At 39.3% G+C, this 57,671-nt stretch carries 38 protein-coding genes (1 of these 38 running past the window's edge); 9 read left to right on the forward strand and 29 right to left on the reverse strand.

From position 1 onward, the window contains the following. Nucleotides 1-284: 284 nt before the first annotated feature. Together DET49_RS04520 and DET49_RS04525 are read right to left on the reverse strand one after the other, a co-directional pair. Complete coding sequence (locus tag DET49_RS04520; protein ID WP_133546911.1) at nt 285-2,228, reverse strand: RagB/SusD family nutrient uptake outer membrane protein; 1,944 nt, start codon at nt 2,226-2,228, stop codon at nt 285-287. 12 nt (nt 2,229-2,240) lie between these two features. Further along, complete coding sequence (locus tag DET49_RS04525) at nt 2,241-5,312, reverse strand: SusC/RagA family TonB-linked outer membrane protein (RefSeq protein WP_133546912.1); 3,072 nt, start codon at nt 5,310-5,312, stop codon at nt 2,241-2,243. A gap of 1,069 nt (nt 5,313-6,381) precedes the next feature. Here DET49_RS04525 and DET49_RS04530 point away from each other — a divergent pair. Next, nucleotides 6,382-7,482: a glycoside hydrolase family 43 protein gene (locus DET49_RS04530; RefSeq protein ID WP_133546913.1), complete on the forward strand. Its 1,101-nt coding sequence runs from the start codon at nt 6,382-6,384 to the stop codon at nt 7,480-7,482. A gap of 76 nt (nt 7,483-7,558) precedes the next feature. Here DET49_RS04530 and DET49_RS04535 read toward each other — a convergent pair whose 3' ends face one another. After that, a complete protein-coding gene (locus tag DET49_RS04535; protein ID WP_133546914.1) occupies nt 7,559-9,220 on the reverse strand; it encodes a glycoside hydrolase family 43 protein in 1,662 nt (553 codons plus the stop codon). 157 nt (nt 9,221-9,377) lie between these two features. Between DET49_RS04535 and DET49_RS04540 the strand changes: the two genes are divergently transcribed. Beyond that, nucleotides 9,378-10,412, forward strand: coding sequence for a LacI family DNA-binding transcriptional regulator (locus DET49_RS04540; protein ID WP_133546915.1), 1,035 nt, complete (start codon nt 9,378-9,380; stop codon nt 10,410-10,412). 7 nt (nt 10,413-10,419) lie between these two features. Here the strand turns inward: DET49_RS04540 and DET49_RS04545 are convergent, their stop codons facing one another. Genes DET49_RS04545 through DET49_RS04575 form a run of 7 tightly spaced genes read right to left on the reverse strand, consistent with a single transcriptional unit; the run spans nt 10,420 to nt 18,470 of the window. Beyond that, a complete protein-coding gene (locus DET49_RS04545; protein ID WP_133546916.1) occupies nt 10,420-11,706 on the reverse strand; it encodes a TRAP transporter large permease in 1,287 nt (428 codons plus the stop codon). 1 nt (nt 11,707) lies between these two features. Beyond that, a complete protein-coding gene (locus tag DET49_RS04550) occupies nt 11,708-12,184 on the reverse strand; it encodes a TRAP transporter small permease (RefSeq protein ID WP_133546917.1) in 477 nt (158 codons plus the stop codon). Next, entirely contained in the window at nt 12,177-13,157 is a 981-nt protein-coding gene (locus DET49_RS04555) for a TRAP transporter substrate-binding protein (RefSeq protein ID WP_133546918.1), read from the reverse strand. Before DET49_RS04555 ends, DET49_RS04550 begins: the two co-directional genes overlap by 8 nt. Continuing rightward, complete coding sequence (locus DET49_RS04560; protein ID WP_133546919.1) at nt 13,154-13,825, reverse strand: bifunctional 4-hydroxy-2-oxoglutarate aldolase/2-dehydro-3-deoxy-phosphogluconate aldolase; 672 nt, start codon at nt 13,823-13,825, stop codon at nt 13,154-13,156. Before DET49_RS04560 ends, DET49_RS04555 begins: the two co-directional genes overlap by 4 nt. A gap of 4 nt (nt 13,826-13,829) precedes the next feature. Further along, complete coding sequence (locus DET49_RS04565) at nt 13,830-14,828, reverse strand: sugar kinase (protein ID WP_208109620.1); 999 nt, start codon at nt 14,826-14,828, stop codon at nt 13,830-13,832. A 2-nt stretch (nt 14,829-14,830) separates the two neighbouring features. Then, nucleotides 14,831-16,246 carry a glucuronate isomerase gene (gene uxaC, locus DET49_RS04570; protein ID WP_133546921.1) on the reverse strand — a complete coding sequence of 472 codons (1,416 nt, stop codon included), beginning with the start codon at nt 16,244-16,246 and terminating at the stop codon, nt 14,831-14,833. A 22-nt stretch (nt 16,247-16,268) separates the two neighbouring features. Further along, nucleotides 16,269-18,470 (reverse strand): glycoside hydrolase family 3 C-terminal domain-containing protein, encoded by a 2,202-nt coding sequence (locus DET49_RS04575; RefSeq protein WP_243729518.1) that lies wholly within the window; start codon nt 18,468-18,470, stop codon nt 16,269-16,271. Between the two features lie 169 nt (nt 18,471-18,639). Here DET49_RS04575 and DET49_RS04580 point away from each other — a divergent pair, with 169 nt between their 5' ends. The 5 genes from DET49_RS04580 to DET49_RS04600 are packed head-to-tail and all read left to right on the forward strand — an operon-like array spanning nt 18,640 to nt 26,728. After that, on the forward strand, nt 18,640-20,787 hold the full coding sequence (locus DET49_RS04580; protein WP_133546922.1) for an alpha-glucuronidase family glycosyl hydrolase: 2,148 nt from the start codon (nt 18,640-18,642) through the stop codon (nt 20,785-20,787). Between the two features lie 11 nt (nt 20,788-20,798). Next, nucleotides 20,799-21,542, forward strand: coding sequence for an SDR family NAD(P)-dependent oxidoreductase (locus DET49_RS04585; RefSeq protein ID WP_133546923.1), 744 nt, complete (start codon nt 20,799-20,801; stop codon nt 21,540-21,542). A 1-nt stretch (nt 21,543) separates the two neighbouring features. Next, nucleotides 21,544-22,722 (forward strand): mannonate dehydratase, encoded by a 1,179-nt coding sequence (gene uxuA / locus DET49_RS04590; protein WP_317130299.1) that lies wholly within the window; start codon nt 21,544-21,546, stop codon nt 22,720-22,722. Then, entirely contained in the window at nt 22,719-23,873 is a 1,155-nt protein-coding gene (locus tag DET49_RS04595; RefSeq protein ID WP_133546925.1) for an endo-1,4-beta-xylanase, read from the forward strand. The genes uxuA and DET49_RS04595 overlap by 4 nt, the downstream gene beginning before the upstream one ends. Nucleotides 23,874-23,875: 2 nt before the next feature. Next, entirely contained in the window at nt 23,876-26,728 is a 2,853-nt protein-coding gene (locus tag DET49_RS04600; protein ID WP_133546926.1) for a glycosyl hydrolase 115 family protein, read from the forward strand. Between the two features lie 188 nt (nt 26,729-26,916). Here the strand turns inward: DET49_RS04600 and DET49_RS18395 are convergent, their stop codons facing one another. From DET49_RS18395 to DET49_RS04655, 12 genes are all read right to left on the reverse strand, one after another. Then, a complete protein-coding gene (locus tag DET49_RS18395) occupies nt 26,917-27,102 on the reverse strand; it encodes a hypothetical protein (protein WP_166636540.1) in 186 nt (61 codons plus the stop codon). A 158-nt stretch (nt 27,103-27,260) separates the two neighbouring features. Beyond that, nucleotides 27,261-28,160 carry an SMP-30/gluconolactonase/LRE family protein gene (locus DET49_RS04605; RefSeq protein ID WP_133546927.1) on the reverse strand — a complete coding sequence of 300 codons (900 nt, stop codon included), beginning with the start codon at nt 28,158-28,160 and terminating at the stop codon, nt 27,261-27,263. Between the two features lie 55 nt (nt 28,161-28,215). Next, on the reverse strand, nt 28,216-29,202 hold the full coding sequence (locus DET49_RS04610) for an aldo/keto reductase (RefSeq protein WP_133546928.1): 987 nt from the start codon (nt 29,200-29,202) through the stop codon (nt 28,216-28,218). A 31-nt stretch (nt 29,203-29,233) separates the two neighbouring features. Then, nucleotides 29,234-30,811: an NADP-dependent glyceraldehyde-3-phosphate dehydrogenase gene (locus tag DET49_RS04615; RefSeq protein ID WP_133546929.1), complete on the reverse strand. Its 1,578-nt coding sequence runs from the start codon at nt 30,809-30,811 to the stop codon at nt 29,234-29,236. A gap of 343 nt (nt 30,812-31,154) precedes the next feature. Next, on the reverse strand, nt 31,155-32,102 hold the full coding sequence (locus DET49_RS04620; protein ID WP_243729519.1) for an alpha/beta hydrolase: 948 nt from the start codon (nt 32,100-32,102) through the stop codon (nt 31,155-31,157). Between the two features lie 67 nt (nt 32,103-32,169). After that, nucleotides 32,170-33,789, reverse strand: coding sequence for a sodium:solute symporter (locus DET49_RS04625; RefSeq protein ID WP_133546930.1), 1,620 nt, complete (start codon nt 33,787-33,789; stop codon nt 32,170-32,172). Between the two features lie 3 nt (nt 33,790-33,792). Continuing rightward, nucleotides 33,793-34,974, reverse strand: coding sequence for an aldose epimerase family protein (locus DET49_RS04630; RefSeq protein ID WP_133546931.1), 1,182 nt, complete (start codon nt 34,972-34,974; stop codon nt 33,793-33,795). Nucleotides 34,975-34,997: 23 nt separating this feature from the next. After that, on the reverse strand, nt 34,998-36,506 hold the full coding sequence (gene araA, locus DET49_RS04635; protein ID WP_133546932.1) for an L-arabinose isomerase: 1,509 nt from the start codon (nt 36,504-36,506) through the stop codon (nt 34,998-35,000). A gap of 77 nt (nt 36,507-36,583) precedes the next feature. Further along, complete coding sequence (locus DET49_RS04640; protein WP_133546933.1) at nt 36,584-37,288, reverse strand: L-ribulose-5-phosphate 4-epimerase; 705 nt, start codon at nt 37,286-37,288, stop codon at nt 36,584-36,586. After that, nucleotides 37,278-38,969, reverse strand: coding sequence for a ribulokinase (locus DET49_RS04645; RefSeq protein ID WP_133546934.1), 1,692 nt, complete (start codon nt 38,967-38,969; stop codon nt 37,278-37,280). The genes DET49_RS04640 and DET49_RS04645 overlap by 11 nt, the downstream gene beginning before the upstream one ends. A gap of 29 nt (nt 38,970-38,998) precedes the next feature. Next, nucleotides 38,999-41,386 carry a glycoside hydrolase family 127 protein gene (locus DET49_RS04650; protein WP_133546935.1) on the reverse strand — a complete coding sequence of 796 codons (2,388 nt, stop codon included), beginning with the start codon at nt 41,384-41,386 and terminating at the stop codon, nt 38,999-39,001. A gap of 6 nt (nt 41,387-41,392) precedes the next feature. Next, nucleotides 41,393-42,931 carry an alpha-N-arabinofuranosidase gene (locus DET49_RS04655; RefSeq protein ID WP_133546936.1) on the reverse strand — a complete coding sequence of 513 codons (1,539 nt, stop codon included), beginning with the start codon at nt 42,929-42,931 and terminating at the stop codon, nt 41,393-41,395. A 185-nt stretch (nt 42,932-43,116) separates the two neighbouring features. Between DET49_RS04655 and DET49_RS04660 the strand changes: the two genes are divergently transcribed. Next, entirely contained in the window at nt 43,117-43,806 is a 690-nt protein-coding gene (locus tag DET49_RS04660; protein WP_133546937.1) for an NUDIX hydrolase, read from the forward strand. Between the two features lie 302 nt (nt 43,807-44,108). Continuing rightward, nucleotides 44,109-48,173: a two-component regulator propeller domain-containing protein gene (locus DET49_RS04665; RefSeq protein ID WP_133546938.1), complete on the forward strand. Its 4,065-nt coding sequence runs from the start codon at nt 44,109-44,111 to the stop codon at nt 48,171-48,173. 145 nt (nt 48,174-48,318) lie between these two features. Here the strand turns inward: DET49_RS04665 and DET49_RS04670 are convergent, their stop codons facing one another. The 7 genes from DET49_RS04670 to DET49_RS04700 all read right to left on the reverse strand — a co-directional run. Next, a complete protein-coding gene (locus tag DET49_RS04670) occupies nt 48,319-49,158 on the reverse strand; it encodes a sialate O-acetylesterase (protein ID WP_243729520.1) in 840 nt (279 codons plus the stop codon). Between the two features lie 32 nt (nt 49,159-49,190). Next, complete coding sequence (locus DET49_RS04675) at nt 49,191-50,498, reverse strand: glycosyl hydrolase family 8 (protein ID WP_243729522.1); 1,308 nt, start codon at nt 50,496-50,498, stop codon at nt 49,191-49,193. A gap of 43 nt (nt 50,499-50,541) precedes the next feature. Further along, a complete protein-coding gene (locus DET49_RS04680; protein WP_133546939.1) occupies nt 50,542-52,251 on the reverse strand; it encodes a glycoside hydrolase family 43 protein in 1,710 nt (569 codons plus the stop codon). 42 nt (nt 52,252-52,293) lie between these two features. Continuing rightward, complete coding sequence (locus DET49_RS04685) at nt 52,294-53,655, reverse strand: glycoside hydrolase family 43 protein (protein WP_133546940.1); 1,362 nt, start codon at nt 53,653-53,655, stop codon at nt 52,294-52,296. Nucleotides 53,656-53,813: 158 nt separating this feature from the next. Further along, complete coding sequence (locus DET49_RS04690) at nt 53,814-54,782, reverse strand: glycoside hydrolase family 43 protein (RefSeq protein ID WP_208109621.1); 969 nt, start codon at nt 54,780-54,782, stop codon at nt 53,814-53,816. Then, on the reverse strand, nt 54,779-57,277 hold the full coding sequence (locus DET49_RS04695) for a glycosyl hydrolase family 95 catalytic domain-containing protein (protein ID WP_133546941.1): 2,499 nt from the start codon (nt 57,275-57,277) through the stop codon (nt 54,779-54,781). The genes DET49_RS04690 and DET49_RS04695 overlap by 4 nt, the downstream gene beginning before the upstream one ends. Before the next feature lie 6 nt (nt 57,278-57,283). Next, nucleotides 57,284-57,671 carry the 3' portion of a family 43 glycosylhydrolase gene (locus tag DET49_RS04700; RefSeq protein ID WP_243729523.1) on the reverse strand. It continues 881 nt past the right edge of the window, so only the last 388 of its 1,269 coding nucleotides appear in the window; its start codon lies beyond the right edge, outside the window — the gene reads right to left on this strand; the stop codon is at nt 57,284-57,286.

Raw genomic sequence — 57,671 nt, forward strand, 5'->3', positions numbered from 1 at the left:
AGAAAAACAAACCAAAAAATTTCCTGATTCAACAAAAACTATAATTCAATCTGAAAAAATTCTTTGGCTAAACTACTCATGAATAAAGCGGGTTAAGCATGGCTAAAAAAAGAAGAAAATGAGCAAATCCAGAAAAGTAGCCAAAAAAAAACCATCTGGCGCCCAAAGCTACCAGATGGTCAATCACACACTTACTAAACTTATCAACTGCTGGCTAATTCATATAAATTTATTGCAGTGTTAATAAATATTTCTTTCACAAGTTCATTATCATACTAAGAGGCTTAATAACCAGGATTCTGATAACTTTCTGTTTCTCCTTCCATCGCATCAATCTGGCCTTGGGGAATAGGGCGCAGGTATAGGTAAGGCTCAATATTCCGAGTAATTGTTTGAGGGGTATGATCTCCATACTCACTTCCAGCAATTCTATAAGTAGAAGCCAATTCTTCCCATTTTTGAGTTCGAATTAAATCATACCACCTTTTTCCTTCGGCATAGTATTCACGAGACCTTTCCATCAGGATATAATTTATATCAATTTCCGCCGGGGTCTGAGCTACAAGTTCTTCACTAAAATCCGCTATTCTTTCTTCATTAGCACTGTTATCCCAAATCCAATTCCCTGCTCTAGCACGGATAACATTTATAAGGTCCTTAGCTGTCATGCCTCCTTGGGTTACCGCACCTTTTACAGCAGCTTCAGCAGCGACAAAATATAGTTCAGAGAATTTAGCAATATTAAAGGGTCTGGTGCTGGCAGCATTTGGCTGTCCAAGCCCATCGCCAGTATTTGTACGGTATGGTCCTAATTTCCATAATCCAGGATAAACCACCCTACTAATATCTTGTGGTCCTATCACAAAATCAGATCGTCCAGGAAGTACTCCAGCTCCAACATTACTTCTACCTGCGCCATCTGGGTAATCTATGGTCATTTCAGGCTGTTCGTCCAGGAAGGTCAGTATTGCATCACCTGGAGAAACAGGTAATCCGTTGGCATTATATAATACGTTTTGTTCTACACCGGCCTTTGGCCAGTTCCCTCTATAAACACTGGTAAAAGTACCATCATATCGGGAATCCGTATCCTTATTCACAAAAGTTTCGGTAAGCACTCCTATTGTTGGTGCCATCCTTGTCCAGGGACGGCCTAAGAACTGATCATCCTCACGTTGAACCGAGCTAACCGTATTTTCCCAATTAGGATCCGTAGCACTTCTAAGAACAGTATAATTCCAGGTCATCATCCAACCTGCAAAGTTTTCCGGAGCTCCTCCTCCACTGTAAGTTAAGCTCGCAGCATTGTAAAATTCACTGGTCTCGGTATGATCTGCATATAAAAGAATTTCACTATTACGATCATTTTCTGCATTATTAACCGCATAAAATGTTTCCTGTAAGCTAAAAGGCCCAGGATTATTAATTCCTTCAACGGCAATATCGTAAGCTTTTTGAAAATACCACTGAGCATCATGACCATCCGGATCGGTTCGACTTGTTTCCGGGTAAGTGGGTATATTATTGGGATTCTGAAGCCACCATGCATAGGTTAAATAAGCCTTTGCTAAATAAAGTCTTGCCAGAGTTTTAGTAGCACCTCCTGTGACCCTTGGGGTTACAGGTAAATTTTCTACAGCTGTTACTAAATCAGGAAAAATAGCCTTAGTGTAAACTTCAGGTACCGTATTTCTAGTAGAGGTCCGACTGGGGTTTGTATTGAACATCAATTCCCCTGCTCCAAGATCCAGGGGTACACCTCCAAAAGTTTGAACCAAAAGGAAATAATCAAAAGCCCGGAAAAAACGTGCCTCGGCGGTTAGAGCATCAGAAATTCCAACCTCACCAGCATTCTCAATAATTCCGCTGGCCGTGTTAATATTGGAAAATGCGGCACCCCATAACACATCCGCCCTACTGTCCTGCGGAGTTATATTTCCCTGACCAGACAAGTCCATAACCAGAAAGTTCTGATCGGCACTTTGGGCATAAGTAACTTCATCTGTACCCGTTAAAGTGGTGTTATAAAAATAAGCTTGTCCATAAATATATCGCAGGTGTGCATACATGGAGGTTAATCCGCCTAATACACCCGCTTCAGTTTGAAAAAAACTGGGTTCATACGTACTTCTTGGAGTCTCTTCCAGGATTTCATCTGAACAGGACACCATTAGTAAAGCTAATATCAATACTGATATAATAGAAGCTTTAAAATTTATATATTTCATAGTTTAATATTTTTAAAATGTTAGATTCACCCCTAACAAGAAATTTCTTGTAGAAGGAGTGTTTGTACCAATGGTCAACAACCTTCTTTGATATGATGCAACTGCTGAATTTTCATCGCCATAAGAGTTGGTAACGGGATCCATTCCGGATTCATCATGATAAGGTGAAAATAAAACAAAAGCATTCTGTATGGTTCCATAGAGCCTTAGGTTTTTAAAACCGAAGTTTTCAATCCAATCCTGGTCAAAATTGTAACCAAGTGATATTGCACGCACTTTTAAATAAGAAGCGTCAAAATACCCTAATGTAGAACCGTATTTCGGGTTATCTCCACTGGTGATACCACCAGGAAGCGGGTATCGGGCATCGGTATTTTCAGGAGTCCAATAATCTACATCAATATTACCTCGTCTACCATTAAGCATATTTAGATAACCGGACGAACCGTACAATGTACTGATAAGGGTTCCTCCTTTTTGAAAAGTTCCGACAACATTCAGGTCAAAATTATTGTATGAAAGCCTTGTATTGAACCCTCCCTGAAAATCAGGCATCGTATTAATTACCTGGCGATCCTCTGGTCCAATTTGTCTTACCGGGGTTCCATCTTCATTATATTCTCCTGTATATTTTACTTTAATCATTCCCACATTTCCACCTGGTTCAAGGATATCTAAATAGGGATCACCTTCTTGCCATATCCCTATTCTTTCATAGTCGTAAATCACATTAATAGGACTACCAACAAACCAGTTATTTGCTTCATCTCTTTGCTGACCAGAAGCCAAAGCTACCAGTTCATTCTGATTCGCGTAGAAGTTAAAGCCAGCCTCCCAATGAAATCCATCAGGATTATCTATAATCACCCCATTTAAAGCAAGTTCGAAACCTTTATTTTGAGTTTCTCCAATGTTAGCAGTATAGCTCCCAACTCCAGATGTTGCCGGCAAACCTACCCCTAGTAGAATATCGTTAGTATTGGTTATGTAATATTCAGCAGTACCGGTTAAACGATAATTGAACAAGGTGAAATCCACCCCAAAGTTATAGGTAGTGGAATATTCCCAACCTAATTCAGAGTTTGGTAGTTCACTAACATAGTAACCTACAGCATAATTATCAGGTCCGAAATTATAAGGCCTTGTGCTAAGTTGTCCTAGGGTCGAATAAGGATCGATCGACTGATTTGAAGTTTCACCATATCCTACTCTTAATTTTAAGGAATTCATCCAGGATACATCATCCATAAAATTTTCGTTTGCTAAATTCCATCCCGCTGAAACCGCTGGGTAAGAATTCCATTTATAACCTTCAGCCAATCGGGAAGAGGCGTCGGAGCGAAAGGTAGCTGTCAGCATGTAACGATCATCATATTCATACATGGCACGTCCCATATAAGACATTAGCCCGCTTTTATAATACCCCTGATTAGCCGGATCAACAATGATTTCTCCAGTTGCCTGACCTAAATTATAGAACTGAAACTTATCAGAAGGGATTCCCCTTGCCGCAACACTAGAGCTATTAAAGGAAGTTTCTTCTATAGAGTATAACCCTACAACATTGAGCTTATGAACATCATTAAAAGTTTTGTCGTAAGTAATGAGGTTCTCCACCAAATACCTGGTTGTGGTCGAGTTATTAATGGAAGCTTGAGAAGGATTATCTGGGGTAGGGCTAAAAACGCCTTGCCCGGTGTAACTTCCGCCATTTGTATTTCTATAATTTAAACCAAGGTTAATCCTGTAACTCAAACCTTCAACCCAGGGCATTTTCACTTCCCCAAAAAAGTTGTTATAAGAACCAAATTCCCTACTCTTATCTATCCAGGCATCACCTAAGGCTTCAATACTTTCACGGGTATAAACCCATTGATCATCCAATGGCATGCTGATTATTCTTTTTAACGAACCATCTTCATTATATGGATTCGCAATTGGCGAACTACTTAAAACACCATACATTCCCAGGTTCATTCCGTTTCTTACTGAATAATTATTATTACTGGATAATCCTACACGTACATAGTCACCAATTTTCTGATCCAGCGTTGCATTCAAAGAAATACGTTCGAAATTTTGTGCCGGAATAATAGCCTCATCTTTCGTATATCCAAGACTGGCATTATAGCTACCTGTTTCGGATCCGCCAGAAACCCCTAAATTATGATTAACAATCATACTGTTTTCGTAATACAGGTCTTGCCAATCAGTATTCACATCGTTTGATTCATCTGGACCATTACTATAGAGACCTGCTTCCTCACGAAGAGCTATAAAATCTGGGCCATTCATCATAGGATATTCTCCGAAGACTGTTTTCACTCCGTAAAAAGCATCGTAACTAAACCGAGCTTCCTGGCCTATTTGTCCTCCATTGGTGGTGATTAACACAACCCCATTAGCTCCCCTGGATCCGTAAATAGCGGTGGCCGAGGCATCCTTTAAAATATCCAAGCTTTTAATGTCATTTGGATTAATATCATTTAATGTTCCAGCAAACGGAACACCATTTAATACAATAAGCGGATCATTGCTTGCATTCAATGATCGTACACCACGAATACGAATTTGTTGTGTAGATCCTGGCTGAGAAGAAGTTTGAGAAAGCTGAACCCCAGGAAGTCGTCCAGATAAAGATTCAGAGATGGTTGCCGATGGGACTTCCCTTAGCTCTTCTCCGCCAATGGAAGATACAGATCCGGTAACAGCTTCTTTTCTTTGGGTACCGTATCCAACTACCACAACTTCGCTGAGAGCTTCAGCATCATCTTGCATAGTTACATCAATTTCTGTCCTTCCATTTACTGGCACCTCCTGTGTAACATACCCCATAAAACTAAATCGCAGGGTAGCATCAGATGGCACATCAGAAAGGCTGTAGTTTCCATCAAAATCTGTAGCAGTACCGATGTCGGTACCACTTACAAAAATATTTACACCGGGCAATGGCATCGTCCCGTCGGTAACAGTTCCTGAAACCGTAATTTCCTGAGCGTAAATCGAACCCGTTAATACCAAAAAAACTGGCAATAACAAGACATGCTTCATACTTAAACAATAACTTAATAGTTTTTCTTTCATTTTCTCGAATATTTAATCATTTGTGTGTTAGTTTACTGAGTTCACAAAAAACTGGTTTAAAATTTTCTACAATGATAAATATACAAGAAATCATGTTTTGCGCAATCGTTTGCGTTAAAAAATGTATAAATTTCTTTAAAAAACTATAATATACAAGTTTAATATATTGGTTTTTAATGTTTTAAAAATATACATTTTAGCGAATACGATTGAGTTTAAATTAAAAAAAACAAATTTGAAGTGAAATTATATGAACCCATCTAAATTTCATCGTCATAAAAAATGCTAGGAAGTTAAAAATATGCGCTATGGAGCTCATTGTTTAGCAAGACCATAATCTAATTAATAATTGAGGATCTCTTATCTTCTTATGATGGATTCCAGCAAAAGAAACCGGGAAGTCTATCTATCCAACGGGTGCTAACATTCAAAGGACCTACTTCTAACTAATTTTCCCTTTATCCATTTAATAACATAAGAAATAACTCCATCTAATTCCAAGAAATTTTCTTGTGCAGCATCGACTCCCAATAACCGATAAATTATAAGTACAAATTGCGAGCTTTCAAACCGGGCTGCATAGATAGAAAATCAGGATAAGTCTTAAAGTTCAGTCTGCTATATTCTGCATTTTATCTCTCAGAAACCTATTTCCCTTTTTCATCTTCTATATCTGCAAATCACGAAACACTTCATAACTTAAATTATTGGTTTCAGTGTTAGAATAATATTTAAGGAACTACAAATTTCCATTAAAGAAATTCTGGTTTCACTTTACGAGCTGTTTTCCTCGCTCATTACCTTCATATTACCAACGCATTTAGATAGGACCGAAAGAGAGCGTTTTAAACCCAGCATACCCTGTTAGAGAAGTTCATTTTTAAATGGCTAAGTAGAAATAAATTTAAAGTCCTTGTAAGGATGCGCAATCGTTTGTTTAATTATTTGGATTATTTTAGAACCAATTTCAAACAAATACCATTAAACAGGGGTATATTAAATGAAGTAACTTACGAATACGATTGATTTTTTTATATTTTTACCTGAAACACTAAAAACAATTTTTAAAATGAAATTAAAACGATGCCTTTCAATCTTATTACCAGCCTTAATTGCTGTTGGTTGTAAGGAAAACAAAGAACAGAATAAAGAAAATGGAACTGTTGAAGATTCCATAGCGCAACAAGACACCATAAGATATACCTCAGAACCTCTAATTACTGATCATTATACTGCAGATCCTTCGGCACATGTATTTGAGAATAAGATTTATATTTATCCCTCTCACGACTTTGATTCCGGAATACCTGAGGATGACTCAGGAAGCCATTTTAATATGAAAGACTACCATGTTTACTCCATGGAAACACCAAATGGTGAGGTTACCGACCATGGAAAAGTGTTAGATGTGAAAGATGTAGCCTGGGCAGAAAGACAAATGTGGGCGCCTGATGCTGCTGAAAAAAATGGTACATACTACCTGTTCTTCCCTGCAAAGGATAAAAATGATATTTTTAAAATAGGAGTAGCCACAGCTGATAATCCTGCTGGTCCTTTTACTCCTAAAGAAAACCCAATAGAAGGTAGTTTTAGTATTGACCCGGCTGTATTTAAGGATTCTGATAATGAATATTACATGTACTTTGGAGGTATTTGGGGAGGCCAGTTACAAAGATGGCAAACCGGAGAATATGTAAATGAAGACTCCTATCCTGAAGATGATCAGCCTGCGGTTGCTCCTAAAGTTGCTAAGTTGAGTGATGACCTGCTAAGCTTTGCTGAGGAACCAAAAGATATTCAGATACTTGATAAAAACGGAGAGCCGATCACAACCGGTGATAACGATCGACGATTCTTTGAAGCCGCATGGGTTCATAAATACAAGGATAAGTACTATTTTTCTTATTCTACCGGAGACACGCATAAAATTGCCTATGCCACGGGCGATAGTCCTTATGGACCTTTCACTTACCAAGGGGTAATTTTAGAACCAGTTGTGGGCTGGACGAATCACCACTCTATCGTGGAATATGAAGGCAAATGGTACTTATTCTATCACGACAGCTCACTCTCTGAGGGTAAAACATACCTAAGAAGTATGAAAATGGCCGAACTTGAATATGATGAAGAAGGTAAAATTAAAACCTTAAAAAGTTACGAGGAAATTTAATAAAACTGTTTTAAAAAAAAGGCGGAACCAATAATTCCGCCTTTTTTAATTCTATCAAATACAGTTCAAGTTTGCACTAAGGAATTTCTTCATAAACATCATCATCACCACTATACTCAAACCAGTTAAATAGCGCATGATTTTCACTCTCCAGTCCATTAGAAGTTGTATAAAGACCTAATGTAACCCCAACAAAACCACCTGCAACCTTAGTACTAAGAAATTCACCGTCTTGTGTCTTACCCAACTGTTTCCAGTCGTTTTTAATTTTGTAATAAAATGTGTAATCATCCTCTTCAAACTCCAGTTTAAAATCAACCTTGTTAACTTTTTTATCTAAAACTATCGATTCCATTAATTTATCAGCTTTATATAACTCTACCACTGGCTTTTTATTTTTTACCGATAAAGCTGCATAATAATAATGATTTTCATTTTGGAAAGCGAGCAGACCAGCTTTCTCATTTTCAGCTTTGGCTTCAAAAGCAACGGAAAGTGAAGCCGTTCCCTCCAAATGCTGTTGACGGTGGCCAAGAAAACTAGGATTTGCTTTCCCTTCTACAGTTTCAGGTCGGGTTTTAAGGCTAATACCATCTGCTGCGCTCTTAAGATCGTACCACACAGTTTTAGGATCTCTTAACATTATCCAGTTTAAAGGTAGTTTCTCTTTATCAAAGCTCTCTTTAAATGTGAAATTTCCGTTTAAAGGAAATAAGTCCTCTTCTATTTTCACTCCATCCGGTAAAGGATAAGAATATTGAATTTCCTCCCCGCCCAAATCAAAAACGGGCCAGTTATTTACCCACTTTACAGGAGTTAAAAAAGTTTCTCTCCCAGTATTGTAAAGATCCCCTTCGTAAGGTCTTACAGCAAGAAAAATACCATACCAGTCGCCATTAGGATGCTGCACAATATCGGCGTGTCCCGCGGAAGTAATAGGATTATCACGGTCAGGATCGAGATGACGTTGGGTTAAAATTGGATTTTCCTTATAGGGTACAAATTGATCATTGATATCTTTAGTCCTGTAAATCATTTCTGAATGATTCACTGCAGTACCTCCTTCGGCGGTCATTAAATAATAATAACCATTAAGTTTATAAATTCTGGGACCTTCAGCCCAAACTGGCTTGGTAGAAATATCTACCCCTCCGTTGACCAAAATACGATTCTCACCTATTGTCTTTAGTTTTTTTTCATCGAATTCAATCATTCGAATAGTTCGGTGTCCAGAATACAATGGATCATTATTGGGTGCCTCACTGTTATACACCAAATAAGATTTTCCGTTGTCATCAAAAAACAAACCGGGATCTATCCCGCTAACCTCTGGGAGCCAAACCGGATCTGACCAGGGACCTGCCGGATCCTTCGCGGTCATTACAAAATTACCTTTTCCATCTACTATAGTAGAAGTTAAATAATAGGTACCCTTATTATAACTAATATCTGGAGCAAATACTGCACGGGAAGTCCCGAAACCATGCAAGTCTACCTGACCTGGTCTGTGAATCACATTCCCAACTTGATTCCAGTTTACCAAATCGGTGCTATGGAAAACCGGTATTCCGGGATAAAAAGCAAAGGTAGAATGAACCATATAATAATTTCCCTCTCCATCACTGGTGATGGCCGGGTCAGGATACCATCCCGCTAAAATGGGATTTAAATAGTTTTCCTGAGCTAAGGAAGTATTGAAACATAATAAAACTAGGATGCTAAAAAGTATTTTTCTCATAATATACGCAATCGATTGTTGTTTCAAATATACATTAATTATCATAAATATATAGTCCCAGAAAATAAGGTCAATAATTATTTATCAAAAACGAATCTTTTCACGCAACATTAATGAAATGTTTCGTAATTTTGTTGCATGAAATTAGCCTAAATTGATGAAAAAGAAAAAAGAAGTTACCATTTACGATTTAGCCAAAGAGCTAAATTTTTCTCCCTCCACGATTTCCAGAGCTTTAAACAATCATAAAAGCATTGGAAAAAAAACCACTAAAAAGGTTCAAAAAACGGCAGAAGAGTTTGGTTACCGACCCAATGCTCTGGCAGCAAGTTTGAGAAATAACACTACTAAGACCATCGGAATCATGATGTCGCGAATTAATCGCCCATTCCAGGCTTCTTTAATTACAGGGATAGAAAAAACAGCCCGGAAGTCTAATTTCAATGTAATTATCACACAATCCGATGATAAGTATGAGAACGAGGTCAAAAATGCTAAAGCATTGTATGACGCACGCATTGGAGGTCTAATTGTTTCTTTAGGAATGGAGACCCAGGACACTAGTCATTTCGATCAATACGTAAAACAGAATATTCCTATAGTTTTTGTAGACAGGGTGCCCGAGAGCTTTAATTCGTACCGAGTTATCATAGATAATTATGCAGCAGGTTACCGTGCCACAAAACATTTAATAGAACAGGGATGTAAAAGGATCGCCCATTTCGCAGGAGCCCAACATGTCAACGTATACCATCTCAGGAAAAAAGGCTATCTGGATGCGATTAATGAACACGGACTTCAGGTTGATGAAGAATTAATTTTAGATCTAAAAACCCTAAGTTTTGAAGAAGGTAAAAAAGCAACCAAAAAATTATTAAAGCTTGAAAATCCTCCTGATGGAATATTCTCGGCCAATGATACGGCTGCAGTAAGTGCTATTTTGTACGCCAAGGAAAAAGGAATTAAAATTCCACAGGAACTCGCAATTATTGGATTCAATGATGACCCTATCTCTCGAATTGTTGAGCCAACGCTCTCTACTGTCTCTCATCCGGCTATAAAAATGGGTGAAATATCCACCAAAAAAATTTTAGAACACGCAACTCGTAAGTTAGATACCGCGGTATCTGAAATCACCATGTTGGATACCGAGGTTATTGTAAGAAACTCCAGTAACAGAAATTTAAAGTAGCCAACAATTAAAACCCAAATAATTCAGGAAGCCATAGACTAAGAAAAGGGAATATGATAACCAGTACTAAAGCGATCAGCATTCCCACGAATAACGGTAATAATGGCTTAACTACCTTTTGAATGGTAGTATTGGCAACTCCTACCCCAATAAATAATACGGAACCTACTGGTGGTGTACATAGACCGATACATAAGTTAAGAATCATTATCACTCCAAAATGTACCGGGTCTATACCCATAGCTGTAACAACAGGTAGAAATATGGGAGTAAAAATTAAAACGGCAGGAGTCATATCCATAAATGCTCCTACGAACAATAGTATTAAGTTTATTAAAATCATAACCACTATTGGATTATCACTGAAACTCAATAAACTTGCTGTTACTTCCTGGGGAATATTTTCATAGGACATCACCCAGGACATAGCAATAGACATAGCGATAAGAAGCATCACTAAGGAAATTGTCCCTACAGATTCTACCAGTACCCTCTTAAGTTTAGGCAGGTTTAGTTCTTTATAAATAAAGGCCAGAATAAGACAGTACACTACCGCCACCGAAGAAGCTTCTGTAGCAGTAAAAATACCACCAACTATACCTCCTATAATTATAATTAATAAGAGTAAACTGGGTAGGGCATCAAAAAAAGATCGAACGATATGTCCGATAGAGCTTCTTTCTCCCTTTGGAAAGCCCTTTCTCTTAGCCCAAATTAAAGCAATGATCATCAAAATTAAACCCGTGAGAATTCCTGGTAGATAACCTGCTAAAAATAATGCCCCTATACTTACTCCCCCACTGGCAAGGGAATAAATAATAAATATATTACTGGGGGGGATTAAAAGACCAGTTGTGGCAGAAGTCACATTTACAGCTACCCCGTATTCCTTAGTATATCCTTCTTTCTCCATTCTCTCAGACATAAAACTCCCAATGGCAGCCGCAGCGGCACCAGCAGAGCCAGCGATAGCCCCAAACATCATGGCTGCAACAATATTCACGTGAGCCAATCCTCCTGGCAGGGCCCCTACGAGAGATTTGGCAAATTCTATCAATCTTTTTGCAATCCCGCCACTATTCATTAAATGCCCGGCGAGTATAAAGAATGGAATAGCCAACAAAGAAAAACTATCTAAGCCAGTAGCCACCCTTTGTGCAATGGTTGTAAAGGCTGCAATAGTATCTATACTAAACAACAAGGTCAAAACTGAAGCTATACCAATACTCCAGGCAATAGGAACCCTGATTGCTACCAGTACAATGAAACTAAAAATAAGGATAAAAATTTCCATGCTATTTTTGCTCTTTTAATTTTTTAAAGGTTTGACGCATCTGCACGGTCTTAAAATAAATGATCATTAATCCTGAAATAGGCAGGACCAGGTAAACAAAACCAATTGGTAAACCTAATGCCGCAGAAGTCTGTTCAAGCTTGAAGGATACATATACATACCGCCCACCACCTATTATAAAAATAGCCGTTGTAAAGAGAATAATGATTAACTGTACTATTAAATCCAGATTTAATTTCGTCTTTATGCTTAGAAATTTCGGAAGCAAGTCTATGGTAATATGTGCGTTTTTACCAGAAATATAAACTGCTCCAAAAATACTTACCCAAATCAGCATATAACGCGCCAACTCATCTGTCCAGGAACTCTGATCTGCCAATAGATAACGACTGCATACCCCCCAAAGAACACTTAATAACATAATAGCTATCAGAAAAACCACCAACCATTCCAAAAACCAATTCAGCTTTTTACTCATCCTCTAAATTTTTAATTTGCTGAATAATATTATATAAAGCAGGTTCTTCCTTTTTTAGGTCTTTAATAATTTGATCGCTTTCCTCCTTAAATAATTCCTTATTTGGATAGGTAATCTCAACTCCTTCCTCCTTAATAGCTTCTAAAGCTTTAACTTCGGCCAGTTCCCATAATTCTCTTTGCTTTACTGCAGCTTCATCTGCTGCCTCCTGAATCCATTCTTTTTCCTTTGCCGAAAGCTTATTGTATATCTGCGTACTCATCACCAGGATATCAGGCACTGCGGAGTGTTCATCCAATGAAAAATTTTTACAGATCTCATAGTGGCGTGAACTGTAAAAACTTGGCAGATTATTTTCAGCACCCTCTACAACACCTTGTTGCAAAGCGGTATAAAGTTCTCCCCAGGAGACCGGGGTAGGCGAACCTCCCAGGCTTTTAACCAAACTAATTGCGGTGGGACTTTGCATTACCCTTATTTTAAGACCATTTAAATCACTGGGGGTTTGGATAGGGGTGTCCTTGGTGTAAAAAGACCGACTACCTGCGTCAAAATAAGTAAGTCCTCTTAACCAGTATTGCTCCCCTTCTAAAAGTAATTCCTTACCAAGATCGCTATCATAAAATTTATAGCGATGCTCTTTGTCTTCAAATATATAGGGATACCCGAACACACGAAGTTTTGGAGAAAAATTTTCCATAACTGCCGAAGAGACCTTGGTCATAGCCAAGCCTCCAAGTTGTAGCAATTCGAGACTTTCTCTTTCAGAACCTAATTGTCCGCCGGGATAAACCTCTACTTTTAATTTTCCGTTAGATTTTTCTGCTACGCGCTTGGCAAAAAACATCAAAGCCTGGTGTACAGGGTGATCCTGACTTAAGCTATGAGCAAGTTTTAAAGATTTTACATTTTCTTTCTGCTCACAGGAAGCAAAAAGAACTAGGATCATTAATATTTTTAATAAAAACTTCATACGGACCTTATTTCAGAAATTATCTGCAAAACCCGGAACACATTACTCTCAATGGTTTTAAAATCGGAATTTTTAACTGCATCCATCGGAATTAGTGCTGACCCCATTCCAACACAAGTCACCCCTGCCTCAAACCAGGCTCTTAAATTTTCCGTATCAAGACTTACACCACCACTTGGCATGACTGAGGTCCAGGGTTGTGGCGCTGTTATAGCCTTCACGAAATCGGGTCCTAAAACGGCAGCTGGAAACAATTTTACTATTTCACATCCTAATTCTTCGGCAAGACTTATTTCTGTTAAAGTACTACAACCCGGAAGGTAAAGCACTTTTCGTCTGTTGCATACTTTTGCCACATCTTTCCTTATCACCGGACTAACCACGAATTCTGCGCCCAGGTTTATATAAAGACCTGCGGATCCGGCATCGGTCACTGAGCCAACACCAAGTATCATTTCGGGACAATGTTCCCTGCAATACTTGACCAGGCTTGTAAAAACCTCGTGGGCTAACTCCCCGCGATGGGTAAATTCGAAAAACCTTGCGCCTCCTTTATACGCTGCATAAACCACTTCTTTAACGAGTTCCTCGTTCTGGTTATAGAACAACGGTACAAGCCCCGAATTCTTCATTTCTAGGGCAATTTCTGGCCTGGATAGTCTTTTCATAATGTTATCTTTTAATTCGTCCCGAACCATCCCCCTCAATCAATTCTAATACTTCCTCCTTACTTACCTGATTGAAGTCACCGACAATAGCGTGTTTTAGACAGGAAGCTGCAGTAGCAAAATCGAGGGCCTTTTGATCACTAAACTGCTGGAGTCCGTAAATAAGCCCTCCCATAAAACTATCTCCCGTACCCACGCGGTCTACTATAGGGTATATATCATATTCCTTGGATGATAATAATGTAGTACCAGTAAAAAGGTCTGCTGACCATTTGTGATGGGAAGCATTCAATTCCTTTCGATTCGTGATAGCAATCTGTTTTAACAATGGAAATCTCTCTTTTAAATTTGCAGAAAGTTCTGAATTACTTTTAACATTTTTTATATCAAAAAATTGCTCGCATGCATAGGATCCTGCCAATAATACATCGGTTTCCGCTACAAGCTCACTCATGGTTTCTTTGGGATTTGCATTTTCGTACTGCCAGAGATTACCCCGGTAATTAAGGTCACCAGAAATTTTAATTCCTTTGCTTTTAGCCAGCTTAAGCGCATGTAAAATAACCTTCGCAGCATTTGCTGAGATCGCCGGTGTAATCCCGGACCAGTGAAACCAATGACAATCTTTAAAAATTTCCCGCCAGTTGAACCATTCAGGGTCTATAGCTGAAAATGCTGAATTTTCGCGATCATAGATAACTTTCCCTGGTCGATTAATTGCTCCGGCTTCTAGAAAGTAAAGACCTAACCGATTTCCTTGAAATTTAATATGCTTTATGGAAACTTTGTTATTTCGTAGATCGCTTAAGGCTGCTTTACCTAGATCATTATCAGGCAGAACACTCAGAAATTCAGTGTTCAATCCAAAGTTTGATGCGGTAATTAGCACATTGGCTTCACTGCCGCCATAATCAATGTTAAAATTACCAACCTGTGAAAACCTAAGTGCATTTTCACAAGAAAGACGCATTAATAATTCACCCAGGCTTACCAGCTTATTCATAATTATTTTTTGTTTAAATCTGAAAATTGAAAATAAGCTTCAGCATTGTAATAACAGATATCCTGAATTATTTTTCCAATCCATTCTATATCTTCGGGCAGCTCTTTGGCTTCAATATCTTTTCCGAATAAATTACACAGTACCCGTCTAAAATACTCGTGCCTTGGTACCGAAAGAAAGCTTCGACTATCGGTTAACATTCCAACAAAACAACTGATCAATCCCATATTAGATAATGAATTCAGTTGTTTTTCCATTCCTTCTTTCTGATCTAAAAACCACCAGGCAGAGCCGTGCTGGATTTTTCCCTTCGTAGTATTCCCCATAAAGTTCCCAGCCATAGTAGCCATTACTTCATTATCTGAAGGATTCACATTGTAAAGAATGGTCTTAGGAAGCGCATCTTTTTTATTTAAGGTATCCAGAAACTTCGCAAGGGGTTTAGCCTGGTTTAAATCACCAATACTGTCAACTCCTGCATCCTTGCCGATCTGCTGAAGTAATTTCGAGTTGGTATCTCGCACAGGTCCCAGATGTAACTGCATGGTCCAGTTTCTTTTGGCATAAAACGCTCCCAGTTTAAGCAGTAATGCCGACTGATATTTTTCTGCGTCTTCAGTATTAATCTCCTCCCCTGCCAATTTCCTTTTAACCAGGTCATTCATTTCCTTTTCTGAAAAATCATCCGAATACATTCTTTCCAGTCCATGATCTGAAAGTCTGCAACGGTGTTGATGAAAATAATCCACCCTTTTTTCAACTGCCCTAGCAAGAGAATTAAAATCTTTAATATTTATTTCGGTTTGTTTACCAATTTTATTCAAATAAGATGAATAGGCATCACTTTTAATATCCAGGAAGGCATCAGGCCTAAATGTAGGAAGCACTTGCACCTCAAAACCATCTTCAGCAATTTTTTTATGATATTTTAAATCATCGGCAGGGTCATCTGTGGTGCATACCACTTTCACATTCATTTTCTTTAGCAAATTTCTTGTGGAATAGGCCTGAGTGGCCAGCAATGAATTACATTGAGTGTAAATCTTTTTTGCATTTTTTTCACTTAACAAATCAGTTATACCAAAATAACGCTGTAATTCCAAATGCGTCCAGTGATAAAGTGGGTTCCTCAGTGTATAAGGAATGGTTGCTGCCCATTTTTCAAACTTCTCTTCATCGGTGCCATCTCCTGTAATATATTTCTCATCAACACCCAGAGTCCGCATTGCGCGCCATTTATAATGATCCCCCGCAATCCAGATTTCGGTTAAGTTTTTAAACTGCCTGTCTTCTGCGATATCCTTTACAGGTAAATGACAATGGTAATCTATGATAGGCATATTTTCAGCGTAGCGCTCATACAGCTCTTTGGCATACCTATTTTCAAGAAGAAAATCATCTTCAATAAAATTCATCATCTTAAGTCCGTCTTTTCGGTTATTATCTTAATGTAAATACTGCTTCCTTAAATTGGGCGGCCCCTAATTCCAGGCTCCTATCAGAAGGGCTGGAACCTCCTATATAAACATTAAAATCTCCTTTTTCTAATACGCTTTCCCCCTTGTTATTCACAAGTTCCATCATTTCAGGAGTAATTTCAAAAGTGATTTTTTCGGAAGCACCAGGTTTTAAATTTAGCCTTTTAATACCGTAGAGTTGATATTTTGGCGCTTCTACAGAAGCCTCCACATCGGAAACATACAACTGTACGACCTCATCGGCCTGACGATCTCCAACATTGGAAACCACGATACTAGCCTCTAAATTTTCACCTTTGCTGATTTTCTCCTTTGAGAGTTCTATATCTGAAAACTGAAATTTTGAATAACTTAAGCCGTATCCAAAAGGATACATTGGTTCTTCCTCCATATACTTATAAGTTCTTCCTTTCATCGAGTAATCTTTATAAGGAGGCAAATCATCTAAAGACATGGGAAAGGTAATTGGTAATCTTCCAGATGGGGAAACTTCACCAAAAAGAATATCGGCTACCGCATTCCCACCTTCTTCACCAGGATACCAAACCATTAAAACCGCATCTGCCAGTTTGTGAACTTCTTGAAGGTTAATAGGACTTCCCCCGGTAATCACTGCAATTACAGGATTATCCCCGGCAGCTTCATTTAATTTTCGCAAATAATTCAACTGGTTTTCAGGTAGATTATAATCCAGCCTATCCCCAAAGGTTTCAGAAGCAATAGATTCTCCTTCTTCCCCTTCCAGAACCCCTGAAATTCCAAGCACAGCGATAGTAGCATCGCTGTTGCCAGCGTTAGGCGAAGCCCAGTCCTGTGGATTTGCGTTAGGACGATCTAATAGAGTTCCCTGGCGGTATTGCAACTGACTTTGAGGCTCAATGGCGCTGGCCACCCCTTCTAAAATGGTCACTAGATTTGGGTTTACACCATGGTAATTTCCCAATAAAATTTCAATACTGGTAGCATTGGGGCCTGTAATAAAGTATTTTGCAAGATCATTTTTTAAAGGTAGTGCTCCGTTATTTTTAAGCATAACAATAGACTTCTGAGCCGTTTCTCTTGCCAGGGCCCTGTGCTCCTCAGTATTAATATCCTTCGCTGAGAGTTTGGAATACGGGTTATTGGATGGGGAATCAAAGAGACCAAGTTTAAATTTTGTTTTTAAAAGGACCGCAAGACGTTCGTCTATCTCAGCTTCAGTCACCAATCCCTGATTAACTGCTTCCACTAATGATGGGTACACACTACCACAATTTAAATTAACCCCGCTCTTTATAGCTAAGGCTGCGGCCTGCACAGGAGTTTCCACTACATTATGCCCCCCATAAAAATCCTCTAATGCCCAACAATCACTAACTACATGACCTTTAAACCCCCATTTTTCCCGAAGTACATCATTGAGCAGGTATTTATTAGCGCAACAAGGCTCTCCATTGGTGGCATTATAAGCACACATTATAGTTTCTACATCCGCATCTACAAGAGCTTCAAAAGCCGGCAAATAAGTTTCCCAAAGATCTTTTTGAGAAGCTACGGCATTAAACTGATGCCTCAATTTTTCCGGTCCACTATGAACTGCATAATGTTTTGCAGCTGCAGCGGTTTTGAGATACTTATCATCATCACCCTGTAAACCCTTAACAAAAGCAACCCCCAACCTGGAAGTTAAAAAAGGATCCTCCCCGTAGGTTTCCTGCCCTCTACCCCAACGCGGATCTCGGAAAATATTGATATTCGGGGTCCAAAAAGTAAGTCCGCTATACTGTCTTCTATATCCATTTTCTACAGCAGTATTGTGGTTTCCACGTGCTTCATCAGAAATTGCCGATGCCACTTCAAAAATTAAATTCTCGTCAAAAGTTGCTCCCATACCTATAGCCTGAGGAAATACCGTAGCGACACCTGAGCGTCCTATCCCATGTAATGCTTCGTTCCACCAGTTGTATTCAGGTATACCTAATCGTTCAATCGCTGGACTATCATGCATCATTTGCAGCGATTTCTCCTGCAAAGTCAATCGATTGATTAAATCACTTACTCTTTCATCTATTGGAAGTGATTCATCATTGAATTTATAATTCTCAACTTCTTCCTGTGCGGTTAGATCACTCCAGGTCAGCAAGAAAAAAATTGCAACTACAGCTGCCAAAACGTTATATTTCATAATTTTAGGGGATTAAAGTTGTCATGTACTCAAAAAAGATCTCTTTTCTTAAAAAAGTCTTAACAAATAAAGGATATTTTTATTATAAACACAACCGATTGCATAAAAAATTTTGTTAGCAAGCTTTTTTTGTCTAATTTTCGACTCGCAATCGTTTGATATAATCCTGATGAATTTTAAGAAAACTATAGTCTTCGCACTTTTCATACTTCTCACCTTCAATAGTTCCGCCCAGGAAGGATACGACCTCTGGCTGGATTACAAGAAAATTAATGAGCTAGAATATAAAGAAAAAGTAAGCTCCTATTTCAGTAATATAGAACTAATTGGCAACTCTTCCACAATAGCGGCTATTAGAGAAGAGCTCCAAATTGCCAAAGCAGGGTTTGAATTTAAAAACCACAAATCTGGAACCTCTAACAAATTAATAATAGGAACTCATAATAATTTGCCGGTCTCAGTTAAAGGCGAAATTAAAACCGATTCCCTAGGGGATGAAGGCTACTCCATAATCGCACTGGAAAAGGGCGAAACACTTGTAATTACCGGAAACTCCGATATTGCTCTTTTATACGGAACTTTTGGATTATTACGTGAAATCCAACAAAGGAATAATATTTCTAATTTAGAAATTGAAGAAGAACCTAAAATCCAAAAAAGAGTATTAAATCATTGGGATAATTTAGATCGCACAGTAGAACGTGGTTACGCTGGTTTTTCCATTTGGGACTGGCATCATTTACCCGGCCTTATAAAACCTGAATATAAAGATTATGCCAGGGCCAATGCCTCTATTGGCATTAACGGAACCGTTCTTACCAACGTAAATGCTAATTCCCTGGTATTGACTCCTCAATACATTGATAAAGTCAAAGCCCTGGCCAAGGTGTTTCGTCCTTACGGCATACAGGTTTATCTTACTGCAAGATTCTCAGCCCCTATGGAAACAGGAGATTTGGAAACAGCAGATCCTTTAAATAAAGAAGTAAGAGAGTGGTGGAAAAATAAGGCGGATGAAATTTATGCGGAAATCCCGGATTTTGGTGGTTTCCTGGTAAAAGCAAACTCTGAAGGCCAGCCTGGTCCCAATAACTACGGTCGCTCACACGTGGATGGGGCCAATATGCTGGCAGAGGCCGTAGCACCGCATGATGGAATTATTATGTGGCGAGCCTTTGTTTATTCTGAGGATGATCCAGATGATCGGGCTAAACAGGCTTTTTCAGAATTTGTCCCTTTCGACGGTAAGTTTGCTGATAACGTACTTATTCAGGTGAAAAACGGTCCGATAGATTTTCAACCCCGGGAACCATTTCACCCTATGTTCGGTGCGATGCCGAATACTCCCCTTATGATGGAGTTTCAAATAACCCAGGAATATCTGGGTTTCAGTTCACACCTTGTTTTTCTTCCCCAACTTTTTGAAGAAACACTTAAAGAAGATACTTATGCAAACGGTGAAAATTCTACTGTGGCTAAAATTATAGATGGCACACTTCCCAATAGAGAATTAACCGGAATGGCCGGGGTTGCAAATATTGGAACTGCAAAAAACTGGACGGGGCATCCTTTTGGCCAGGCCAATTGGTACGGCTTTGGACGACTTGCCTGGGACCCCTATATGAAAGCCAGAGAAATTGCCCGTGAATGGTTGAGACTTACTTTTTCCAATGACGAAGATTTTGTGCAACCAATGACTGATCTTTTAATTGACTCACGTGAGGCCGTGGTGAATTATATGACCCCTTTAGGATTACATCACATTATGGCTACTGGACATCACTATGGACCCGGTCCATGGGTTGACAATCTTAGCCGGCCTGAATGGAACCCGGTTTATTATCATAATGCTGATAAGAAAGGAATTGGTTTTGATAGAACAACTTCCGGAAGTGATGCCTTATCACAATATGCTAAACCTATAGAGGAAAAATATGATTCTCCAGAAACTACGCCTGAAAAATACTTGTTATGGTTTCACCACCTTCCTTGGGATTATGAAATGAAAAACGGAAAGACCCTTTGGACAAATTTAGCTTTGCATTACCAAATGGGCGTGGATCAGGTAAAAGAAATGTTATCTACTTGGAAAAAGATGGAGCAATATGTAAATGAACAAGAATTCGAAAAAGTCAGGATGTTACTGGAAATTCAATTAAAAGAAGCCAAATGGTGGAGAAATGCATGCTTGAGTTATTTTCAGAAATTTTCCGATATGGAATTACCTGCCGGGGTACCAGAGCCCGAACATAGCCTTGAATACTACAAATCACTGGAGTTTCCTTATGCCCCGGGCATAAGCCCCTCCTGGAACTAAAACCTATATAAATGAGTAAAAGATTAACAGCGATAGTAACCGGTGCTAACGCCGGACTTGGTTTTGCAACTGCTAAAAAATTCTGTGACAATGGCATAAAAACATATGTTAACGGAAGAAATAAAGAAAAAACCGAAAAAGCCTGTGAGGAATTAGGTGAAAATGCGATTCCGTTTATATTGGATCTCAATGACCTGGATCAAATTCCCCAGGCCATAGAAAAGATAGGAAAGCAAGCCGGACAAATAGATATCCTGGTGAACAATGCCGGAATCAATATGAAAAAAGAATTTCTTGAGGTAACCAACAATGAATTCCAGAATATTCTGCACACCAATGTACTGGCATTGTTCGCAATTAGTCGAGAAGTAGCTAAAATTATGAAAAAGCAAAATTCAGGAAGCATTATTAATATAAGCTCAATGGCCGCGCAATATGGTATCCCTAAAGTTATCGCCTATTCAGCCAGCAAAACTGCGGTTGACGGGATGACCAGAGCAATGGCGGTAGATCTGGCTCAATTTGGGATTCGGGTAAACGCTGTGGCCCCTGGCTTTATTGAAACCAATATGTCCAGAAAGGCTTTGGATAACGATCCTGAAAGAAAAAACAGGGTTCTATCAAGAACACCAATGGGAAAATTAGGCCAACCATCGGATATCGCAGATGCAGTTTATTATTTCGCAACTTCAGAGTCGGCCTTTGTTACAGGAACTATACTGCCGGTAGATGGTGGGAACTCAATAGGATTTTAGGATGATCTCAATGAAACAAACTATGCGATGGTATGGTCCCAACGACGTACTATCGCTCAAAGATTTAAAACAGGCAGGTATAAGTGGGATAGTCACCGCTTTGCATGAAATCCCGGTGGGGGACATTTGGACCAAAGAAGCTATAACTGAAAGAAGAAACCTCATTGAAAGTTTCGGTATGCAATGGAGCGTAATTGAAAGCTTACCAGTTCATGAGGATATTAAAAAAAGATCTGGAAATTATAAGGAATACATTGAAAATTATAAGAAAAGCCTCCATAATATTGGCAAGTGTGGCATTGCTGTTGTAGCGTATAATTTTATGCCCGTCCTGGATTGGGTTCGCACAGATCATTTTCACGAAAATGAAGCAGGAGCATCAGTACTTAAATATGATCCTTTGAAATTCATATATTTCGATCTGTTTTTATTAAAAAGAAAAAATGCAGAAAGGGATTACACGAAAGAGCAGGTTCGCGCAGCTCAAGAACTGGGCAATAATCTTTCGGCTGAAGAAAAGGAGGAACTATTCAAAAGTATTCTATTAGGCCTGCCTGGTAGCACCGAAAATTTCACCCCGGAGATTATTAAAGGTCTTCTGGATTCCTACTCGCATATTACCGATAAAAAACTACGGGAAAATCTTGTTCATTTTTTGTCTGAAGTTACCCCCATAGCTGAGAGAAGTAAAATAAACCTTGCTATCCATCCGGATGACCCGCCATTTTCCGTACTGGGATTACCTCGTGTGGTAAGCAATTACAAGGACCTGAAGTTTATCTTTAATCAGGTAAAAAGCGAGGCCAATGGTCTTTGCTACTGCACTGGTTCTTTAGGAGCCAATCCGGATAACGACCTACTTAAGATTTACGATGAATTTGAAGGCAGAATTCATTTTTTACACTTAAGAAATGTCCAGAAGAAAGTTACCGGTGTATTTATGGAATCGGATCATTTAAACGGGGACGTACCTATGGTAGCGGTAGTGAAACGTATTGTAAATACGCTTCAAAAGCGAAAAGAAAGCATTCCTATGCGTCCCGATCACGGTTATCTACATACCTTGGAAGCTCATAAAAACTACTATGTCGGCTATTCCTTTATTGGAAGATTAAAAGGTCTTGCAGAATTGCGAGGACTGGAATTAGGCCTGCAGGAATCATTTAACTTAAAACTATGAATTCAATAAAATTACTTCATCAATCAGTATATATTGTGGCAATAGCAGCAATCTTTACAGGTTGTAAATCAAATACAGATTCGGAAGAAAAACAAGGCAAGGCCCAAACAGAGGAATCTTCGGAAATGGGACTTAAAGATTATTACGCAGGTTATTTCCCAATGGGGGTCGCAGTGGCGCCAAATTCCATCAAAGGGGAATCGGCAGCCTTGATCAAAAGCGAATTCAACAGCATTACCCCGGAGAATGTGATGAAAATGGGACCCATTCATCCCGAAAAAGACAGGTATTACTGGGAAGATGCCGATGCCCTAGCCGAATTTGCAGAAAAAAACAATTTAAAAATGCGGGGCCACGCCCTGGTATGGCATCAGCAAACCGGCGGATGGATCTTTGAAGATGAAAATGGTGAAAAAGTCAGTAAGGATGAGCTTTTGAAACGGATGAAAAACCACATAGATACGGTTGTAACCCGATACGCAGATGATATATATGCCTGGGATGTCGTTAACGAAGCTGTTGCAGACGATTCAACTAAAGTTTACCGGGAATCAGAATGGCTCGAGATCGCAGGAAAAGATTATCTAGTCAAAGCCTTCGAATATGCCAGGGAAGCTGATCCAGATGCTAAATTGTTCTATAATGATTATAATGCCATTATTCCTGAAAAAAGGGATAGGATTATTGAACTATTAAAATACCTCCAGGAAAATGATGCCCCGATTGATGGGGTAGGAATCCAGGCTCACTGGTCTATTTACGGGCCTTCTGAAGCAGAATTAAGGAAAGCCTTAGACCTGTATTCCGATCTGGGACTGGAGATTCAAATTACTGAACTTGACGTTTCTCTTTATCCCTGGGAAAAAGAGCGCCGAGAACTCAAAGAAGGCGAATCAGATGAATTTACTCCTGAATTGGAGCAAAAACAAATTGAGGCCTACGATATGTTTTTTGAAGTTTTCAGAGATTATAAAGACGTAATAACCGGGGTTACCTTTTGGAATATTTCTGATAAATATTCCTGGCTGGATTCTTATCCTGTGGAGGGAAGGAAAAATTACCCCCTGTTATTTGATGAAAACTTTGAACGCAAAAAAGCCTACGAAAAAGTGGTTGACTTTGAAACCCAACCAGAAACAATAACCCCATAAGAATGAAACAACAGTCAATTTTAAATTTCCGAAAATCCTGGCTTATTTTGTTGTGTTTTGGGTTCATTCAAATTACTACAGCACAAGAATCCTATATAAGCAATACCTTAGAGAATGGTTTTCCCTTGCATTCTGCCTCATTATTTTTTGATAAGGGAGATCACCAGGGGGTTCAGTTAGTAGCCAAAGACCTCCAGTCAGATCTGGAAAAAGTAACAGGGAATGATTTTGAGCTTTCTTCACAGAAGATCCATAATAATGATTATCCTGTCATTATAGGAACAATTGGAAAGAGTGAATTGATTAATGAATTGGTTTCCAGGAATAAATTAGATGTTTCCGGCATTAAAGACAATTGGGAGAATTTTCTTATTCAGGTGGTCGAAAATCCTTATCCAGATGTAAAAAAAGCCCTTATCATTGCCGGAAGTGATAAACGCGGCACTATTTTCGGGATGTATGATCTGGCTGAGAAAATTGGGGTATCTCCCTGGCACTGGTGGGCAGATGTTCCGGTTAAAAAATCTGAAGAACTTTATGTAAAACCGGGCAGTTATTACTCAGGGACTCCTAAGGTAAAATACCGCGGAATTTTCATCAATGATGAAGAACCAGGCTTAGGAAACTGGGCCAGAGAAAAATTTGGCGGTATTAACAGCCAAATGTATGAACATGTATTTAAGCTAATCCTTCGGTTAAAAGGAAATTACCTTTGGCCTGCGATGTGGGGAAAAGCCTTTAATGAAGACGATCCAAAAAATCCAAAATTAGCCGACACTTATGGTATTGTAATGGGAACTTCTCATCACGAACCTATGATGCGGGCACAAAAAGAATGGAGCACCCACGGGAAGGATCACGGCAATGGGGAATGGAACTATAGTACTAATCCTGAAGGATTAAGAGATTTTTGGAGATTTGGTTTTGAAAGAAATCAGGATTATGAAAATCTGGTGACCATAGGAATGCGTGGTGATGGCGACGAACCCATGGCCGAAGGCACAGCCATTGAACTACTGGAGACCATTGTAAAAGACCAACGAGAAATAATTGAAGATGTTACTGGAAAACCGGCCAGGGAAACCCCGCAGGTTTGGGCCCTTTATAAAGAAGTTCAGGATTATTATGACCAGGGCATGAGGGTTCCGGAAGATATCACACTGCTTCTTGCCGATGATAATTGGGGGAACATAAGAAAATTACCAGACCCAGAACAAGAGCCAAGAGAGGGCGGGTACGGTATCTATTATCATTTTGATTATGTGGGCGGTCCACGTAATTATAAATGGCTCAACACAACACAAATCGAACGTGTGTGGGAACAAATGAACCTGGCCTATCAATATGGTGCCACAGAAATTTGGGTGGTAAATGTAGGCGATCTAAAACCCATGGAATTTCCTATTAGTTTCTTTATGGATTTCGCATGGAATCCTGAAGCAATAGATGCCCACGAGTTGGAAGAATACGCATCGAATTGGGCTCAGAAACAATTCGGGAGTAACTATGCCCAGGAAATCGGTGATATTTTAAGTAAATACACCAAATACAATAGTCGCAGGAAACCAGAAATGCTGAGCCCTGAAACCTATAGTTTAGTCAATTATAACGAGGCAGATAAAGTGGTAAATGATTATAATAATTTGGTAGAAAAAGCAGAGTCGATCTACAGGAAACTTCCAGAAGAATATCAAGATGCGTATTTTCAATTAGTATTGTTTCCGGTCAAAGCTTCAGCCAATTTAAATGAATTATATGTAGCTACTGCTAAAAACAGGTTATATGCTGAACAAGGCCGAGCCCTGGCAAACACTTACGCTGAAAAAGTGAAGGAATTATATAAAAGAGATGCTGACTTAACCCAAAAGTATCATGATCTGGCTGACGGCAAATGGAACCATATGATGTCTCAAACCCATATTGGATACACATACTGGCAACAGCCCGAAAAACAAACCATGCCAGAAGTGGAAACCATTGAAGTTTCTGAAAATCCTGAAATGGGAATTGCTATTGAAGGCTCAAAACAATCATGGCCGGCCTCGAAACAAACAGCAACTCTCCCGGAGTTTAATTCCTTAGCAGACCAAAGGTCTTACATTGAAGTTTTTAATAAGGGAAAAGGAGCTTTTAATTTTAAAGTTAAGAATAAGGATAAATGGATAAACATTTCAGAAAAATCTGGCTTAGTTGAAGGTCAGAAAAGACTTTACCTGAGTATTAACTGGAAGAAAGCTCCTAAAGGCAAAACCCTGGGAAATTTCAGCATTCATAAAGGAGAACATTCGGTAAAAATTGAAGTTCCCATTAATAATATCCCTACTGAAAATGTAAAAGGTTTTGTAGAAAGCAATAATTATATTGCAATGGAAGCTGCCCATTACAGTAAAAAAACTAAGAATGATAAGGGATGGACTTTAGTACCGAATTTGGGAAAAACCGGAGCTACTATGACTTCATTTGCTGAAACTCCAACACGAGGGGAATTATCAAAAGACAATCCCTATCTAGCCTATGATTTTCATAATTTGAGCACTGGGGAGATGACCATAGAATTTTTACTTTCCCCTACCCTGGATTTTCAAAATAAAGGCGGCTTAAGATTCGCCTATTCAATTGATGACAAGGAACCAAAAATCATCAACATGCATCAGGACACCGAAAATGATTGGGGCACTTCCGTTGGAAATAATATTACAAGAGTAATTTCAAAAGTACAACTCGACAAAAAAGACAACCACACCTTAAAAATCTGGGCAATCGATTCAGGTGTTGCACTTCAGAAGATCATTATAAGAAAAGGCGAAATTGGAAAATCCTATTTAGGACCAACTGAAAGTAAATATATAAAGTGAAAATCTCCCAAATCCGTTTCACGTTTCAGAGGTAAATTCGCCTATCCTAATGACTCCTGACACTTTGTAGACCATAGATCCAACTTGTTATGGGAGTACCCCACAGGTATTGACAGCGCGGCGGGGAAACTGTGAACCGAAGGCATTGCTTTTATAGATATTAAGCAACCTTTGGTCAACAGGGATGATTAGGAAGTTATTCCCGAAGAAAAAACAAAAATGATCTGTGGGTACCTACGGTGGAGCGCATTGATTTGATTGCTCCTGAAGGCAACTCGCTGGAAAATCATGCTAAAAAATTTTATCTCTGCTATCCGTTCCAATGAGAGTTCAAAACTTAATTGTGGGGTAGAAACGGAAAGTATTGCAGCCATTCCTGCACATTTGGGATATATCACTTATAAAACCGAAAAAAATATAATGCAATAATGAAACCGGAACCTTTGTCGATGCCCAAGCAGATGCATTGTAAATAGCTAATTATAAAACTGGCTGGAAATTGCCCCATATCTGAACTGCTTATTTTAATCAATTACCAGCGAACCCCTTTTACTTTCATCTTTAAGATAAAAATAGCTTCTTGAGCGGTGATAAATAGACTTTGGTGATTTTTGCCGCCAAAAGTGACATTTGCGGTCCAATCTTTAGGGATTGGAATATGCTTGATCTTCTTCCCCGATTTATCAAAAACCGTTACGCCATTTCCAGTAAGGTAAACATTACCCTGGCTATCTATGGTCATCCCATCTGACCCTGAATCCGTAAAAAGTTCTTTATTCGAAAGACTTCCATTAGAATTAATTTTATAGGAATAAGTTTTTCCAGCTCTAATATCGGCGATGTAGAGCTTTTTTCCATCAGGGGTACCAATAATTCCATTAGGTTGAACCAAATCTTCAGCCGCAACACTAATATTTCCCTTTGGATCTACATAATATACGCGTTCTGCTTTAATTTCCTTTTCTGTTCGCTCCCAATAATCCCGATGGTAATAAGGATCTGTAAAATAAATTCCGCCACTTGGCGCAACCCATAAATCATTGGGACCGTTCAAGCGTTTCCCCTCGAAGGATTCGACCAAAACCTCAACATCCTTTTTAGAATCGATTTTCCAGATCTCTGAATCTTTATCGGCAGCGGCCAGAAGATTTTCCTGGTTATCAAAATAAAGCCCGTTTGCCCGGCCTGCGTTTTCCATATATACCGAAATAGTATTCTTAGCTACCTCCCATTTATGAATTTTATTATTCGGCTGGTCGGTAAAATATACATTCCCTTCAGGATCGGAAGCGGGACCTTCCGTAAACTCAAAATCATCTGAAATAAGTTCAGGTTTTTCCCTTTTTTCAACCAATTCTCTTTGGGTGTTACAGGAAAGAAATCCAAAACCCACAATCAGGAGCGATAAGATATTTAATTTCATAATATTCATAAAAAAGCCTTTCGCTAAAGATAGGAAAGGCTGTAAATTAATTATAAATTTTATGCTACCATCTTTGGTGAACTTCCTGTTTAAGAAATTCCTCATAGATCTTATTCATCGCTTTGACCTTTTCTACACTAAGCTCCGGCCGATCATAAATAGACAGATTTGAGAGTAGTTGCTCTTCTTTGGATGCTCCTGGAATAGTACAACTAACTTCAGGGAATTTCAAAATCCATTGTAAAGCTACAGGAGCCAGGTTCTGAACTTCAGGAAATAACTTTTTAAGCTCTTTTACGGCCTTTAGACCTCGATCGAAGTCTATTCCCGAAAAAGTTTCGCCCTTATCGAAAGCCTCTCCATTTCGGTTAAAGTTCCGATGATCCTCCTTGTCGAAACTGACATCCTTATCAAATTTCCCCGTCAATAATCCGCTTGCAAGGGGCACCCGGGCAATAATCCCGATATCCTTCTTTTTTGCCTGCTGAAAGAAAAGTTCAGAAGGACGCTGCCTGAACAAATTGAAAATAATTTGAATAGTGTCAACTATATCATATTCGATAGCTTTTAAAGCTTCTTCAACTTTTTCTACACTAACTCCAAAATGAAGTATTTTACCCTGATCTTTTAATTTCTGAAAGGTTTCAAAGATCTCAGGACGGTAATAAACCTCTGTCGGCGGACAATGCAATTGAATTAAATCCAGGGCTTCAAAACCAGTCCGTTTAAGACTTTCTTCTACATAACCAGTAAGGGCTTCAGGCGTATAATTTTCTGAAGTATGCGGGTTGATCTGCCTGCCGCATTTGGTGGCTACATAAATACGCTCAGACCTTGATCGAACAACCCTACCTACAGCTGCTTCGCTCAAACCGGCTTCATAAACATCAGCCGTGTCAATAAAATTAATTCCTTTATCTATTGCGGTATTGATCGTTTTCTCAGCAGTTCGATCACTAAAACCGGAACCCCATTTTCCACCTATTTGCCATGTGCCCAGTGAAATCTCTGAAATTTTAAAACCTGTTTTTCCTAACTTTCTATAATTCATATAACTTTTTTTTCAAGATACAAAAACCTCATTATAGGATATAATCCGTACTGACGAAATTCGAGGTTTTTGAGTTTAACAATTCCTGCAAAATTTCATTATTATAAGCATTATCCTTTGAAGCTACAAAAGTCCTGATGGAAAAGGATCGTAGGGCATCGTGGACACTAAGAGTACTTACCGCTGAATCTTTTCTTCCGGTAAAAGGAAAAACATCCGGTCCACGCTGGCAGGAACTATTAAGATTTACACGGCATACCAAATTTACCAGCGTATCGATTAAAGGTGCGATTTCCTGAATATCCTTCCCGAATAAACTAACCTGCTGACCATAACTGGAGTCGGCCATTTCATTTAAAATCTCCTGGATATCGGAAAAAGGTTTAATTGGTACCACGGGACCAAATTGTTCTTCCTGATAAACCCGCATATCCTTATTTACCGGGAATAAAACCGCCGGATAAATGTAATTCTCCGAAAGTTTACCTCCTTTTTCATTTATAATCTCCGCGCCTTTTTTCCTGGCGTCCTCAATTAATTCCTTTATATAATCAGGCTTATCGCTTTCAGGCAAAGGAGTTAGTTTTACACCTTCTTCCCAGGGGTTTCCGAACTTTAACGCGTCAACCTTTTTTGTAAAACGTTTATTGAATTCTTCTCTGATGTCCTGATGAACATAAATTATTTTAAGTGCAGTACAGCGTTGTCCGTTAAAGGACAAAGAGCCCGAAATACATTCTTCAATGGCCAGGTCCAAATCAGCATCGGGTAAGATAATGGCCGGATTTTTAGCTTCCAAGCCCAGAACGAGGCGTAAACGATTCTTATACGGATGTTGATCCTGTAAAGCTATAGCCGATTTACTGTTACCAATAAGTGCCAAAACATCTATTTTCCCTGATGCCATTATTGGAGCAGCTACTTCCCTGCCCCGACCATAGATTATATTTACAACCCCCGGAGGAAAACTGCTTTTGAAGGCCTCTAAAAGAGGAGAAAGTAAAAGAACACCGTTCTTAGCAGGTTTAAAAATAACCGTATTCCCCATAATAAGCGCTGGAATGAGTAAGGCAAAAGTTTCATTCAAAGGATAGTTATAAGGACCCAAACATAAAACTACCCCAAGGGGTCCGCGACGAATATGAGCGTGAATACCATCACGCTTAAAAAATTTGGCGCTGTCCCGATCCAGTTGCTTATAATCTTCGATAGTATCATAGATATATTCCACCGTCCGGTCAAATTCCTTACGGGAGTCAGGAAGTGATTTCCCAATTTCCCACATTAGATATTTAACAACTTCCTCCCGTTTGGTCTCCATTTTAGCTACAAAATTCTGCATACAGGAAATACGTTCGGAGACCTTCATAGTAGGCCATTCGCCCTGACCCTGTGAATAAGATTTGCAAGCCGAATTCAAGACTTTCAGTGCAGCGTCCTTGTCCATATGTGGAATGCTACCCAATAAGGTGGGTTTATATTCTTCAGTGGAAGATATGGTAGAATAAACCTCATCCTGTTGGCCATTCCATTTAATCAATTCTCCGTTATCAAGATAAGTCTCCTGGTGAAGCAGTTTTGTAATTTGAAACTCCTTTGGTATGTTCATAAATTTAGTTTTAATGATTGGTTACTAAATGTACTGGTTCAATTCTTTACCTTTAAAAAATCGTCACCTCAAACCAAATAACTACCAGAGTGCACGCACATCATGCATTTAGTTTGAGCAATTTGTTCTTCTTATTGAGATGCTCTTAAAGAGTGAGATTATCAATTTCAGCTTTTAATTCTTATTGCTTGACAAGCCTTCCATGATCCTTTAAATAGCACTTAAAGTTAATATATGCTAGTGGAAATCCCTGGAATTCAATAGAAATTATAGCAAAATAATTCGTGCCCTCTGGGATGTTTTACCTGCAGTTAACATTTAAAGGATTAATTGCTTGAGCGGATCACTTCTTAACATTACTTAGAAACTTATTAACCTCCAGCCAGTGTATAAAGGCATCGAACCATCGATTACTGGTCCGGTCCGGATTCCCCAGGCCGAAACCATGGCCGCCGTTCTGGTAAAGATGAAATTCAACAGGCCTGCCAGCTTTGTACCATGACTCTATCAGACCGAATTCCCCATTGAAAAGAAAATCATCAGCGGCAATAGCGTTGAACATAGGGGGGGCATCCTTTGGTACATCAACTGCGTTCATTCCTCCGTAAATAGGTGCGATAAAGGCCAGGTCCATGGTCTTGGAATTCAAAGTAGAATGCATCGTAAGTCCTGCACCAGCTGAGAAACCCATCATACCTATATTATTTGGATCTACCCCCCACTCTTCAGCGCGTTCAACGATCAAGGCATAAGCGGCCTCGGCATCCTCGAGCTGGTTGGAAAGGTTTGAACGTGGGCGTTCTGAATCAGAACCCTGCCGATCATCTGAAGATTCTGCGGAAGGGGTGCGGGGTCGATTCATGTATGCCTTAAAGTCTTCAAGAGACTCTGGAGTTGGGTGAAGCCGATACTTTAGTACAAAGGCAGCAATTCCCTGCTTTGCAAGGGCTTCAGCCACTTCCCAACCCTCATTTCCCATGGAAAGCCACCTGAAACCACCCCCGGGAGCCACAATTACCGTTGTTCCATTGGCTTTTTCCGGGTCTGGCAGGAACGGAGTAAGGGTCGCAGTAGATATATTCCTCGCCATGGGATCGCCCCACTGACGAAACCAGGTTTCCGGGGCAGGCTGATTTTCAACTTTACCTGTTCCCAGGGGGATAGCCGTAGGCTCGGAAGGAGCTTCGAGTGGGTAGATAGTTCCATCTTGTGCCATCCCTATTGAAGCCAAGAAAAATAAAATCATTCCCATAAGGGACCTTGAAAATTTAGTTGGTGAATATGACATCATGCGTTGTTTTTTATATTAATAATTCAAAAGATATTTTATTATTAAATCCATGGATGAATTATGGACATTATTTTCCATTAAAGAATATCATAACGCCAACAACAATGATCACCACTAAAATCGATACGGCAATATCAACCCAATTATAGCTGTTTTTATTGTTTCGTTTTTCCTCTTCTGAAATCGTCTGAAAAGTAAGGTTATCGGTTTTAATTTTCGCAGGTATACTGGTCAATAAACTCACAACGGTAATTAAAATCACACAGAATAAGAAGAACCAGGCCGCAAAAGTCAAAAAGTTTATGTCCCCTACCAGGAATAAGAATCCATCAGGATCTAAAGAGTCCTTAAATAATTCCAGGATAATCCTCAGGGCACCTACTATAAAACCAAAAACCAAAGTAATAAAAGCCCCGTGTGCATTTATTCGTTTGTAGAATATACCTAGAAGGAATACCGCGGTAATTGGGGGTGCAATATAGGATTGCACCTTCTGCAAATATTCATATAATACCCCAGAAATATTGGCCATAATCGGGATCCAGATAATACCGATAATAACGATAATAACCGTAGCTATTTGACCGGTTCTTACCAGTTTTTTCTCAGGAGTATTCGGTCTAAGTTTTTTATAAATATCTACGGTAAATAAAGTAGAACAGGAATTAAAAACCGAGGCTAAGGAACTCATTAATGCAGCCAATAAACCCGCAGCTACAAGCCCGCGTAATCCAGAGGGTAACAGGTTACTCATTAAAACCGGAAAGGCTTCATCAGGACTATCCCAGTGCAGTTCACCACGCATCTTTAGGGTAAGTGCTATAATTCCAGGAATTAAGAATAAGAAAACTGGCAATAACTTCAACAAAGCTCCAAAAATAGTTCCACGTCTTCCTTCTTTAATATTCTTTGCCGTAAGCGCACGTTGTACAATATACTGGTCGGTACACCAATACCAAATACCCACGATGGTACTGGTAATCAAAAGAGATGGCCATGGGAAATCAGGATCTGAAGCAGATCGCCACATATTAAGATATTCAGGAGAAACGGTTTCCTGCATACTGGCCCAACCTCCTACTTCATCTAATCCGATAAAAGTTAGGGCTGCGGCACCGATGACCAGGATTATTGCCTGAAGGGTTTCTGTATAAACCACGGCCCTCATACCACCTAAAACGGTGTAAAGTCCTGTCAAAATCACCGTACCAAGAGCACCGGTCCAAAAATTGATTCCTAGTAAAGCAGAAACTACAATACCTCCTGCATAGATCGTTACCGAGATCTTGGTAAGCACATAGGCAATAATGGAAAATACTGAGAGTACCCACCTTGACCTGGCATCAAATCTTTTTTCCAGGAATTCGGGCATGGTAAAAACACCACTGCGTGCATAAAAAGGAAGAAATACCCAACCTAAAATAAGAACTACCCAGGCCTGAATTTCATAAATAAGCATGGGAAGCTTATCTCCGGCACCTGCACCGGCGAGTCCAACTACGTGTTCTGATCCAATATTGGAAGCGAAAATTGAAGCTCCGACAACAAACCAGCCTACATTTCTACCGGCCAGAAAATAATCTTCGGTATTCGATTGCTTTTTTCTAATTACCCAAATAACAATTCCGGCTAAAACCAGGAAATAAAGAGCAATTGCAATCCAGTCATAAATATCTAATGCTTTCATAAATTATTTTACTGAAAATTTAAAACTTGTTTTGGAAGCGTAGGTTTCTCCCGGTTTCAATACCACAGATGGAAAACCCTCCTGATTTGGTGCGTCCGGGTAATGCTGGGTTTCCAGGCAAAACCCACTTCTGTGACCATAAGTGCCCTCTCCATCGGCTTGTGGAAGGGTTCCATCAAGAAAATTCCCAGAGTAAAACTGAATCCCTGGTTCATTGGTATGCACTTCAAGCACTCTACCACTTTCCTGGTGATAGGCTGATGCAGCCAATCGCATTCCGGAATCCTGGTCATTTAAAACCCAGCAATGGTCATAGCCCTTACCACGTTTAATTTGGGTACTCATATCTTCAATATGCTTTGCAATGGTTTTCGATTTACGGAAATCAAAAGCAGTACCTTCTACTTTTCTTATTTCTCCGGTGGGAATAAGGGTTTGGTCTACGGGTAAAAATTTATCAGCATTGATTTCCAGTTTATGGTCCAAAATAGTTTCAGAAAAATCCCCTGACAAGTTAAAATAAGCATGCTGGGTTAAATTCACTATAGTGGTTTTGTTGGTAGTCGCTTTATAATCCACTTCCAGTGCATTATCATCGGTCAGGGTATAGGTGACCGTGGTTTTCAGCTCCCCGGGATACCCCTCCTCCATATCTTTACTGGTGTAGCTTAATTTCAAGCTATTCCCGGTTGCTTCTTTTACCTTCCAAATCACTTTGTCAAAGCCTTTTTTACCACCGTGCAAATGATTTTCCCCATCATTTTGAGCTAGGGTATATTCCTCCCCATCCAATGTGAATTTTCCTTTGGCAATACGGTTTCCAAACCTGCCAATTAAAGCTCCGAAAAACGGGTTGTCTTTGGTGTATTGCACCAGCGAATCAAAACCAAGGACAACATTTTCAAATTGATTATTTTTATCAGGTGCCTTTAAGGACGTTATCCTACCACCATAGGTGATGATTTTTACTTCCATACCATTTTTATTGGTAAGTATATATTGCTCGACTTTTTCTCCCTGTGCAGTGGTACCGTAATCTTCTTTTTGCATTGTTTGTGGGCTTTTTTCGGTGTTCATTTCTTTTATGTCGGTTTCAGCCTCCTTCTCTCCATTTTTACATTGAATAAAAAACAAGGACAGGAAAACTATTCCCAGACCGAAAAGATTATTTTTTGAAAGTTTCATAATTAGATGCGTTAGTTTAGAAATTACATTCCATGTTGAAACATATGGTAGTATGCCTCATTGGCATTTATTTTATCCTTGAATTCCCTAATACTGGTCTTATCATCAATAACCAATAATTCAATCCCGGCGATATCGGCAAAATCTTCCAGGAATTCCGTAGTTAAGGCTTGTGTATACACCGTGTGATGTGCGCCCCCGGCCAAAATCCAGGATGTCGCGGCAATCTCCAGGTTAGGTTTGGCATCCCATAATACACGTGCTACCGGTAAGTGTGGTAAATCGGCTTCCGGTGCTACCGCTTCCACTTCGTTCACAATTAACCTGAACCTGTTCCCCATATCTATTAAAGAGGCATTTAAAGCATCTCCTTCCGGAGCATTAAAAACCAGTCGTACAGGGTCTTCTTTTCCACCAATACCCAGGGGATGCACCTGGCAGGTTGGTTTTGCATCAGCAATAGAAGGACAAATTTCCAGCATATGTGAGCCTAAAACATAAGATTTCTGTGGAGTAAAATGGTAGGTGTAATCTTCCATAAAAGAAGTTCCTTCTTCTAATCCAACAGCCATAACTTTCATAGCACGTAATAGTGCGGCGGTTTTCCAATCGCCTTCTGCACCAAAACCATAACCATCGGCCATTAAACGTTGCACCGCAATGCCCGGTAATTGTTTAAGTTTTCCCAGATTTTCAAAAGTATCGGTAAAGGCTTTAAAACCTCCTTCGTCTAAAAATGACCGCAATCCTAATTCAATTTTAGCAGCATCAACCAAAGAGTCTCTTTGCGCGCCTCCTTCTTTTAGGTCTTCAGTTAAATTATAATCGGCTTGATATTCCTTCAGTAAATCATTTACTTTTTCTTCGGAAATTTTATCGATATGCGCTACAACCTCTGAAGAATCGTAACCATTAACGGCCATCCCAAATTTCATTTCAGCGGCCACTTTATCACCCTCGGTGACTGCAACATTGCGCATATTATCGCCAATACGAGCTACTTTTAGATGCTGAAGTTCATCCCATCCTAAAACCACACGAGACCAAATTCCCAGTTTGCGTTGCACGCGATCGGTTTTCCAGTGACCTACAATTACTTTGCGTTTTTTGCGCATACGGCTCATTATAAAACCGAACTCCCTGTCCCCGTGAGCTGACTGGTGCAGGTTCATATAATCCATATCAATTTTACCCCATGGGATCTCAGCATTAAATTGTGTATGTAAGTGGCAAAGTGGTTTTTTAAGCAGGCTTAGTCCTTTTATCCACATTTTAGCCGGCGAAAATGTATGCATCCATGCTACAATGCCAATACAGTTTTTATTGGCATTGGCCGCCTGGCAAATATCGGTAATCTCATCTGCCGTTTTCACCGTATCTTTCCAGACTATTTTTAGCGGAAGATGCTTAGATTCATTAAGTCCTTGTACTATTTCTTTGGAATCACCGGCAACCTGGTTTAAGGTTTCATCACCGTATAAATGCTGGCTACCAGTTACAAACCAGATCTCTTTTGCTTCTATATTAATCATTTGGTATTTTTGTTATTAAGATTATTACCAAACCTCACAGAATTCAAAGAGCTGTGAGGTTCTGCATTTATTTGATATTAATTTTGACCGTAATAGGCATTTTTGCCGTGTTTACGCTGGTAATGTTTTTTAATTAGGGAATCCTTCATTCTTGGGGCTTCCGGATTAATTTGCATCGTAAGCAGTGCCATTTTTGCCACTTCTTCCAGCACCTTGCTGTTATATACTGCTTTTGCAGCATCCTGCCCCCAGGTAAAGGGACCGTGATTACCGATAAGCACCATAGGCACTTCCTGGTAAGAAAGTTTCTTTTCTTTAAAACAATCCAGGATCTGGATGCCGGTATTGTGTTCATAATTACCCTCTATAAGTTCATCTCGCATTGGAGGTGCACAGGGAATATCCGCGGTAAGATGATCGGCATGGGTGGTTCCAAAAATCGGGATATCCTTCTGAGATTGTGCCCAGGCCACCGAATACGTAGCATGGGTATGGGCTATTCCCCCAATATTCTCCCAATTCTTATAAAGAAAGGCGTGGGTTTTGGTGTCTGAGGAAGGACGCATTTCCCCTTCAATAACCTTGTTTTCAAAATCGAGGATTACGATATCCTCAGGTTTCAACTCCTGGTAAGGTACGCCACTGGGCTTTATGGCGAAAACCTTTTTTTCCCGGTCAACCGCACTCACGTTTCCAAAGGTATAGATCACCAGGTTTAAGGCATCAAGTTCCATATTGGCCTGGTAACATTCCTGTTTTAATGCTTTATAATTAGAGCTCATTTATAGTAGATTTTCGGTTAATATTATTTTCGACGAAAGCACCTAATTCCTTATATTCTTCCATTAATGCAGCATAAGTATCTAAAGCTTCCGGCTGGGGATGATATTCCGCTTCAAAGTCGCTACCCAGCTTTTTACTGGCTTCGATCACGTTAGGATAAAGTCCAGCGGCAACGGCAGCATAAACTGCAGCTCCCAGCGCGGGAGCCTCATCTGAAGAAGCCACTTTTATAGGCATATTCAGCACGTTAGCCAGGGTTTGCATAATAAAAGGAGATTTACGTGCTACCCCGCCTATACCAATCACACTATTTATTTTCACGCCTTCCTCTTCAAAACGATCGACAATTTGTTTGGAGCCAAAGCAAATCGAATTGATAAGGGCCTTAAAAATATGAGGTGCTTTTGAACCCAGGGAGAGTTTGGAAATGGCACTTTTTAATTCCTGGTTGGCATCTGGCGTTCTCCTCCCGTTAATCCAGTCTAGAGCAACGGGAATACTTTCTGAAAGTGGAATTTCCTGAGCTGCTTTAGAAAGTTTTTTGATGAAATCCCGCTCGATTTCTTCTACAAGTTTTGCTTTTTGTTCTTCGGAGATAAGATCGGAACTCAAAACCAGGTTCTCCAAAGGCCAGCTAAGTACATCTTTGAACCAGGCCAGAACATCCCCAAATGCCGATTGCCCGGCTTCAAGGCCAATCATATTTGGAATTACCGAACCATCTACCTGCCCGCATATGCCGTGAACTGTTTTATCCCCTAGCTTGTCCTGCTGGGAAACAATAATATCGCAGGTCGAAGTACCCATAACCCGAACCAGGGTATGTTTATCGATTTTGGCACCCACTGCCCCTGAATGAGCATCAAAAGTACCTACCGCGATTACACAATCGGTAGACAGGCCCAGTTTCCTGGCCCAGTCCGCACTTAAATTTCCTGCAACTTCGTCCGAAGTATAGGTCTGCATATACAACCGCTCACGCAATTCTCCCAAATATGGATCCAGTCGAGTAAGGAAATCTTTAGAAGGAAGACCATCCCAGCTCTGGTGCCACATTGCTTTGTGACCAGCAGCGCAGCGGCTGCGTTTAAAAGTGGATAAATCCTGATGTTCAATAAGCAGAAAGGTCATCAAATCACAATGCTCCATCCAGGAATACGCAGCCTTTTTCACTGCTTTGTCTTCCCGAATAACGTGGGCGATTTTGGCCCAAAACCATTCGGAAGAATAAATTCCGCCTTCATATTTGGTATAATCTTCTCCACCCCAATTCCTGGCTAAATCATTGATTTCATTAGCCTCGTCAATTGCGGTGTGATCTTTCCAAAGCACCATCATGGCATTTGGATTTTCCTTAAAACCTTCTTCAAATGCAAGCGGTTTCCCTTCTTTGGTAACCGCAATCGGAGAAGAACCTGTGGTGTCAATACAGATTCCTTTGACGGAGTCACTATCAATTTTGCTCTTAACTAATACTCCCTTAATGGTTTTTTCCAGGCCTTCAATATGATCTAAAGGATGCTGGCGGAACTGGTTGGTTGCCGCGTTGCAGTACTTTTTTTCCTGCCATCTCGGATAATAAAAAGTATCTGTAGCCACTTCCTGACCACTACCTGTATCCACAAGTACTGCTCTTACCGAGTCAGTTCCGTAATCCAGGCCTATAACGTAATTTTTCATATATGTATGCAGTTTTATCTTCTGTACTCCTAATCTTTTAAAAGTTTTACATCATAAATCCCTGCTGTTCGAGATCCAGGTTTTGCTTCGAACCTTATATTTATTTGCTCCTCTTCATTATACTCCATCTCTTCCGGAAGCTCATATGCTATAGAAAAAAACCGATCTCCTTTTTCTCCCTGGAAATTTTCTTTTGCAAGGATTTTACCATTTAAATAAATGCTGAATTCCCTATTAGCATCTTTTCCGTAGTAAGTAATTCGCAGTCTACTGGCTTTTTTCTTGCTGTCTTTCAGCTCATAACTGAACCACCCCGAAGCATCGCGCCAATGCCGGTTCTGATGTGTTCCCGTACTGGAATTTTCACTCTCAATAAAATGATCCGATTCAGGCTGTTGCTCTCCAGGAACAACCCTATCTATAGTTCGTGATTCTAATTTATGCTCAGCTTCTTCAAGCGCCTTTAGCTCTTTTTGTTTTTTGATATAACTTTCTTTTGTTTCCACCGGTAAGTAAATGGCATACCTGGACTCGTGAATATTATAAAATGGAATAAACTTAAGGTGCTGGAATTTTTCAGGATAGATTCCTTCGGCAATTGAAAAGCTAAGGTAATCGCCTGGATTTTTTTCTACTTTGCTTACCAGATCTTCCAGGTTCTTGGCAAGAAATACGGGCATTTCAGAGATTGGAACCTGTTTCCCGGCAGCGATATGACCGCCTCGACTATCATCTGCAAAAAGCCCTTCCAGATTATTATCACCGGTTTTAGTTCCCAAAACGATTGGACCATATTTTAAAGCCGCATAATCGGACCCGTCGGGTAATTTTTCAGCGGAGATGTGCATAGGCAGTTCCACTTTCACCTCATCTCCATCTCTCCAGGTACGATCGAGCTCAACATAAGAGCCCGGATCCTGGTTCACTGCTATAGCTTGGTTGTTAATGTGTATTTTAAACTCCCCTTTCTTTACCCAGGAAGGGTACCTAAGTTTCAGGCTGAATTTTTGTGGTGCCTTTGTCGCTATTTTAAAAGTGGTCGATTCTTCATTCGGGAAATCAGTTTGCTGATGCAATTCTATTCCTTTTTCCTGCCAGGTTAAGCTCGAAGGGATAAATAGGTTTACAAAGAGTTCGTCATCTGAGTGGGTATAAATAAATCGGTTATACTTACCGTGATTTTCTATACCCGAGCCAACGCAACACCAAAAACTGGTTTGGGGTTGGGAATAGACCCGGTAATGCCCTGGACGCATTGGTGTAAAATATACAAATCCTCCTTTTTCCGGATGTTGGGAAGAAAGAATATGATTATATAAAGCGCCTTCATAATAGTCCATATATTTTTCATCGGGATCGGCTAAGAACAATTTTTCACTCAATTTGAGCATGTTATAGGTATTGCAGGTTTCCGGACCCTGTACGCTGGAAATCATCTCAGAAAAATCCGTGGTAGGATGAAAATGTTCCCTAACGCTATTTCCCCCTATAGCAACAGAGCGCTTATTTACCACATTATCCCAAAAATAGACCGCCGCATTATGAAAGTCCTTGTTATTATCCATCTCGGCGATTGATTGAAAACCAATAACTTTAGGTATCTGGGTATTGGCATGCATCCCGTTAAGTATATCCTTATTTCCAGCTAATGGTTTTAGCAATTTCTGATGTGAAAACTGATAGGCCAGCTCCAGGTATTTTTCTTCACCGGTAATTCTGGCAACATCAGCAAAAATTTCATTTAAACCCCCGTGTTCGGAAACCAGCATTTCCTGAATTTGCTTTTGCGAAAGATCCTCGGTAATCTCCAGCATCCAGTCAGAAAGTTCGATGAGCATTTCTTTAGCCCTGGGTTTTCCTGATATTTCATAAGCATCTCGCAGCCCGGCGTAGGTTTTATGAATGTTGTACAGAGGCACCCATTTCCCGTTTAAACTAAAACCCCCTGCATCGATCTCTCCCCGGGCAATCGCGTTCCACATTTCTTTCCCGCCAGGTACACCACCTATATAACCATTCCCATTGGCCTTTTGCACTCTTTCTAATTCATTTAGACTATAATTAAGTAGTGAATCAGCTTTTATACTTCCGGCAGAAGCCTGCATTTGCGCAAGGGCCGTAAGATAGTGACCTCCGATATGACCATCCAGGCCTGAATTTTCCCAATTAGAATAACTTTCTGCTTTTGGTGCTAAGCCAGCTTCACGTAAGAAAGGCGCTAGAAGCTTATCAGGATTTAATTTCAAAATATAATCCAAATCGGTTAACATAGCACTGCGGAAAGCTCCCTTTTCCAGGTTGACATCTTCAAGGTTGAAAGTTTCCAATTTTCGCTCTTGCCCTAACAATATAGTAGTAGCGAGAAAAAACAATAAGCTTAAAAAAAACCTTTCATTATCAGCGAATAATAATTTCATAATAAATTATTTAGAAGATATCACTACTACAGAAAAAGGAGGCAAGCTCACTTCCAACTTTCCATTTTTTAATTTAAAATCTTCAAACTCCTTGATTTTAATTTTATTAGGATTTTCAAAAGTATTGTGATCCTGAATTTTTTCTGATTCAAGAATATTTGCTTCAAGATCATTAATATCCAGGCCTTCTAAATCAATTTCAACTATATGCTCCTCACTGGCGTCTATGTTTACTAATGAAATATTAGTATTCCCAGCTTCATTTTTAGAAGCTGAAACAGAGATTGCAGGCAAAGATTCCCCTTCAAAAGTGTACTTCGGAGAGTCAAAATCGACTGGTAAGAGCTGGGCATCGTGATGCACGGTATACATTTTAAACACATGGTAGGTTGGGGTGAGGATCATTTGTTCACCTTCTGTAAGCACCACCGCCTGTAAAACATTTACTGTTTGGGCAATATTTGCCATTTTAACCCTCTCGCTGTGATTATTGAAAATATTTAGAGTCGCTCCGGCAATCATGGCATCTCTCATCGTATTCTGCTGATATAGGAAACCGGGATTGGTACCTTCTTCCACATCGTACCATCCTCCCCATTCATCCACCACCAGGTCGATTTCATTATCAGGATCATACTTTTCCATCACCTGAGAATGTTTGGTTACAAACTCTTCCATTTTAAGAGCTTCTTCCATACTTCTAAAATAGATTTCTTCGTCATACCCGGTAGCAGATCCTTTATTTTCCCAATCTATAACCGCATAATGATGAAGCCCCACAGCTTCAATAAGAGATTTGGGAACCTCCCGCATTAAAACCTCAGTCCAATGGTAATCACCACCTGAAGCCCCGGCTGCAATTCTGTACAGATCATTTTCATTTTCCCAACTAGTCATAAAGGTGGCATACTGTTTATAAATATTAGCATAATATTCGGCAGTCATATTACCACCACAACCCCACATTTCATTACCTATTCCCCAAAATTTTACATCCCAGGGCTCTTCCCTTCCATTCTCTTTTCTCAGTTTGGCCATAGGACTTCCCTTGGGGTGATTCGTATATTGTAACCAGTCAATAAAGTCCTCTACCGTTCCACTCCCAACATTTGCAGAAATAAAAGGCTCAGCTCCAAGTTCTTCACAAAGGTTTAAAAAGTTATGGGTGCCAAAGCTATTATCCTCTGTTACTCCGCCCCACCAGGAGTTCACCATCGTAGGCCTCTCCTCTAACGGGCCTATTCCATCTTTCCATTGGTAAGTATCGGCAAAACAACCGCCTGGCCATCTTAGGTTAGGTATTTTTATTTCTTTTAAGGCCTTTATTATATCTGTTCTTACACCATCTTTATTGGGAATAGAACTCGTATCCCCCACGTACAATCCATCGTAAATAGACCTTCCGAGATGTTCAGCAAAATGACCATAGATATGCCTGCTGATTTTGGGAGCATCCTCAGAAGCCAAAATTGTAATTTTGGTTTCCTGCCCGTAAAGACCTAAAGAAAGGCCCAGCATTAATGTAATTATAATTTTAACCTTCATAATATCATTGAATTATAATAAATTAAATATCTTTAAAAACTTAAGTGTTATTTATACATTTCCAAATATAATTAAAAGTAAATCTTAAAAACAATTTTTATTTAACAAATTTTTAATTTTGTGAATTAGGAAATTAAATTCAATATTCGTGCAGCCGCTTTCCGGTTTTAATATTTAATTAGTTTATGGTCCATAAATACCAATTAGAAGATAAAGTTCTTCTGGCAGTTGATTGTATAATATTTGGCTTTGATGAGGAGGATCTGAAAATTCTTCTAATTAAAAGGAATTTTGAACCTGAAAAAGGCAAATGGTCTCTAATGGGAGGGTTCCTGAAAAGAGAAGAAAACCTGAATATAGCGGCCAACCGAATTCTACTTCAATTGACGGGAATTGAAAAGATTTATATGGAGCAACTATATGCTTTTAGCGAGGTTGACAGGGATCCTGCGGAACGAACGATATCGGTTGCCTATTTTGCCCTTATAAATAGCAAAAAACACGATAAAGCTTTAATTGACAAACATTCCGCTCAATGGTTCAGCGTCACTGAACTTCCTGAACTAATTTTTGATCATTCTGAAATGATTACTAAGGCTATAAGAAGATTACGCTATAAAACTTCAAAAAAACCCATTGGATTTGAACTACTTCCAGAAAAATTTACAATGCGTCAACTTCAAAAATTGTATGAATCCATCCTGGGGGAGAAACTAGACAAACGAAATTTCATCAATAAAATAAATGCTTTGGATATTTTGATCAAACTAAACGAGAAAGATATGAATTCTTCGCGTAAAGGCTCCTTCCTTTATAAGTTTGATTCTAAAAAATACAGCCAAAAAGTAGAGGAAGGTTTTTCTTTTAAGCTTTAGGATGTTTTCTAACAGAATAAGCCTTATAAGGTAGTTATTCTGTAAATTAAATAATCCTTTTGAGAGTTGTTTCAGTACTTAAATGGTTTTCAACTGTAAAATTAAAACATTTTCTCTCAAAAGGATACTTTTAATAATAAATATTGGATTATTTATATAAAACCTCAATAGATTGCTAAACTAAGAAAAAAATTATAACTTGTGGTCATTAAAACCATAAGTTTTTATCTACCCTATTTTATTTACTGGGTTTCTGCCCGAAGAAGCAAGGAGAATTTAATTCCAAAAATTAGTAGGTTCATATGAAAGTGCATAATCCTGAAATATCTTATGTGAATAGTTATATCCTCATTATTATTTCTTTCTTATTGTTGCCATTTTCTATCTATAGCCAGGTAGGAAAACTATTTTCTACGGATGCTGAACTTTCCAGTAGCCTGATAAATCAAATTTACCAGGATGACAAAGGCTATATCTGGATTGCAACCGAAGATGGCTTGGACAGATATGACGGGGCAAAGTTTTCTATCTTTAAGCAGAACAAGCAAGATTCCACCTCCATTTTAAATAATTACGTAAAGTCTATTTTTCAGGATAGCAATGGAGTTTTGTATTTCGGGTTCTTTAACGGTTTACAATATTTTGATCACGCCACTGAAGAATTTCATGAAATCCCTTTATTGATAGAAAGCAACACCCCATATCCTGCCCATGTAACCTCGATGCTTGAAAGAGAAAATGGAGAGATTTTAATAAGCACTTCCGGGCAGGGAATATTTAAATTATTTCAGGTGAAAGGTAAACCTGTAGCCCGCAAATTTCCAGAAATGGTTCCAAGTTCATATCTGGAAGGAATATTCGAAGATCATAAGCGAAATTTATGGGCTTTTAGCCAGGACAGAGGTCTCTTTAAAGTCACATCGTCAGGAGAAATCACAGAATATTTTAATGACCCAGAGAATGAAACCCATATATCCAGTATCACTGAAGATAAAAATGGTAATATCTATGTTGGAAGTTTAACCAGTGGTTTGTATAAATACAATAGAGAAAAAGATCAATTCCATTTTATTAAGGATTCTAAGAACCTCCCTGTAAAATCTCTTTTTTCCAATGATGACAACGAAATAATAGTTGGTACAGACGGCATGGGTTTAAAGATCTATGATCCGGTAAAAGAAAAAATGAACGTAACTGATTTCAGCATATCCAATTTTGATTTTACTAAAACAAAAATCCACTCTATTATACAGGATAAAGCGGATAATTTATGGCTTGGTATTTATCAAAAGGGAGTATTGCTAATACCTGATAAGATCAATAATTTTAATTACATCGGATACCAATCGGTAAAGAATGACATTATTGGCTCTAATAGCGTCATGTCCGTTTTTAAGGATAATAAAGATATTCTTTGGATCGGTACTGACGGGGATGGGCTATATGGCATATCAGAAGAAATAGAACAGCGATTTCGTATAAGTACTGATGGTATTAAAAGCTCTGCGAGCATAATGAGTATTTACCAGGATTCAGAAAATCAGCTATGGATTGGAACTTACCTTAAAGGTTTAGCTAAACTGGATAGACAAAACAAGGAGTTAAAATTTGTTGATGACCTAAAAGACGAACAGAATAATTCTGTAGAAAGGATTTATAGTATTATTGAGGACAAACAAAAAAATCTATGGATTGGTTCTTTGGGGTATGGACTCTATTCTTATAACCTTCAAACAAAACAAGCCACAAGTCACAACATCATCAAAAAGGGCGATAGATCTGAGCAATTACACAATAAATGGATTAATTGTTTACTCCTCTCAAGGTCTAATAAAATTTTTATAGGTACTTATGATGGACTAGCTACCTTGGATTTGGAAAAAAACAGCTTCCTCAACAACAAGGGACAAAATCATATTTTAAGCAATAAGATTGTTTATAGCCTCTATGAAGATGAGGCAATGAATCTATGGATTGGAACTTCCGAGGGGCTCTTTTTCAAACCTGAAAATGATACTATCACTCAGGTATTTACTACCGAGAACGGTCTTCCCAGCAATGTAATATGTGCTATAGAAGAGGATGAGAACAACAATCTATGGATCAGCACCAATCACGGTATCTCTCAATTAGAATTACCAACTAAAGAACTAAAAAATTACTACTTCCGTGATGGTCTCCAGGGAAATGAATTCAATAAAAATGCTTCCTATAATGAAGAAAACGGCCCCTTGTACTTTGGAAGCACCAATGGAGTAACTTTTTTTAATCCTTCAGAAATCATCTCCACAGGCAACGAAGTAGACCTCAGAATCACAGGCTTTTATCTTGAAGACAAGCCAGTGAAAAAAGGAATGAAATCTGGACGTTACGCCATAATAGAAGAAGCAATAATTGATGCTGACACTGTTGAACTGGCTCACAAGGATAATGATTTCAGCATTGAATTTTCCTCTTTCGAATTTAAAAACCCTGAACTGATAACGTATTCTTACTCCTTAAATTCAGGTAAATGGATAAAGCTCATACCCGGAATGAATTCTGTTACATTTAATAATTTGGAACCCGGAACATATATATTTAAAGTAAGAGCTAATGATTATGGGGATTTTTCAAATGAACAAGAACTGGTAATTATAATTCATCAACCTTGGTATTTTTCTAACTTAGCTAAGGTAATTTATTTGTTAATAATCATAGTACTGACCTACATTATAACGCAACAAATTGTTCAAAGGCGAAATACTAAAAAGAAGTTACAAGAACACCTTCATGCGGAACAAATCAATGAAGCTAAACTTCAATTTCTAACCAATATATCGCACGATATTAAAACACCTATTTCTTTGATCATTAATCCTCTTAACAAATTAATAAAAACAGATAAGGAGGAAAATCGCCAGAAGCTCTACAAAATTATGGAGCGAAATTCAGAAAGAATCCTTCACCTCTTAAACCAGTCAATAAATGCCAGAAAAATTGACCAGGGAAGCGTTGAGTTGAAATTTCAAAAGACAGAGATTATAGGGTTTGTAAGGACGATTATTGCCCTTTTTGAGGATCAGATAGAAAGTAAGGGAATCAAGTTCAAGATGAATTTTCCTCTTCCGGAGATATATGCATTTATTGATCCCAACCACTTTGACAAGATTATTCAAAATATAATTTCTAATGCCATCAAATTCACCCCAGAAAATGGAAATATAGAGGTGAAAATTTTATTGGATGACAGCGAAAATAAAATTTTAATAATTGTAAAAGATGATGGTACGGGTATAAAAGAAAGCGAGCTCAGTAATGTTTTTAATCGTTTTTATCAGGTTCCAAATAGCAAAAGCCGTCAATATGAAGGAACCGGGATTGGACTTCATCTTACCAAATCTATAGCAGAATTACATCATGGAAGTGTGGCGGCAGAAAATAATAAAAATGGAAAAGGCTGCAAGTTCACCATCAGTTTACCCCAGGGAAGTGACCATCTTCAGGAAAATGAAATTATACCAGAAGTTATGGGTTCTTTTACCGCGGAGGTGACCGAGCAGCCTGAAGAAAAAACTCACGAAGATATTCAGACCCTTAATAAGTCTAGTGAAACAAAGAAACCCAGCATTATTATAGTAGACGATGATGATGAAATTAGAAATTATATATTCCGGGAACTGGGAAACCGCTATAACATCTCATTGGCTTCGAATGGAAAACTGGCTTTTCCAATGATCGTTAAAAAGATCCCGGATTTAATCATAAGTGATGTTGTGATGCCGGAAATGGACGGAATCAATCTGGTTCGAAAAATTAGGAAAAACATCAACACTAATCACATTCCCATCATTCTATTGACTGGGAAAACCGATAAAGAAACCAACTATCAGGGTTTGGAGATAGGCGCAGATGCTTATATTAATAAACCATTTAGTATTGATATTCTTAAAAGGACGGTAACCAACTTACTTAAAAATCGGGCCTTATTAAAAAATACTTATTCCGGAAAACAATTACGGGATGATAAAATTAAACAGCTTGATCTAAAATCGAGTGATGAAACCCTACTTGAAAAATTTATGGATGTAGTCAATAAAAATCTCAACAACCCTGATTTAAATGTTGAAATGCTTGCTTCAGAATTAGGAATAAGTCGGGTTCATCTCTATCGTAAACTAAAACAGCTCACCAACCAGTCTGCCGGGGAATTAGTTACTAACATCAGGTTGAAACAGGCTTCAAATTTATTGATTTCAAAAAAAATAAACATATCTGAAGTCGCTTATGCAGTGGGATTTTCAAGTACTTCTAAGTTTTCCACCAAATTCAAAGATCTCTATGGAATGCCACCAAGCAATTACCGGGAAAAACATTCGGAAGTCTAAATTGCAAATTAAAGGAACCCCCTGCTAGTTTTATCAGGAATAAGCTTAAATATAATTATTGAAAAACCGGAAATGCTTTATCATTCCCGGTTTCTAAAAAATTTAGCTACACCAAAACTAAACTGATTTTAACCAGTGGAAAATATTATTTTCCTGATTGAATAATTGAAAGCATTTTTTCTCCATATCGTTGCCCAAGTTTTCTATATCCGGCGGCTGAAAAATGTAACCCATCCTTAACAGCCTGGCAGCCTTTAGAAGAGACAATATGAGCATTAGGAATTTCCTGAGGGAGTGTAGCAACTATACTATTCATACTGGCACACTTACCCCCCTGTTCTTCCGAAACCATTTCTCCGGCTAGCAGAGGTACTTTTTCAGGGTCCAGATCTAAATCTTTAATTAAATTATCGTAAACTGCTTTGACTTTTTGTGGCCAGGCTGCATCTCCTGTATTTGATTCCCCCTGGTGCAGAAGAATGCCCTTAATTATTCCTTTTTCCTGGGCTTTTCGAGCTAGCTCCACCAAATGACCATATGGATTCCCATCGTATTTTTGAATTGCAGGTAGCATCCAGTCAGGTGCGTGGTCCACATAATTATTATAATCCTCTTTATCAAATAACTCAATTTTGCATCCTCCCACTGCTACATTAATAACCCCTACTTTTATATTTTCAGGTAAATTCTGAACAAGGGTTCTTCCAAAATAATCGGTTGGGGTTAAACCGGTATCGCACCTGGATAAAGGTGGAACAGCGGGATACCACTGTCCTGCTTGGCGCCCTAACTCAGGACAGTCAACACTCTGCAACACCTGGAACCTATCATTAACAAGGGAGTCCTGGGCTTCAAACTCAGCATGACCTTCCATATTGGATTGTCCAAAGCTTAAATACACATGGAAATTAGCATCCTGGGAGTAACCTACCGATCCAATAAGCAATATTATTAAAAGAATTTTTCCTGCTTTCATATTAGTCATAAATTAATTTAAATCTACAAACTGAAAAATTTCTAACCAGCCTGCGGGGTAATGATCTGGTAGTTACCACTTAAGTGCATCAGACTAAACAGGTAAAGCAACCCATCAAAATATGGATCGAAATATCCATCCTCATAAGGTTCCAGTTCGGCATTCCAGATCTCATCAACAAACTTCCAGCCTTTGGGGTGGGTAGTCATTAAAGAAGCCGTTGCGGCTGTGGAGACCAGTCCAAGGGAGTGCCTCAATTTCTGGTATCCCCCGGCGGGCAGTATCCATTGGGGAGTTGATCCGTCTATATTGTATTGATCCACAAAAGTTTTCAGGCCCTCACAGTATAAAAAGTTTTGGATTCGGGTTGCATACTGTTGTTGCCAGGCTGTATCTCTGGCGTACCAACTATAATCCATCGCTATGTTCATAGGAACCCGCCAGGAATCATATCTAAAGGCATCCCCCATACGGCCGCGGCTATGAGGAGCTCCGCTAAATTCAGCATAATCAGGTGTTAAACCAGTTCGTGGGTGAGTCGCACGGTGGAGAAAGACCCGGGCCGTATCGGCAACAGCGCTATAGAAATCCTCGTGTCCATCATTAGCGTATGCTGCCCAAACTTCGAAAAATGCCGGAACGTGATAAGAAGGATCAGTCCAATCATAACCACCATCGTGAGGTACAAAATTAATCTGCTTATGTTCTACATTCAGTACATTCCTAACTCCGGCAGTACCATCTTTACTCCACATAGCATCAAGAATCCTTCGGGCTTCAGCATAGTAATCAATTCCGGAGTCATCCCCCCAGAGATTGGAAGCGAAAAGCAATGCTGTTACAAAATACAATTCTCCGTCGGAAGCTGAACCTTCTGAATTTTTTTCTCCTGTTTTAGGATCTACGCTCCAGGCAAAATAGGCTTCTCTTGGTCCATCCTGATGCTGCATATATTTTTTGGTCCAGCGCCATAATTTGTCAAAAACTTCCTTCTTTTCAAACTGAACCGCTACCATTAAACCATAAGAAAGGCCTTCGGTTCGAGCATCTTTATTTTTTAGATCTGAGACATAAGCCAAAGAATCCTCCACCTCAAAATACACCCTATCAGGTCCTTCAAAAAGATCATAATAAGCCTTTTCAAGTTTAGCGTCAATCGCGGCCTGGGAGTAACCGGCTTCCAGGAAAAGGTTTCGATACTTACCCGTTTCCCAGGCTCCCTTGGTCCAGGGTTCCATTTGTCCGCGCGGGTCCTCTACGTTCTCTTCACAGTCCTGGGCTGACAAGTCTGTGATAAAAAGCACCATTGTGAAAAAGTACAATACAGGTATACATATATTATTCTTCATAATTCTCTCATTTCATCATTAAATTCATTTAGAAACCTGCTTACTATTTCCCAGGGACAGCGTCATTAGCAGAAGTGGCATATAAACCTATCATATTACCGGTAAAACCACCGGCCACATTAGTGGATAAAATATCACCTGAAACAGTGCCTCCCAAATTCTGGAAATCACCTTCATTTAAAGCATAACTAAATTTATAATCGTCTCCCTCTGCTGTTACTCTTAACTGCAGGTCATCTTTAAGCTCTATCTCTTTACTAGCTAAAATTTTGGAATCTCCTTCCTCAGTTCTCTCCAATACCAGATAATATTTTTCATCTTTTTTAGTGATCCCGAAGACATAATTGAATCTTTCATTTTGTAAGGCTGTGATCCCAGCTAAATCTTCTTCAGATCCAGGTTGATAATCTATGGTCGTAGTAAAAGAAAAATCTTTATGTTGCTGTCTGTGAAATAGTGTTGAAGTAGGTTTTACTTCCTTGATGTTGACCTCAAAAGGTGTAATCTTAAGACCATTTTTTGTAAATTCCATAAAATCTTCTCGCGGTCCTCTTAAACCGATCCAACGATAATCGAGTTTTTCTGAAGAAAAATCTTCGGTATATGTAAAATTACCATTTGGAAAATAACCGCCTTCCCCGGTCCTATTTTCAACACCCTCAGGCATTTTAAGCTTGGGCTCCATTGGAATCAAGCCATTCTCAAAAACCGGGAATTTACCTGACCAGTCAACCGGTAAAATAAAGGTTTCCCTTCCAGTATTCACCCTGCCTTCTTCATTTGGCCGCACACCTAAAAAAACACCATAATATTTATCGTCAGGACCAACGACTAAGTCGGCGTGGCCTGCCCAATCTACTTTATTTTCCCGATCTTTAAAAAGGTATCTTTGTGATAATATAGGATTCGATGGTGCAGGCTGGTATGGACCCATTGGATTTTCGCTTACGAAAATCACTTCGCTGTGCCATCCTCCTGTGCCCCCTTCAGCACACATTAAATAATAAAGACCATCCTTTTTATAAATATGTGGTGCCTCAATCCAAATAGGTTTCTCGGAAAGATCGACTCCCCCATTGACAATAATCTTATCCGTTCCGGGCACAACCTGGTCTTTCTCTACATCGTATTCCCAGATTTTAATCACGCGATGCCCCTGATACAACTCCTCTCCTTCATTTGGAGCATCATTATGAACAACATAGGCTTTTCCATCATCATCAAAAAAGATAGCCGGATCGATACCCTGGAAATCAAGTTTAATCGGATCACTCCATCCTTTCATAGGATCTTTTGTTTTAACGACCATATTGCCAATACCACCGGCAAACTGTGTCGTAATCATATAGAATGTTTCATTATGAGGATTGTACCTGATATCCGGTGCGTAAATTCCAGCACTAATGCCTGTGTCGTGGACTTTGAGCTGAGTTTTCCGGTCCAGAACGTGACCAATTTGTGTCCAGTTTACCAAATCTTTAGAATGAAAAATCGGCACCCCCGGAAACATCGCAAAAGATGATGCCACCAGGTAATAATCATCTCCCTTACGCGTAATGGCAGGATCTGGATAAGTACCCTGTAAAATGGGATTATAGAACTCATCAGCCTTCAACGGATTTTCGTTATAGACCTTATCATTCCCCTGGTAAACCACACTGGAATATACAGGAACATTTTTTTGAGCATTACACCCTGTAAAAACAAACAAAGCCATAAAGACTGTAATTAAAGCAACTTGATTTTTTTTCATTTTCTAACCTTTATTAATAATTTTTATTTTTTCTATTAAATTTTATTTCGAAAAGCTCCAGTAATCAAAATATAGAATCTCACTAGGTGCCTTGCCTTTAAATATGAAATACAAATCATGAACCCCGGTTACTTTATCCACTGTTGTGGTTACAAGTTCCCACCTATCGCTACCACCAGTAAGGGGTACCTCCAGGCTACCAATTAGTTTCCCATCCAAGGCGTCAAGTCTTATTTCCATACTCACATTTCCGTTATGAGTTGTTCCAAGCCTGGCTGTAAATTCTGAAGCTCCATCTGCTCTAAAATCGACTTCCCTGAGCATGGAATAAGCATTATTTCTGGTGGCTACTATAAAGTTTCCAACCAGGCTGCTCTCTTTGGATTTTATGCCTTCCGACCAAGCAATGGTCTCCGCCTCATTCTTAACATATGGGTTGAGGGTGCCCAGACTTTCTGTAATCCCATCGGTCATTTCCATCGTTTGTATGGAACCATCCTTATTGAAAATAAGCTCTTCTACGGCTACAGAACGGGTAAACCCGCTTCCGCCGGGAAGAGCTGCATTGTGATAGAAGAAATAAGTGTTTCCTTTAAAATCGACAATTCCCGGATGGTTGGTAAATGAACCACCCTGCTGGGGCATTACGACTCCCCGATATTTATACGGCCCTGTTATATTTTTACTCGTGGAATAACCAATATGTTCTGGTAAGGGCCCGGCGGCAAAAAATAAATAATAAGTATTGTTTCGTTTATATACCCACGGTCCTTCTTCATAAGTAGTTGGCCGGCGATCATCTTTTTCCCCCTCACGCTTTCCGAAGGCTTCAATAGTATTTGGGATCTGTGATATTTGTCCTTTCAGACTGATCATATCTTCATTGAGCTTCACGTAATAACAGACGGGATTTCCCCAGAACAGATACGCCTGACCATCATCATCAATAATCACAGAAGGGTCGATATCCGCATTACTATTACTTATCAAAGGTTTTCCCAGAGGATCTATAAATGGTCCATAAGGACTGTTGGCTACCGCAACCCCAATACCATTTTTTCCGTCCCTGTCGGTAATAGGAACATACATGTAGAACTTCCCATCCCGCTGGATAGCCTGGGGCGCCCAGGCATTTTGTTTAGCCCAGTCAAAATCGTCATAAGCCAATATTGGTCCGTGATCTGTCCAATTCACCATATCTTCGGTGGTGTACAAACGCCAATCATTCATCGTAAACCAGGTAGACTCATCTTCGTCGTGAGAGGTATATAAATACAGTTTATCATTATAAACCATTGGCGCAGGATCTGCAGTGTAATTGGTTTGAATAATTGGATTTTGGGAAATAACTGCTTTAGAAATAAATAATAATAAAAGAAATAAGAATGTTCTTTTAACGATCATAATTTTATTTAATTTTTATTTAACCCACTAATTTTCAGATGGACGATTTCAGTAATCCTTGAGTTCATCACTAACAGATTATAGAACTGCCATTATCATAATGAATGATATTTTAAAAATCATCTGATCAATTTTATCAAAAATAAATTCAGAAAATATTATTCTACAGGCCTTACACCTTCGTCCGTTTGTTCTATTTTTTGAATGGTACCATCTTCATTGTAATGCATATTATCTACCGCAATAGAACGACGGTAACTTCCCCCTGTGGGTAAAACGCCATTATGATAAAAGAAATAGTCTTTCCCTTTGTAATTTACAATACCGGGATGTATTGTAAAGCTATTGGGAGCACTCTCTGCAAGTACTTCCTGGTAATTCCAGGGTCCTTCAGGACTACTGGAAGTGGCATATTCAATTCTTTCACGCTCTTCTCCCTGACTGGCATATACCAAATAATAGAGGTCTTTTCTTTTGTAAACCCAGGGGCCTTCTATAAAATTCTTTGGGTTGTAATAATGGATCGGCCCATCTATTTCCACCATATTATCCTTTAATTTCACCATTTTGAGACTACCATTACCCCAATACATATAGGCCTGGCCATCATCATCTACAAAAACCGTAGGATCTATATCATCCCACCCGTGCGGATTATCGGTCGTCATTTCATTGTAAATTAAAGCTTCTCCTTTAGCATCCTTGAATGGTCCTAAAGGAGAATCGGCAACCGCCACGCCAATTGCTGCTCCACCATTACTCCTTTCATCATCTTTATGGAACGTGGAAACATAAAAATAAAATTTCCCATCCCTTTCTTCTACCTCAGCTGCATAGGCATCCCCGGTTGCCCAGGAGAAATCTTTCGGCGAGAGTTTAGGACCGTGATTTGTCCAGTTTACCATATCGCTAGAGGAAAACACCAACCAGTCTTTCATTTCATAATTCGTTGAAGAAACCGAGGCGGTATCGTGACTGGTATATAGATAGACCTTTTGATCATATACGATGGGTGCCGGATCTGCTGTAAAAACATCGGTAATAATAGGGTTCTGTGCTTTTAAAAGCTGCGGTGCCAGCATTAACCAAAATCCGAAAAGTGCAAGGATGTTAAATCTTATGTTCATATTCTTTTAATTTTTAATTTATATTGTCCTCCTTTTGAAGTCTTCAGATCATATTCATAAACCTTCTGAATTTTCACCTCTTTTAATGTTGCTTCTTCTGAAATAAGTGGTTTTTTTATATCTGGAAGCTTATAGAATATATTAGGATTATCTCCTTTGGCCTGGACCAATCCTTTTCCTTCCAAAGGTATATATGATCGAATCCTGCAATTACCACCCAGAGCAGATGATATGAGCACTTGTTTAGGTTTATTATTCTCCCACTTAAGATCAACCTCAAAACCTCCTCGCGCTCTTAAGCCTGTTACTTCTCCCTTTTTCCAGGCTTTAGGCAATGCGGGCAACAATTGGATTGCCCCATCGTGACTTTGTAGAAGCATCTCGGCAATCCCGGCCGTGCACCCGAAATTACCATCTATTTGAAAGGGAGGATGGGCATCGAAAAGATTAGGATACGTGCCCCCTTTTTCACTGAAACCATCCTGACTAGATGGCGTTAACTGATCTTTTATTAATTTGAGGGCGTGATCGCCCTCAAGCAGTCTTGCCCAAAGATTAACCTTCCATCCCATAGACCACCCGGTAGATTCATCTCCCCTGGCTAATAAAGAAGTTCTGGCTGCTTCAAATAAATTTGGGTTGCGGTAAACTGAGATCTGGTTAGAAGGATAAAGCCCGTAAAGATGAGACACGTGCCTGTGTTTACTATTGGGGTCATCCCAGTCCTTTATCCATTCCTGTAACTGCCCCCAACTACCGATCTGCATTGGAGGTAATTGCTTAAGCTTTTCGGTTAATCTTGCCTGGAATTCAGTATCCCGATTTAATATTGCCGCTGTCTTTGCTGTTTTTGAAAAAAGATCAAAAATAAGTTGATTATCCATGGTGGTTCCGTAAGTTAAGGAAGATTCAGAATGAGCAGCAGGTGCATGTTCTGGTGAAATGGAAGGTGATACCACCAGCCAGTTATGTTCAGGTTCCTGTATCATAAAATCCAGGTAGAATGTGGAAGCTTCTTTTACTATTGGGTAAACTGATTTTAAAAATTCCTTATCCCCCGAAAAATCATATTTATCAAATAAATGTTGAGAGAGCCAAACACCCCCCATTGGCCACATCCCCCAATATGACCCGTCTATTGCTCCGGTCATACGCCAGATATCAGTATTGTGATGCATAACCCATCCTTTCGAGCCGTACATTTCCCTGGCGGTTTTTCTTCCTGCTACTGCAAGTTCCTTGACCATTTGTATCAGGGGTTCATGGAATTCGGTCAAATTGGTGATCTCTGCAGGCCAGTAATTCATTTCTGTATTAATATTTACCGTGTATTTACTATCCCAGGCAGGGGTTAACTGATCATTCCAGATTCCCTGTAGATTGGCGGGTTGGCTCCCGGGTCTGGAGGAGGTTATTAAAAGATATCGACCAAACTGAAAGTAAAGAGATATCAGGGCAGGATCATCAGCTGTTTTAAAATTTCTAATCCTCTCATCGGTTGGCAAATTCGCAGCTTGAGTCTCCCCCAAATTTAGGGATACCCGATTAAAATAGGTTTGATAATCCTCCAGGTGGTCCTGGTAGATTTCTTCAGGTCCTTTATTTTTTAAAGCGGATAGGTATGCTGCTGCTTTTTGATGCTCATCAAAATCCAAAGTCCTATAATCCTTAAAATTAGAGGCGATGGAAATAAACATAGTAGCACTATCGGCATTCTGAATTTTAAGGGTATCGTTTTCTTTGATTATTTCACCGCCACTAGTTTTAATTTTCGTGATAGCCAAAAATTCAAGGCTGCCTTCCACCCCTTCGAAATCGCTGGTTTTTCCGTGTAATTTCAATTCCCCATTTTCAGAAGCGGTTATCTCAGCCCCTCCAGGTCGGTCCATTGTCGCCGAAAAATTTAAAGTTCCGGGTTGATCTGAAGTAACCTGCACTACAATAACCTGGTCGGGATAGGAGGCGAAAACTTTAGTTTTATAGGTACGGTTGCCTACTTTATATTGGGACCTCGTCACCGCATCCTTTAGGTCAAGTTCACGATAGTACTCCGAATAATTCTGGTGATCCGGGAAAGACAATTTTAGGTTTCCCACGGTTTGATATGGCATTCCCTGTGAGGTTTCGCTGATAAAATGTTGATTTACTAAGGTCTGGGCCTCCACGCTCTTTCCTTCAAATAAAAGTTCCTGCACCCTGGCCAGATATTCCCTGGCTTCAGGATTGTGATTACGGTTAGGCTGCCCGGCCCACACGGTGTTTTCGTTTAACTGAATAACCTCCTGTTGAGGATCACCATAAACCATTGCCCCTAGACGTCCATTTCCTATGGGTAGGGCTTCTACCCACTTCTGAGCAGGCTCATCATACCAAAGGTTGAACTGCGATTCATCCTGGCACAATGCCTGAGTAGTCAAAAGGAAAAACACGCCTATAAATGCAAAAAATTGAAACCTAAATTTGCAAATTATACCATTGGTGTTGCTTATCCTCATTTTAAATTATTTTACAAATTCTATCCAATCCAATTCAATGCTTCCCTTCCCGGAAACCTCTATGAGCAGATCCTTTGTGCCAGTGAACTGATGCTGAACAGGCACACTAATTTCTTCCCACCCATCTGTACTGTCCAGTTGAAGTTTTGCAACAGAGCTCAGGCTGGAATCAAAAATTTCTATTACTGCATTTTCATCTCCAGAAACATTTACTCTTAGCTTTACTGCCTTTGGACTTTCTTTTCCAAATTCCACCCTGTTGTAACGAACCTTAGCTCCTGGCTGAGTAAAAACTAACTTCCATCCTTTAAAGGTATCTTTCTGGTCTAAGTACTCAATATGAACACCTTCTTCACTTTTTTCACTATAACGATCAAACTGAATTTGTTTAAAT

This window comes from Salegentibacter sp. 24 (genome assembly GCF_004362395.1).
Lineage (GTDB): Bacteria > Bacteroidota > Bacteroidia > Flavobacteriales > Flavobacteriaceae > Salegentibacter.

What these genes read in the sequence shown, in the direction of transcription:
- DET49_RS04520 (WP_133546911.1), bottom strand. Translation starts at nt 2,228, where the DNA reads ATGAAATATATAAATTTTAAAGCTTCTATTATATCAGTATTGATATTA.
- DET49_RS04525 (WP_133546912.1), bottom strand. Translation starts at nt 5,312, where the DNA reads ATGAAAGAAAAACTATTAAGTTATTGTTTAAGTATGAAGCATGTCTTG.
- DET49_RS04530 (WP_133546913.1), top strand. Translation starts at nt 6,382, where the DNA reads ATGAAATTAAAACGATGCCTTTCAATCTTATTACCAGCCTTAATTGCT.
- DET49_RS04535 (WP_133546914.1), bottom strand. Translation starts at nt 9,220, where the DNA reads ATGAGAAAAATACTTTTTAGCATCCTAGTTTTATTATGTTTCAATACT.
- DET49_RS04540 (WP_133546915.1), top strand. Translation starts at nt 9,378, where the DNA reads ATGAAAAAGAAAAAAGAAGTTACCATTTACGATTTAGCCAAAGAGCTA.
- DET49_RS04545 (WP_133546916.1), bottom strand. Translation starts at nt 11,706, where the DNA reads ATGGAAATTTTTATCCTTATTTTTAGTTTCATTGTACTGGTAGCAATC.
- DET49_RS04550 (WP_133546917.1), bottom strand. Translation starts at nt 12,184, where the DNA reads ATGAGTAAAAAGCTGAATTGGTTTTTGGAATGGTTGGTGGTTTTTCTG.
- DET49_RS04555 (WP_133546918.1), bottom strand. Translation starts at nt 13,157, where the DNA reads ATGAAGTTTTTATTAAAAATATTAATGATCCTAGTTCTTTTTGCTTCC.
- DET49_RS04560 (WP_133546919.1), bottom strand. Translation starts at nt 13,825, where the DNA reads ATGAAAAGACTATCCAGGCCAGAAATTGCCCTAGAAATGAAGAATTCG.
- DET49_RS04565 (WP_208109620.1), bottom strand. Translation starts at nt 14,828, where the DNA reads ATGAATAAGCTGGTAAGCCTGGGTGAATTATTAATGCGTCTTTCTTGT.
- uxaC (WP_133546921.1), bottom strand. Translation starts at nt 16,246, where the DNA reads ATGATGAATTTTATTGAAGATGATTTTCTTCTTGAAAATAGGTATGCC.
- DET49_RS04575 (WP_243729518.1), bottom strand. Translation starts at nt 18,470, where the DNA reads ATGAAATATAACGTTTTGGCAGCTGTAGTTGCAATTTTTTTCTTGCTG.
- DET49_RS04580 (WP_133546922.1), top strand. Translation starts at nt 18,640, where the DNA reads ATGAATTTTAAGAAAACTATAGTCTTCGCACTTTTCATACTTCTCACC.
- DET49_RS04585 (WP_133546923.1), top strand. Translation starts at nt 20,799, where the DNA reads ATGAGTAAAAGATTAACAGCGATAGTAACCGGTGCTAACGCCGGACTT.
- uxuA (WP_317130299.1), top strand. Translation starts at nt 21,544, where the DNA reads ATGATCTCAATGAAACAAACTATGCGATGGTATGGTCCCAACGACGTA.
- DET49_RS04595 (WP_133546925.1), top strand. Translation starts at nt 22,719, where the DNA reads ATGAATTCAATAAAATTACTTCATCAATCAGTATATATTGTGGCAATA.
- DET49_RS04600 (WP_133546926.1), top strand. Translation starts at nt 23,876, where the DNA reads ATGAAACAACAGTCAATTTTAAATTTCCGAAAATCCTGGCTTATTTTG.
- DET49_RS18395 (WP_166636540.1), bottom strand. Translation starts at nt 27,102, where the DNA reads ATGGCTGCAATACTTTCCGTTTCTACCCCACAATTAAGTTTTGAACTC.
- DET49_RS04605 (WP_133546927.1), bottom strand. Translation starts at nt 28,160, where the DNA reads ATGAATATTATGAAATTAAATATCTTATCGCTCCTGATTGTGGGTTTT.
- DET49_RS04610 (WP_133546928.1), bottom strand. Translation starts at nt 29,202, where the DNA reads ATGAATTATAGAAAGTTAGGAAAAACAGGTTTTAAAATTTCAGAGATT.
- DET49_RS04615 (WP_133546929.1), bottom strand. Translation starts at nt 30,811, where the DNA reads ATGAACATACCAAAGGAGTTTCAAATTACAAAACTGCTTCACCAGGAG.
- DET49_RS04620 (WP_243729519.1), bottom strand. Translation starts at nt 32,102, where the DNA reads ATGATGTCATATTCACCAACTAAATTTTCAAGGTCCCTTATGGGAATG.
- DET49_RS04625 (WP_133546930.1), bottom strand. Translation starts at nt 33,789, where the DNA reads ATGAAAGCATTAGATATTTATGACTGGATTGCAATTGCTCTTTATTTC.
- DET49_RS04630 (WP_133546931.1), bottom strand. Translation starts at nt 34,974, where the DNA reads ATGAAACTTTCAAAAAATAATCTTTTCGGTCTGGGAATAGTTTTCCTG.
- araA (WP_133546932.1), bottom strand. Translation starts at nt 36,506, where the DNA reads ATGATTAATATAGAAGCAAAAGAGATCTGGTTTGTAACTGGTAGCCAG.
- DET49_RS04640 (WP_133546933.1), bottom strand. Translation starts at nt 37,288, where the DNA reads ATGAGCTCTAATTATAAAGCATTAAAACAGGAATGTTACCAGGCCAAT.
- DET49_RS04645 (WP_133546934.1), bottom strand. Translation starts at nt 38,969, where the DNA reads ATGAAAAATTACGTTATAGGCCTGGATTACGGAACTGACTCGGTAAGA.
- DET49_RS04650 (WP_133546935.1), bottom strand. Translation starts at nt 41,386, where the DNA reads ATGAAATTATTATTCGCTGATAATGAAAGGTTTTTTTTAAGCTTATTG.
- DET49_RS04655 (WP_133546936.1), bottom strand. Translation starts at nt 42,931, where the DNA reads ATGAAGGTTAAAATTATAATTACATTAATGCTGGGCCTTTCTTTAGGT.
- DET49_RS04660 (WP_133546937.1), top strand. Translation starts at nt 43,117, where the DNA reads ATGGTCCATAAATACCAATTAGAAGATAAAGTTCTTCTGGCAGTTGAT.
- DET49_RS04665 (WP_133546938.1), top strand. Translation starts at nt 44,109, where the DNA reads ATGAAAGTGCATAATCCTGAAATATCTTATGTGAATAGTTATATCCTC.
- DET49_RS04670 (WP_243729520.1), bottom strand. Translation starts at nt 49,158, where the DNA reads ATGACTAATATGAAAGCAGGAAAAATTCTTTTAATAATATTGCTTATT.
- DET49_RS04675 (WP_243729522.1), bottom strand. Translation starts at nt 50,498, where the DNA reads ATGAAGAATAATATATGTATACCTGTATTGTACTTTTTCACAATGGTG.
- DET49_RS04680 (WP_133546939.1), bottom strand. Translation starts at nt 52,251, where the DNA reads ATGAAAAAAAATCAAGTTGCTTTAATTACAGTCTTTATGGCTTTGTTT.
- DET49_RS04685 (WP_133546940.1), bottom strand. Translation starts at nt 53,655, where the DNA reads ATGATCGTTAAAAGAACATTCTTATTTCTTTTATTATTATTTATTTCT.
- DET49_RS04690 (WP_208109621.1), bottom strand. Translation starts at nt 54,782, where the DNA reads ATGAACATAAGATTTAACATCCTTGCACTTTTCGGATTTTGGTTAATG.
- DET49_RS04695 (WP_133546941.1), bottom strand. Translation starts at nt 57,277, where the DNA reads ATGAGGATAAGCAACACCAATGGTATAATTTGCAAATTTAGGTTTCAA.